The sequence below is a fragment of the Adhaeribacter terreus genome, from assembly GCF_042657365.1.
Lineage (GTDB): Bacteria > Bacteroidota > Bacteroidia > Cytophagales > Hymenobacteraceae > Adhaeribacter_A > Adhaeribacter_A terreus.
The window spans coordinates 230,686-288,356 of the sequence record NZ_JBHSKT010000003.1; the positions used below are offsets into that span (position 1 = coordinate 230,686).

Below are 57,671 nucleotides of genomic sequence, written 5' to 3' on the forward strand. Positions count from 1 at the left end.
CACTGTTATGGTAGATGCTTTCCCGATGGGAATTGACTACGATAAATATGCCGAAGTAGCCGAAAGCGAAGAAACGCTGAAACGCGAACAAACTTACCGCAAAGCCATTCACGATCAGAAGATCATTCTTTCAATCGACCGGCTCGATTATTCCAAAGGCATTCCGCAGCGTCTCGAGGCTTTTGAATTATTCCTGCAGCAGCACCCGGAATTCAACGAAAAAGTAAGTTTGCTGATGATCGTAGTGCCTTCACGCGACCAGGTTGGCAAATACAAGGAACTGAAGGAGGAAGTTGATGAACTGGTAGGCCGCATAAATGGCACTTACGGGAACATGAACTGGCGCCCGATCAATTATTTTTACCGGTCTTTCCCGCTCGAATCGCTTTCGGCATTTTACCGCATGGCCGATGTAGGTCTGGTAACCCCGATGCGCGACGGCATGAACCTGGTAGCCAAAGAATATATTGCCAGCAAAACCGACCAGAAAGGCGTATTGATCTTAAGTGAAATGGCCGGCGCCTCCCGCGAACTTTCTGATGCCATTCTGATCAATCCGAACGATCAGAACCAATTGGTAAATGCCTTATATAAAGCGCTAACCATGCCAGAAGAAGAGCAGCAGTTCCATATGGAGCAAATGCAGGAACTGGTAAAACGCTACAACATCAATCACTGGGTTAACCTGTTCATGGACCGGCTCAGTTACATCAAGATCAAACAACTTTCCATGTCTACAGCAGCACTCGATACCCATGAAGCAGAAGTTTTACAAAATGAATACGCCAGCGCCGAAAACCGCTTGATTTTCCTGGATTACGATGGTACGCTGGTAGGTTTTCAGGATGCTCCGCAGAAAGCCCGTCCGGATCAGGAACTGATTAGTTTGCTACAGAAAATTACGGCCGACCATAAAAACCGGGTGGTTATAATCAGTGGCCGCGACCGGAAAACGCTACAGGATTGGCTCGGAAAACTCGATGTAGATATTATTGCGGAGCACGGCGTCTGGCTGAAAGAAGGAGGCGAAGACTGGCAAATGATCCGGAACCTGAGCAGCGACTGGAAAAAAGACATCCGTCCGATCATGGAATTACACGTAAGCCGCACGCCGGGTTCTTTCATTGAAGAAAAAGATTATTCGCTGGTGTGGCATTACCGTAAAGTAGAAAAGGGTCTTGGCGAACTGCGCGCGCGCGAACTGAATTCCCATTTATCTTACCTGGCTTCGAACATAAACCTGCAGGTAATGGAAGGCAACATGGTATTGGAAATTAAAAATACCGAAGTGAATAAAGGCGCCGCCGCAACCCGCTGGCTCGAAAAATATCCTGCCGATTTTGTGATGGCTATTGGCGACGACCGTACCGATGAAGATACTTTCCGGGCCATGCCAGATAACGCTTTCACGATAAAAGTAGGCAACACCCGTTCTTCTGCCCGCTATTATTTAGATTCGGTAAAAGATGTACGCATGCTTATTCAGGAAATTCTTACTGAACGAAAAGCAAAATCCGGCCTGCGTATCAGCGCGTAACGTGTAAATAGTTTAAATAAATTCAGCACCTGTTTCCGGAGTTTTCTTTAGGAAGCAGGTGCTTTTTACTTGAAAAACGGTGGGGTTTAGCACTTGAAAAGTCTGAGAAGATCAAATAACCTGATGTGGCTTACGACGCAATATGCTTGCTCATTTATTGCTAATTTTGTGTGGAAGCAAATCTTTTCTTAACTTGTTTTGTTCACCAGAAAAAGGGAGCCTTTTATTATGAAAAATTTATTCGATTTCTCGGAAGTTGCTACGTACTTCTTCCGCAAACCAGATCCAAACCGTAAATCAACGTTCAACCTGCGGGTAATGCACGGCATTAATAAAGTTTCGATCCTGATCTTTCTGGTTTGCCTGATCGTTATGGGCGTGCGCCTGTTTACGCGTTAACATGAATATCGAGGAATACCGCGAATATTGCCTGGCCAAAAAAGGCGTAACCGAAGGCTTACCTTTCGATGCCGACACGCTGGTATTTAAAGTAGGAGGAAAGATGTTTGCGCTTACCAATCTCTCCGATTTTGACGGTGGAATTGCGCTCAAATGCGACCCTGAAAAAGCCCTCCAACTGCGCGAAGAATTTCCGGACGATATTACCGGCGCTTACCACATGAGTAAAAAGCACTGGAACAATGTAAAACCGAATGGCAGCGTTCCGTATATGCTTTTAAAAGAACTTATCGATCAAAGCTATCTGCTGGTTTACAACGGGTTAACGCGTTCGCAAAAACTGGAAGTAGATATTGAGAACGAAAAACCGCCCGGACTTTTAAGATAAAAAACGGTAGGGTTTTCGGCTGAAAAATTACTTGATGATCAGATATTTTCCGGCCCGTTCTTTTTGCTGAAATAAAATAAAGCTACCCCATTTTCATAAACCTGATGTTTCGTTAACGTCAGGTTTTCTTGTTTCTTAATACCCGGAAAAAGTTCGATGCCTTTGCCCAGAATTACTGGAATGTATGCCAGAATATATTCATCGATCAAACCGGCATCGTGAAGCATTGCAATAATTTCGCCGCCACCCAGAAGCCAGATAGTTTTGCCTTCGGTTTGCTTTAATTCCTGCACAAATTTTACCGGATCTTTGGTTATTAATTGCGCTTCCGGAATTAAAGTGCGATCAGGATTGCGGGAAAAAACGTAGCTGGTTTTGCCTTTGTAAGCCCATTCGCCCAAGCCCAGGCAAATTTCGTAGGTTTTGTAACCCATCACAATCGCATCGATGCCTTCCATGAATTCGGAGTAGCCGTAATCGTATTCTTCCAAAGGCGGCAGCCAGTCAATTTCATGATTCGGGCGGGCAATTTTACAATCTAAACTGGTGGCGATGTAAAGATTCAGTTTTCGCATAGGAGGGAGATTTGAAAGTAAAAATATACTTTTTGGTCCTAAAACGCTATCGTTTTGGGCTTAAAAACTGGCATTTCCATTTGGCTGCGAATTGCCGTACCTTTGTAAAAATATTCAGTACAGCCTCATGCGCCGCAAAATCATTATCAAATACATTCAGGTTTTCTTTTTCATCCTGTTCGGTTCACTCAATTTCATAAACGCCATTAAAACCGGCAATATCGTAGATTGGTTGGTGTACGCAGCTTGTATGGTGGGTTTGATAGTGGTAGCGTTTTCCATTAAAAAACTGCGCGATGAGCAGAAAGCAATTGTAGATGCACCTGCTTCGAAAAAAGCGAAAGCGAAGAAGTAATTTTCCATATTTAATTGGCGAACAGCCGGTTCCGGATTGCGTAAAAGAGGCCCTACGAAATTATCTTACGCATGAATTTAAAAGGAAATACCGTTTTGATTACCGGCGGGGCTTCGGGCATTGGACTTGCTTTGGCCGAGCGATTTTTGCAGGCTGGTAACACAGTAATTATCTGCGGCCGCCGCGAAGACAAATTAAACGAAGCCAAAACCAACTTTCCGAAACTGCACACCCGCGTGTGCGACGTAGCTTCTGAAACCGAAAGGATAGCATTGTTTGAATGGGCTACCAAAGAATTTCCGGACCTGAACGTGTTGGTAAATAACGCCGGCATTCAGATGCGCACTGATCTGCAGAATTTTCAACTTTCCTGGAAAGAACAGCAGAACGAAATTGCTATCAATTTTGAAGCGCCGGTTCATCTTTCCATCCTGTTTATTCCGTTCCTGAAAAAGCAGGCAAATCCGGTTATTATCAACGTAACTTCTGGTCTCGCTTTTAATCCCGGCGCTTTTGCTTCAGTTTACAGCGCCACCAAAGCAGCTTTGCATTCCTTCACGCAAACGCTCCGTTACCAACTTACTGATACCAACATTAACGTAATTGAAGTAGCCCCGCCTGCCGTAGATACCGACCTGAGTGCACCTGGTTTACATACCTTCGGCGTACCGTTAAACGAATTTGCCGATGCCGTTTTTGAAAAACTGAAGACCGATGAACTGGAATTTGGTTATAGCACTTCGGAAGCTGGCCGCAAAGCAAGTCCGGAAGAAAGAAAGCAGATTTTTAACCGGATTAATCCGCCGAAGAAGTAATTTATTTGCCCTGATATTCATAATAATTTCTGTCACTTAATAATTGCTGTCATCCTGAGCACTAGTGAGCACGGGAGTACGAAACTTGCGAGCGCAGCTCTGAAAGAACTTGGTGGTTTTCTGTAGAAAAGTTTACGACAAAGAAATGACTTTTTGGTACTAATATCATAGCGTTTTGACCCCAACTAAATCCCCCCTAAAAACAGGGGAGGACTTTTTTCTCCGTATTTAATTTTTCTACCAGAAGTCAGCTCTTTCGGATCTATTGATCCGGAAGCGAACTGTGGCGGGTCTATTGACCCGCGTTGTCCTTCATACACGCGGATTAATAAATCCGCTACAGGTTGTTTCCGGATAAAAATATCCAAAAAAGCAGTAAAGAGATTTTACTTTCTTCGTAGTTGGCTTTTCTGCTGAACGCTAACGATGCCCTTCTCTATCGCTTCCCGAAATGCTTCGGGACAGGCAGAAAGACAAAAAAAGGTAGCGTAGGGTTTAAACTCTACGCTACCTTTTTGCTTAAATGCTATGGTTTTTGCCTGAAAAACTACACCACCACGTTCACAATTTTATTCGGAACCACGATCACTTTTTTCACCGGTTTACCTTCCAGGTATTTCTGAATTACGTCGCTTTCCAGTACTTCTTTTTCGATCTCTTCTTTCGGTTTGTTTACCGGGAAAGTAATCTTGCCGCGTGTTTTACCATTCACCGAAACCGGGTATTCAAACTCATTTTCCGTCAGGAATTTTTCTTCCCAAACCGGGAACGGCGCGTAAGCTACGCTTTCGTTGTGCCCAAGCAGTTTCCAGAGTTCTTCCGAAATGTGCGGCGCATAAGGCGAAAGGGCAATTACCAGCGGTTCCAGAATGGCGCGTTTGTTTGTTTTGAAAGCCATCAGTTCGTTTACACAGATCATGAACGTACTTACCGAAGTGTTGAATGAAAAACGCTCGATGTCTTCCTCTACTTTTTTGATGGTTTTGTGTAGCGTTTTCAATTCGCCAGAAGTTGGGTCTTCGTTGCTTACGCTGAAGTTACCTTGTTCGTCGTGGAATAAGCGCCAGAAACGTTTCAGGAATTTGTGCACACCGTCCATGCCGCTCGTATTCCAGGGTTTGAACTGCTCCAGCGGACCGAGGAACATTTCGTACATCCGCAAAGTATCCGCCCCGAATTTTTCTACCAGATCATCCGGGTTCACCACGTTGTACTTCGACTTCGACATTTTTTCGACTTCCCAACCGCAGATGTAATCTCCGTTTTCTTCAGTAATGAAAATTGCGTTTTTATAATCTTCCCGCCAGTTTCTGAAAGCTTGTTGATTTAGAATTTCATTTTCAACTAAACTTACTTCAGCATGCAAAGGCATAACCTTCCATTCAGTTATTAATGTGTCTAAATTAATATCGCTTATTGAACCTTCTTCTAATTCACCTTTTGAAGATAAAATTTCATTAAATTCTTGAGTTGAAATTGTTCCAGCTTCAAATCTATCTGCAATAGATTTTGTAATAAAATAATTTGTTCCAACCATTCGATACACAAAATTCGACCGGCCCTGGATCATGCCCTGGTTAATCAGCTTTTTGAACGGCTCTTTTTCCGGAACCAAACCTAAATCATACAAAAACTGGTTCCAGAAACGGGAGTAAAGCAAGTGACCGGTTGCATGCTCCGAACCACCGATATACAAATCCACATTCTGCCAATAATCGATAGCAGTTTTGGAGGCAAATTCGGTATTGTTTTTTGGGTCCATGTAGCGGTACCAATACCAGCTCGAACCTGCCCAGCCTGGCATAGTGCTTAACTCATATTCGTACTGATCTTCGTATTTCCAGTCTTTGGCACGGCCCAGCGGCGGTTCACCGGTTTCGGTGGGTTTGTATTCGTCAATTTCCGGAAGCACGAGCGGCAATTCTTCTTCTTTCAGCAAATGCGGAATGCCGTCTTTGAAATAAACCGGCACCGGCTCACCCCAATATCGCTGCCGGCTGAAAACCGCGTCGCGCATCCGGTAATTTACTTTGCCTTTGCCCACGCCCAACTCTTCTGCTTTCTTTATGCCGGCTTCAATGGCTGCTTTCACACTCAAACCATTCAGGAAATCGGAATTGATGATGGTACCGTCTTTAGCTGCAAATGCTTCTTTCTCAATGTCGCCGCCGGCAACCACTTCTTTTATTGGTAAAACAAAGTGTTTGGCGAAAGCGTAATCGCGGGTATCGTGTGCGGGTACGGCCATTACAGCACCAGTTCCGTAGCCTGCCAGCACGTAATCGGCCACCCAGATCGGCACGCGTTCGCCTGAGATCGGGTTAATGGCGTAAGAGCCCGTAAACGCACCGGAAATGGTTTTTACGTCGGTCATGCGGTCGCGCTCGGAACGGTTTTTAGCCATTTCCACGTAGGCTTCCACTTCAGCTTTGCGGTCTTCGGTAATTAAGGCAGCCACATGGTCGTGCTCCGGAGCCAGCACCACGAACGTTGCACCAAAAACGGTATCAATTCTGGTGGTGAAAACCGTGATGTGGTGTAGCGAATTTTCGATCGGAAAGTGCAGTTCCGCGCCCGTCGATTTCCCGATCCAGTTACGCTGCATCTCTTTTACCGGTTCCGGCCAGTCAATGGTTTCCAGGCCTTGCAGCAAGCGCTCCGCGTAAGCCGTGATGCGCATGCTCCACTGCCGCATTTTTTTGCGCTCCACCGGATAACCACCGCGCTCCGACAAGCCGTCTTTCACTTCATCGTTGGCCAAAACGGTACCTAACGCCGGACACCAGTTCACCATCGCTTCGGATAAAAATGTAAGGCGGTATTTCAGCAATAATTCCTGCTTCTGCTGCTCGTCAATTCTGGCCCAGGCATCGGCAGTTACGTGCGGCGTATCTTCGTCGCAGGCCGCTTTCACGAAACTGTTGCCTTCTTTTTCGAAGATCGCGATCAGCGTTTCGATCGGTTCGGCTTTGTCGGTTTCGTAGTTGTACCAGTGGTTGAAAAGCTGCATGAAGATCCACTGCGTCCACTTGTAGTAATTCGGATCGGAGGTGCGTACTTCGCGATCCCAGTCAAACGAAAAACCGATCTGCTGCAACTGCTCGATGTAGCGCGCAATGTTCTGCTCGGTAGTAATAGCCGGGTGCTGACCAGTTTGGATGGCGTATTGCTCAGCCGGCAAACCAAAAGAATCGAAGCCCATCGGGTGCAGCACATTAAAACCTTTGTGGCGCTTGTAACGGCTCACAATATCGGAAGCAATGTAACCCAGCGGGTGACCAACGTGCAAACCAGCTCCGGACGGATAAGGAAACATATCCAGGGAATAGTATTTCGGTTTGCTGCTTTGGTTTTCGGCGCGGAAAGTTTTGTTTTCCTTCCAGTATTGCTGCCAGTTCTGCTCTATTTCTTTAAAATTATATTCGGCCATGGGCGTAAGTTTCCTTTGAAAAGGGTAGGGTTTGCGGTATAAAAGTGGTTTTAAGAACCAACCTGCAATTTAAAGGAATTTTGCGGAAAAGCAGGAGAATTGCCTTTGGGAGTTTCTGTCTGAATTGGGATTTGTGAGATTAATGGATTATTGGATTTTTTTTTAATCTGATTAATCCCCTAATCTTACAAATCCCAATTCTAATAAAAAAGATTAAATTGTCTGAATTTGGATTCGTCAGATTAATAAGATTAAAGAATTATATTTTTCTTAATCTGATCAATCCATGAATACAAATCCAGACAAGAACAAAAAACGCTATGCCTAAACCACAAAAAACTATAAATACCAAACCCAAAGGCGACATCGATTAATAAGACTGTTAATCCGCTTGCAGTTAAGTAGGATGCTAATTGAAAAGTGATATCTTTTACAATATTATTTTCAGTTGCACCTGTTTTTATGTTCATTGCTCCTGGATCATATTTTTCTTCCTGAAGTCCTCCATGCCCTACAGAAAGTATTATTCAGTTAACTGATTCTAGTCTTGGATGCATTTTTATCTTTAATTTTAAATTTTAAAACGCTCTTCAATATAATATCAAATAAGGTTTTTTTTTATCCGTTTCACAATACTGAAAAATCATTAATTCTCGAATCAACCCATTCCCCAAAGTAAACTGTTCAAACTCCCCTGTACTATTCGTTTTCGTCTTTCTTAAAATATTCTGCCGGTCCGTATTCACAGTACTAAAACGAATGCACAATTTATCAGCAATCAACTTACTGCTATAACCATCCGCAATCAGTTTTACAATTTCCAATTCACGTTTACTAAGCACATCCTGCGGGTTTATTCCATCCATTTCCGGGGAGAAAAAGATGCAGGAATTATCTTCCGAAGAAGTTAAAGAAGCAGTAAGCGTTTCGTTCTTTTTCAGGTGGGTAATGTCGGAGCAGACACCCATTACGTGGGTAATATTACCGTTACTATCTTGCTGCAGAATGGAGCATTGTTCCAGCACCCGAATGTAGCTGCCATTGGCTTTCGCCATCCGGTAATCGTGGTTGAACTTATATTGCTTTCTTTTACCAGCGGGTTGGGCGAGCAGGAAGTCCCAGATCTTTTTGATCAGGCCCCAGGTTTTAGGAAGGTCATCTGGGTGAGTGATTTCGTTTACAAACGGTATGCCTTGGGTGGTAAAAAGGGAAGCATCGTAACCTAAGGCCGCTTTTACGTTGCTGCTCATGAACAGGTATTGCATACGGCGCACATCGATGATCCAAGTTACGCAGGGGCTTTGGTTCAGCACTTGCACCAGGGCGGGGTTCGTTTGCTCAAATTGGTCGTAATCACTGGCAACTTCGGTGTAGTCCTGCATTTCCCAGAGGGCGCACATTTCGGCATAAGTTCTTTTAAAGGAATTTGCCGGGTAGTGTTCGGGTTGTCTTAATGGTTGCGTGAGAAAGTCCATAACTTAAGCGTTTACAGATTCCCTGACAGTATTTATCACGGAAATCATCGGACCATACTGCGGAAGTAAAGTCAAAGATCAGCCATGAAAGATCCTGCCGGGAACTTTGGGATGTACAGTAAGCTATGATTTGCAAAAGCGGGTTAGAGCGAGATATATTGTAAATATAGAGCGGTTTACTTTATCAGCAAACGATTGTTATTGCGTAAAAAATTTTTTATGGTTAACTGTGTTAAAGCAACGGTGAACAACGTTTTTAAAATGGTTAATATTAAAAATCGCAGATATTCTTTTGCTCAAAACCACCCTTAAAAAGGTCTGTTCCGGGGAACTTTCACCCGGATTTTTCAGGAAACAAAATCTGCCTGATTAAGAGAGGGGAGCAAACCAGCCAACACCAAGTGATAGAATATTGCAGCGGATTTAATTTTTAAGCATCCGTCCCTGCGACTTTTCCTATTACAAATCCTACCATTTTAAATAGAAATAATTGAACATCGGGGCAGGCTTCCGGTGGGTTTGTCGTATATTTGTAGCCCGAAATTCCGTTGTTACGTTTTTATGATCAAGCCTTTCCGGTCGTTGTTGTTGTTGCTTTATGTGGGTTTGCTCCTGGCCGGGGCTTTTTTTTTGCTGCCAGCGCAAATTCCGTTACCAAATGGTTATTCGCTGCGTTTTTTTACGTTGGAAAGCTTGCTCGATACTAAGGGGAAGCAGTATGCTGACATTTCAGATATTGAACAAAAATTTAAGCCGGCGGAAGAGAAAGTTGCTATTAGTAAAAACGCTATCGTTTCAGCTGCAAAAACTGCTATTGCTGATACCCTGGAAAGCCGGTTTAAAATTCAGTTCCCTGCAGGCAACGATACGGCGTTCTATACTTTTTTCCGGCATTTGCAGCGCCTCAAAACTTCGGAAGAACTGGTTCGGGCACTGCATTACGGCGATTCCCAGATCGAAGGTGACCGGATCACGGCTTTTCTGCGGAACAAATTTCAGAACCGGTTTGGTGGTTGCGGCGTGGGGTTGGTGCCTTTGCAGGATGCGCTCGGTAACCGTACTTCTTTGCAGATAAAAAGTGATGAGGCCTGGAAACGGGTGCGCGCTTATGGGCCCGATTATAGCAAGCGGGTGCCGCGCCATTACGGCATCATGGGCAGCTATTACAACTTTTCTTTCAGCTATACCAAAACCATTCCCGGCGATTCTACTGCCGCCGACAGCCTGAGCCGCCAACCCAAATTCATTACGAAGAAAAGATCTAATATCTGGGTGGAATACGCCAAAGCCCACAGTGCGTACGCCCGCGACAGCCGGTTCGAAAATTTCAAGCTGCTTTACAGCAATCCGGAAGCGCCGGTTATCTTAAAAATCCAGACGCAGAAAGATAGCATCAGGACCTTTGAATTGCCCGTTACTTCGGAACCAACCGTTTTTGAAATGCCTTTCTCAGGTAATTTCAAGAAGCTGCGGCTGAGTTTTGAAGGCACCAAAAGTCCGGAGTTTTACGGCGCGGCGCTCGATTGTAATTCCGGAGTGGTGATCGACAACATGCCTTTCCGGGGAAGTTCGGGTACGGAATTTGTGCGGATGAACAAGGAAACACTGCGCGCGCAGTTCAAACAGCTCAACGTGAAATTCATTATTCTGCAATACGGAGTGAACGTGGTGCCGCACGTGATCAAAGATTATGGCTACTACGAAAAGCAGTTTTATACCCAATTGAAATTGCTGCGGGAATTAGCGCCGGAAGCTAGCATTCTGGTAGTTGGGGTTTCGGATGTTTCCCGGAAGGAAGGCGAAGTTTATACCACGTACCCAAACGTAGAAAAGATCCGCGATGCGCAACGTAATGCCGCTTTTAAAGCCGGTTGCGCTTTCTGGGACCTTTACACAGCCATGGGCGGAAAAGATTCTATGCCTAGCTGGGTATTTGCCAAACCGGCCCTGGCCAATAAAGATTTCACGCACTTTACGCCGAAAGGTGCGCAACTGGTAGCCGAAATGTTATTCAAAAGCCTCATGTACGAATATGAAAAATTCAGCCGCCGGTAAGGTTTTTTGGTTTGTACTTGCCGTACGTTTGCTGCTGGCAGGCGTGGTTTCAGGGCTGCCAGCTGATTCGACGAACCAAAAAACGGTAGGGTTTCAGCCGCCAAAACTTGCGCAGCAATATGGCTTTGTAAAATACGGCCTGAATAAAATTGAAGCGAAAGATTCCCTGGCTATGACCACGTTTTATAACGCGCTACATGCTTTGCAAAACGGAACGCGCCGGAAAGTAAATATCGTGCATATCGGGGATTCACATATTCAGGCCGATATTTTTTCGGGGAGAATGCGTACACTTTTGCAAGAAACAGATGCTTTTGAAAACGGCGGGCGCGGATTTGTATTTCCGTATCCGCTGGCCAGGACTAATAATCCCTGGAATTATAAAGTAACTTCCACAGGAATCTGGAGTGGCTGTAAAAATGTGCAATACGCGCAAAATTGTAATTGGGGCTTAGCCGGCATCACCGCCGAAACTTCCGACAGCAGCGCGACTTTTTCCATTCAAAACAATAGCGTTCCGGTAAGTAAAGTGCGCATTTTTTACCCAGTAAAGGATCTAACCCAATTCTCAGTTTCGCTTAAAGCTTCTGATATAATTTACCAACCGGTTAGAACCGATACGCTGGGTTTTGCAGAATTCATTTTATCGGCGGAAGTTACGGAAGTTCAGGTGTTGCTTCAGAAAACATTTACGCGGCAAAAGCATTTTACTTTGCAGGGAATCAGCCTGGAAAATGAACGGCCGGGTTTGGTTTATTCCAGCCTGGGAGTGAATGGGGCAGAGGTAGTTTCTTTTTTGCGGAGTAACGTGGCTTTTGAAAACAACCTGGCAGCGCTAAATCCTGATTTGATCATTATTTCTTTAGGAACGAACGATGCTTACGGTAAGAATTTCAACCCGGAAACTTTCAAACAAAATTACGGAACACTTATTCAGCGGATAAAAAAAGCAGCGCCCCAGGCTTCGGTTCTATTTACCACACCCGGCGATAATTACCGCCACCGGAAATACCCGAATTACAGCAACGTGAAAGCTACCGCTAAACTTTACGAACTGGCTGAAGAAACCGGTTGCGCCGTCTGGAATTTTTATCACGTAATGGGCGGCTTGCGTTCGGTAGTGAAATGGCAACTGAATGGATTGGCCGCAAAAGATAAAGTGCATTTAACTGGTAAAGGTTACCGTTTGCAAGGCGATCTGCTTTTCGATGCAATGATGAATGATTACCTGAATTTCAGTAAGAAAGCTGGAATTTAACTAGATTTTACCCCGAAAACGATAGCATTTTATGCTTGAAAATATACTTGAAAATTTAAAGGAACTGCTGAAATTCCAGCCCGAGCACCCGATGATCTTTACCACGGCGTTGTTCTGGTTTTTCTTTGGTTTGGTGCTGTTGGTTTTTCAGTTTACGTACCGGAAGTTTACTGCCCGGAATTTATTCCTGTTCGCGTTCAGCTTGTTCTTTTATTATAAATCGAGTGGCTATTTCTTTGTGCTTTTGCTGCTGACCACGGTGATTGATTATGTAATGGGCTGGCAGATTTTTCGGGCAAATTCCAAAGCGGCGAAAAAGTTTTTCGTGTTCATCAGTTTGTGCATGAACCTGGGTTTGCTGTCGTATTTCAAATATTCCTACTTTCTTTCCGGGTTTTTCAATGCGCTTTTTGGTACCTCTTACCAGCCGGTAGATTACCTGGCCTACATGACCAATTATTTTACCGGTTCCAACCTCGATATTGCGCACATTATTCTGCCGGTCGGAATTTCGTTTTACACGTTCCAGAGCATCAGTTATTCGATTGATATTTATCGGGGCATTATCAAACCCGTAGACCGATTCCTGGATTTTGCTTTTTTTGTGAGTTTTTTCCCGCAACTGGTGGCCGGCCCCATTGTGCGTGCTTCTGAATTTGTGCCGCAGATCTACAAACCATACGATCTCACTAAAGATGAATTTAACCGCGCTATTTTTCTCATTCTGGCTGGCCTGATCAAGAAAATCCTGATCTCCGATTACATTTCCAGCAACTTCGTAGACCGGGTTTTTGAGTCACCGGTAAGCTATACGGGTTTCGAAAATCTGATGAGTGTTTACGGTTACACCATCCAGATCTACTGCGATTTCTCGGGTTATACCGATATTGCTATCGGCGTGGCATTACTGCTCGGTTTCCGGCTTTCCATCAATTTCGATGCGCCTTATATTTCTCAGAACATCACGGAATTCTGGCGCCGCTGGCACATTTCACTTTCTACCTGGCTCAAAGATTATCTCTATATTTCACTGGGCGGAAACCGGAAAGGGAAGGTGCGGCAGTATGTAAATTTATTCATAACCATGCTATTGGGCGGTTTGTGGCACGGCGCGCACATCAAATTCATTATCTGGGGCGCGCTTCACGGTTTGGCCCTGGCCTTTCATAAAGGATATATGCAGGTTACCGGTACTAACGGCAAAGGAAAAACGTTTTTCGGCAGGTTGTGGGCCAGAGTTTTAACCTTCCATTTCGTAGCGTTTTGCTGGATCTTTTTCCGGGCCGATAACCTCGACATTGTGAACCAGGTTTTGAGCCAGATCGCGTATCATTTTGAGCCGCATTTAATTCCGCAAATGCTGGTCGCTTACAAAGAAGTTTTCAGTTTAATGCTCGTTGCTTACCTGGTGCATTTTATACCGGTTCCGCAGAAAACCAGGCTTGGCGAATGGTTCGGTTATTTTCCGGATCTGCTGAAAGCGGCAGTAATTGTGCTTATTATTTTAGGCTTGTACCAAGTAAAAACAGCCGCAATTCAACCTTTTATTTACTTTCAATTTTAAAAACCGGATTGTTACTTCGGTTTGTATTTCTATCTGTATTCCCGACTTTTTTACCCGTAAATCATACGGTTTTAGCATAGATTTTTTTCTGAATATAAATTCTAAAGTGCATTATTGTTTCAGGAAGAAAGCCATGGAACCGGTAATTGTTTATGGAAAAACAAAAGTCCCTTTTTTTTAGTAAGTCCGTATAAGTAATTGCCTGATTTCCAATTGGAAAGGGCGAGTATTTTTCCGGATCCTGAATGCCGGCTGCACCTAAAAGAAATGCGTATGTTTGCCCGGTTTACGCATGTTTTCATAAACCTGAAAGATCTGTTATTCATGCTGATCGGCGTGGCTATTACAGTGCTGGCTATTGTTCAGATCTCCAGATACTTCAGCCAATTTTACAGCGCGCATTATAAGATCGGCATCATTCTTAATTCGGTGGAGCTGGAGCCGGAAGATTATAAGGTGGTACAAAATGTAGTAGCCGAAAAACTGAACAGTATAAATGCGCAAGGTGGTTTGAACGGCCGCACCATAGATGCCCTTTATTTAGACGATAAAGGTAACCCGGAGCTCTTAAAAAAGCTGGTTTCCGAAAGTGTTCAGGATGAGAATCTGTTAGCTTATATCGGGTGCAAAAGTTCTTCGCGCGCACTTGCCATTGCCTCGATTCTTGCCCGTAACAATGTTGCGCTTATCGGCAGTTATTCCCTTACAAATCTTACCGAACCTTTTCCGAATATGTACAGCGCCGAGATCGGGTTAAAGGATCTTGAAATGATCTTGCATAATCTGCTGCAAAGAAAAGCTAAGCGCGCGGCATTTATCGGAAAAAAAGAAGACCTGTATTCTGCCGAATTGCTGAAAATTATGGAAGGTTATGCCCTTAAGGAACCGGAGTTTAAAGTAACGTCTCGTTTCTGGTTTCCCTTGAATTATCAGTTCTCTGGAAAAGAATTGGATATGCTGGCAGACAGTTTAAATAAGCACAACGATTTTTTGCTGCTTTCGCTGGAACAGGGAAATACCAATATTTTACTGGAAGCGCTCTGGAAACGGGGGCTGCATATTCCGATCTTTTGCGGGCTAGCCGATATTGCGCAGATAAATGACCGAAGCAATTTTTACCGGAATGGCGAATTGTTTGATGTAAATCCGGTGGGAATTCCCGGTGTGCTGAATATGAAGTTGCAGCAGCAGGCTCCTGTTTTCCGGCAGGCGATCAATTCGGGGCAAAAACGGGAATTTCAGTTGGGTTTTGGCGGCCGCCACGCCGATGAGATCGGGTTGCTGATAGAAGCAGCCTCGCAGAAAAACCTTCCGGAAAAGGCCGATATGCGGAGTAAAATAAATGCAGGCCTGAAAAATTATATCCATGGAAACCAGATCTACCGAGGCTGGTTTGCAGACTGGTATTTTACGCAGGACCGGTCTTTTGGCGGTGAACCTTTGCTGGCCTGGAAAGCCCCGGATTTTGATTCGCCGATGCTGGCACCCGTACAATTTCTGCGCACCGATTCCGGTTACCGACAGGCGCCCGTGCTTTACGCCAACCTCGATATGCTCGACATCAGCCAGATTAGCGACGAAGCTGCTAGTTTTTACGCCACTTTTTACCTTGAGCTCAGTTCAGTCAGCAACCTGACCGTGCAGAATATAGATTTTACAAACGCCGAAAGAAATAAAGTAAACCAGGCACCTTTAATAGAGGCAAAACTGGTACGGAGTAAAAAAGAAACCGACGGCAATAATTTCTACCACTACCTTTATAAAATTTCGGGCAAATTCTCTTTCAATCCGGATCTGAAAAAATACCCTTTCGACCAGCAGAAATTCCCGATAACCATGCAAACCAGCGATGCGCTCAACACTTTTCTGGTGCAGCCGCCGGCTTTTGAATTCCGCGATACCGTTTTTGAATCTACCGGCTGGAATTACCTGAACAATTACATAGGCTGCGACCAGGACATTATTGCGATCGATAATAATTTCGGCATGCTGCAGAAGAATATACCTTACTACAAATTCAGTTACGTGTATGAAATGCAGCGCGCCCGCGTGGATTTTACCTTAAAAACATTGGTGCCTTTGCTGGCTATTCTCATAATTTCGTATCTCTCGGCCTTTATTCCGCCCCGCGAATTCGAAACGCTTTGCGCCATTCAGGTTACCGCTTTGCTAGCTTCTATTGCGCTGTATTTTTCTACTTACAAACCGGAATTGCAATACGCCACCACTTCCGATAAGATCTTCATTTTCACGTACGTAATGATTACTACCTTACTCGGAACCTCCATTCTGAAATATGTGATGTACCGGAAAAGCGTTCTGTTGAAACGCATTGCTATGATCTATCAGCGACTCATTTTTCCACTAATTGTTATCGGGTTTACCATTTTCATCAGGAAGGTTTAACTGGCTGAAAACGCTATGCTTTCGGGCTTAAAAAGTAAAAAGTTTTAATAGTGAAGTAAAAACTGTAGGGAAATGCAGGCAAAAACTCAGGATAAGGTTATAAAATTTGCAGCCCTGTTTTTAACAGGCGCGGCGGTTTTATTGCTGATTACCCTGCGTATTTACCGGCAATATCAGGAAAAACACCAGCAATATTATACCATCGGAGTGCTTTACAATTCTGTGAACCTGAGCCCTGAAGATCTGGAAGTGATAAAATTCATGATCGATAAAAGGGTGAGCAGTATAAACGAACAGGGTGGTTTTGCCGGCAGAAATTTAAAAGTGAAATACCTCGACGATAAAGGAAGCCGCGAAACTGTTTATAAAGTGGTGAAGGAAAGTATAAACGATGAATCGCTGGTTGCTTATATGGGTTGCTGGAGTTCTTCTCGGGTGCAGGCTGTGGCCGAACTGGTTGGCAAAGCGGGCGTTCCTTTTATTGGCGGTTATTCGGTAACGGGTATCACCAATAAATATCCTAACATGTTCAGCTACGAGATCAGCATTGGGCACGTAGCATTTGTGTTGCATAAATTGCTGAACCGCAGGGCTAAAAAAGTAACCTTAATTGCCAATTCAGAAGATCTTTATTCGGTTGCGTTACTGGATGATCTCAAAAAAAAGAAAGATACTGAGGCAGACTACAAATTGATTGAGGATGTCTGGTACCCGGATAAACATAAGTTCACAAAAGCGGAACTGAAACAAATTGCTTATTCTGTTAAAGCCACCGGCACCGATTTCCTGATCTTATCTACAAATCCACATCACACCAATCAAATAGTGCGGGCTCTATCAGAAAATAAGGTTCAGATTCCCGTTTTTACGGCTTTTACAGATATTCCGGAGATCGACCCTGAAATTCCCGGTTACAATAAAATGGAGCTTTTCGATATCAGCGTTTTCGGTATTCCAAGTGCGTTAAATCTGCGACAACAACGTTACCAGGCGCAGAATAATATGGATCTGGAATTGGATAAAAAAAGTGCATTCCGGCTGGGATTAGGAGGTTTGCATGCCGATGCTATTGGTATGCTCAAGGAAGCTGCTGAAATGGAACCGGAACCAAAAAGCTCGATCAGGGAAAGCATTATTCATGGGATGCAGCGTTATATAAACGGTTATCGGGTTTACCAAGGCTGGTTTTCGGACTGGTATTTTACGGAAGACCGGGCATTGGTAAGTGAAGCCTTGCTTGGCTGGAAACCTCCGGGGTCGGAAAATCTGCTCTTAGCGCCATTCCAGTATTTGCGCGGCGATTCGGCCATGCAGGAAGCCCAGGTAATGTTTACGAACATCGATATGGAAGAACTTGGCCAGGTAAACGATGAAGACGGTACGTTCGATGCCCGGTTTTTTCTTAATCTTAGCTCTAACAGGAAAATTACTATTTCACATATTGAATTTCCCAACGCTGTCCGCAACGATAACAACCACCTGCCGATTTTATCCATCAAATTGCTCCGGGCCGATTCTACTGCTGGTAAAGTGGGTATGTACAATTATCTTTACCGCATTTCCGGAAAATTTTACTTTGAGCCTGACTTAAGAGAATATCCTTTCGATGAGCAACAGTTTCCGATATCCATCCAAACCAACAGTACTTTTAAGCCGTTTCTTATGCAGCCGGCCGGCAGTCAGAATCGAGACACCATTTTCAATTCAGAAGGTTGGATCTACAGAAGCAATTTTGTTGGTTTCGATCATGAACTGATTGGTTCGTACAATAAATTCATAAAAGCGAAAAGGCATATTCCGTACTATAAATTCAATTTCACTTACGTATTAAAACGTGCCAAAGTAGACTTTTTCCTGAAAACGCTCACGCCGCTTTTAGCCATTCTGATCATCACGTATTTTTCGGTTTACATTCCCATCAGGCAATTTGAGGCTTTGTCGGCTATCCAGGTAACGGCACTTTTATCTTCCATTGCCTTGTATTTTTCAGCTTACAAATCGCAGGGCCAGTTCGCCACCACTTCCGATAAGATCTTTATTTTTACATACATCATGGTCACGACCCTTATCGGGGCATCCATTTTCCAATATTGGCTTTACAGCAAACGTACCGGAAAGCGTCAACTGGCTATTATTGTAAGCGTTTACGAACGTATTCTTTTCCCGATTATCGTTATTGGCTATACGTTTTTTTTCATTGTATAATTGCCGCATACTTTTTGCACTTAAAACCATAGCGTTTTCTGTAAAATTGCTTCTGTTTTCTGAATAAAGCCTGAAAAATATGGACTGCCGGTTATAAGAAACCGGGCAGAATTCGTTATAATTTAGTATTTTCGCGCATACCAAAATCTGTTGCATGTCGTTTTTGTTTCCTTTCCGCCCGGCAGTTTTCAGCCTCATTATCCTGGCGTTTTCCGGGCTTTTGTTCAGTTCCTGCAAACCTATGTGCCCAATTTCAAGCTGCGAAGTACGCATGGTGCATCGCCACGGCAAAGGCGAATTCCGGGGTTCTAAATGGTACAAAAAGCAGAACCCCAGAATCGGAGAGAAGCTGCCGAAACCAACCAAAGATGGCGTAGATCCGCATAACGACGAAAGCAAAATGCGCAAATAAAGTAGGCTAAACGCAGATTTTTAGCTAACTTGCCCTCTATTACAAAACAAAGATTTACCAAAACAAGCTATACCAAATTTTATGGCCGAAGGCGAACGAATAATACCCATCAATATTGAGGATGAAATGCGGGGCGCCTACATCGACTATTCGATGTCCGTAATCATTTCCCGTGCTCTTCCAGATGTCCGCGACGGACTGAAACCGGTTCACCGCCGCGTACTTTACGGAATGAGCGAATTGGGCGTTTCTTACAATAAAGCATATAAAAAATCAGCGCGTATCGTAGGAGAGGTGCTCGGTAAGTATCACCCGCACGGTGACTCTTCCGTTTACGAAACTATGGTGCGTATGGCCCAGGACTGGTCTTTACGCTACCCGTTAGTAGATGGTCAGGGTAACTTCGGTTCTATCGATGGTGACTCCGCGGCAGCGATGCGTTATACCGAAGCGCGCTTAAAAAGAATTGCTGACGAATTGCTGGCCGATCTTGAAAAAGATACAGTAGATTTTCAGCCGAACTTCGATGATTCCCTGGAAGAGCCAAGCGTGATGCCGGCTAAATTGCCAAACCTGCTTATAAACGGAACTTCCGGTATTGCAGTAGGTATGGCTACGAACATGGCGCCGCACAACTTAACCGAGGTAGTAAACGGCATTGTAGCTTACATCGATAACAACGATATTGAAATAAGCGAACTGATGCAGCATATTACTGCCCCGGATTTCCCGACCGGTGGTATCATTTACGGTTACGAAGGTGTTAGGTCAGCATTTGAAACGGGCCGCGGCCGCGTAATTCTGCGTGCGAAAGCTTCTTTCGAAACCACGCCAAGCGGCAAAGAGCAGATCATCGTTACGGAGATTCCTTACATGGTGAACAAAGCTGCCATGATCGAGAAAACTGCGGCGCTGATCAACGAGAAAAAAATAGAAGGTATTTCAGACTTACGCGATGAATCTGACCGCGACGGTTTGCGCATTGTGTACGACCTGAAACGCGATGCCATGCCAAACGTGGTGTTGAATAACCTCTTCAAATACACGCAGTTACAGTCTTCTTTCGGGGTAAACAACGTGGCGCTGGTAAAAGGCCGCCCAATGACCCTGAACCTGAAAGACCTGATCAAATATTTCGTAGAGCACCGCCACGAAGTGGTGATCCGCCGTACCGAATTTGAACTGGCGGAAGCCCGCAAACGCGCGCACATTTTAGAAGGTTTACTGATCGCGCTCGATAACCTGGACGAAGTAATTAACCTGATCCGTAGCTCACGCGACCCGGAAATTGCCCGTAATGGTTTAATTGAACGCTTCAATCTGTCTGATATTCAGGCCCGTGCTATTCTGGATATGCGTTTGCAGCGCCTTACCGGTCTGGAGCGCGACAAGATCCAGAAAGAGTATGAAGAGATAATGGCGCTGATTGACCGTTTAACCGAGATTCTGGGTAGTGAAGAAATCCGGATGCAGATCATTAAAGATGAGCTGAAAGAGATCCAGGATCGCTATGGCGATGGTCGTCGTACTTCCATAGAAATGTCTTCTGCTGATTTCAGCATGGAAGATATGATTCCGGATGAGCACATGGTTATTACCATTTCGCACGAAGGTTATATTAAACGTACGGCCCTGGTTGAATACCGGAGCCAGAGTAGAGGAGGAGTTGGTTCGCGTGGGGTTTCTACCTCCAAAGAAACCGACTTTACTGAGCACTTATTCATAGCCAGTACCCATAATTATCTATTGTTATTTACAGAGCTGGGGCGTTTATTCTGGATGAAAGTTTACGAAGTTCCGGAAGGAGCGAAGACCTCAAAAGGCCGCGCCATTCAGAACCTGATCAATATTCCAAAGGACGATAAGATAAGGGCGGTACTAAACGTACACAACCTGAAGAACCCGGATTATATTTTAAATAACTATCTGATTTTCTGTACGGAACAAGGCGTTATTAAAAAGACTCCTTTAGAATCGTATTCCCGCCCAAGAACCAACGGTATCAACGCGATTACTATCAACGAAGGCGACCGCTTATTGGACGTACAAATGACCAGCGGTTCGGATGATATTGTGTTAGCATTGCGTTCTGGCCGTGCCGTTAGATTCAACGAAAGCAAAGTACGCTCCATGGGCCGTAATGCTGCCGGTGTACGTGGTGTAACGCTGGCTGACGAAACGGATAAAGTTGTGGGCATGGTTTGCATTCACAACGAACAGATGAACCTGCTGGTGGTTTCAGAAAAAGGTTACGGTAAACGTTCCCCGATCGATGAATACCGCATTACGAACCGCGGTGGTAAAGGCGTGAAAACCCTGAACATTACCGAAAAGACCGGTGCACTGGTGGCAATTCACGGCGTAGTAGATACTGACGATCTGATGATCATCAACAAATCTGGAATTACCATTCGTCTGCGTGTTGCTGATCTGCGGATTATTGGCCGTGCTACGCAGGGCGTACGTTTGCTGAAACTGAATGAAGGCGACGAAATTACTTCGGTTGCTAAAATTGATGTGGAAGATAAAGCCGAAGACGTGGAAGAAGCAGTTTTGGACCAGTCTGAACTGCCGGCTGAACAATCATTGAACCCTGAAGCAAATGATCCGGAACTTATAAATCCGGATGCGATTAGTGAAAATTAAAAAACGGTACGATTTTTAAGTATAAAACTCAACTAACCAACATAAATTAAAAATGAAAAAAGTTGTTTTGACTCTTGTTGCCGGTTTAAGCTTGCAGGTAGCTTTCGCTCAAAAGGCTATGCTTACCAGTGCTATTCTCGATTACCGCAACGGTCGTCTGGATAAAGCTAAAACGGAGATCGATCAGGCCAGCACCAACGAAAAGTCTGCGGCTATGGCTAAGACCTGGTTCTACAAAGGTGAAATTTACACCGGCCTGATGGAAAACCCGGTTTATAAGAAGAACGCACCAGCCGATGCTTCCAAAATTGCTTACGATGCTTACGATAAATACCTGAAAATGGAGCCGAACGGTGAATTTGCTAAAACAGCAACCACCAAACGCGATGGCCTTTACGGTGTTATCGTAAATGAAGGCGTAGCTTTTTACAACGATAAAATGTACGACAAAGCGCTGGAAACTTACATGACAGCTGCTCAGATGCGTCCGAACGATACCACTGCTTATGTTTATGCCGTTTATGCTGCCGAAGCAAAAGAAGATTACCCGAAAGCGAAAGAAACCTACCGTAAACTGATCAGTCTGAATCACAATCCGCTGGCTCATTACAAACGCATGATCGATATTACGCAGCAGGTTGAGAAAAATAACGCTGAAACGCTGAAGATCTTAGAAGAAGCCCGCGCTAAATTCCCGAATGACAAAGATTTAATGGTTTCTGAAGCCAGCCTTTTAATTTCATCGGGCCGTGGTAAAGAAGCTATTTCTAAACTGGATGCTGCAATTGCCGCAGAAACTGATCCGAAGAAAAAGTCGAACCTGTATGCTGTTTTAGGTACACTGCACGATCAGAACAAGAGCTCGGAAAATGCACTTGCAAACTACAAAAAAGCAGTTGAAGCAGATCCAACCAACTTCGATGCACAGTATAACTTAGGTGTTTACCAGTTCAACAAAGGTGCAGAGATCTATAACAAAACCACGAAAATGGATTATGCTACATACCAGAAGCAAGGTGCTAAATTAGAAGCCCAGGCCAAAGGCATGTTCCAGCAGGCACTTCCATATTTCGAGGCTGCGCACAAACTGGAACCAACTGACCGCGCAACCATGAGCTCACTTTCTCAGATCTATATGAAACTTGGCCGAATGGCTGACGTTGAGAAAATGAACAAAAAAATGGATGAAGCAAAAAAGAAGTAATTTCTGAAACTGCATAAAAAAAGGAAGCTCAAAAAGCTTCCTTTTTTTATTTCTGCAATTACAAAACGGTATCGTTTTTTACCTTATAAGTGCATCCGGTTAACTCTCCGGAAAACGCTATGGAAATGAGCCTGAAAACTGAAGCGTTTTATTTTACCGTTGCCGCGAGCGTTATGATATTTGCCTGTAAACCATTGCTGCGGTTATAGTGCCCGTAGCGCAATTCCAGCGTGTTTAAATGATTAATACCAAAAATGCCATTGGCGGAATTGAAACGTGCATTCAAACCACCGAAATTACTGTTGAATTCTGAAAGATCGTAATCTGAGGTGTAAAATGCTTCACTGGCCTGGTGCTGCCCAAAAGCCGCAAAATAATCGGCTGCCGTCTGGGTGAAATACCGATAAAAAGGACTGATGGAAAAAAACGGAGAAAACTTATACGGTACTTCCAGCTCCAGGGAATGCGCCCTGATGCCCCAATCGTCGGTATAGAAACGGTAAAAACTGCGAATAACGATTTTATCGCCCAGGAAATAATTGGCTCGTAAACCGACCGGTATTTTAAAGCGGCTTTCCGGCAAACGCTCTACGTTGTGCGTGCCATCGGTAAAATAAACCCGCTGGTATAAAGTGCCCAGTTGCCCCGATTGATATGCTACATCAGCTACCAAAGCCATTTGCAGTCTTTTATTAATTACCTGCAGTAGCGAGAAGGAACCGTTATACGTATTTCGGGGTTTGGTGCCACGGGCAGCGGGGTTTTCAATTCTGCCTTCCGGCGTTTCAAATCCGCGTAATTCCACCGGATAGATCACTTTCCATGAATCTATAAAGACGTTGAATTTCACACCTAATTCTCTGTTATTATCTTCGGAAAATTTGGAATAACTTACAAAAGCGCCGGAAGAAAAATAATCGTATTCGGTAGAAAATAAAAGCCCGGCACCTACGGTATAATGGTTAGGTTCATCGTGCATACTCCACGAAAGCGAAGGATAATACCGGGTATCGGCGCTTGATGCTGATGAAATGGTGGTTGAGTCAATTTTGTCGGAAGAGGCAGAAGTATAATGATCGATCCCCATTTCAAGCCCAAAAGTATGTAAACGCTGCTTTGAATCGGTGCGCAGGAAATTGAGTTGCAACGTATTTGCCAGGTCCGTTAAATGTTCATCGCCTTTTCCGCCGGTAACGGCAGAATTGTTCCCGTCCTGCACATAATAGCTCGACACAAAATCTACTTCATCCAGTTTTAGCTTTCGGGATTGATAAACAGCAGAATCAGGAGTCGGGCTTTGGGCAAAGCTGCAAACTATAGTGAGGTAAAAAGCAGTTGCACCCAGGAATAGTTTTTGCATGGTTTCTTATACCGTTTTAGTGCTTAGTTACATCCACATCCACCGCCCGTTTTACCGCCGTTCGCACCGGAAGCACCTTCGCGGTAAAGCATAAAATTCATTTCCGATTTCTGCGTTTTACGCGCCGAAAGGCTCATTTCCGAATCGTTTAGGTACATTTTGTTGTATTCCTTAACGGATTGGCAGGAGGGAAGGCAAACTAAAATGACTCCTGCAATCAGAAGGCTTATCTGACTTTTCATTTTGTTTCTGGTAGGTTTACGGTAATGTTGGCTGAAGTGAATACCCGGTCCTTATCATCGATATATACGCAGGCGATCTGTCTCATTTGGTTTATCAGTTCAAGGCCATTTTTCCGGCCCAGAACCAGCAGGGGTGTAGCCATAGCATCGGCAAGTTCCGCATTCGGGCAAATTACCGTTACACTTTTCAGCCCGGTAACCGGAAGCCCGGTTCTTGGGTTTATGGTGTGCGAATACCGTTTGCCGCCGATCATCACAAATTTTTCGTAATCGCCGGAAGTGGCAACGGCAGCGTTCGTAAGTTGAAACGAAGAAAAGGGCAGATGTATGGCATTCGGATCTGCAATACCGATTGTCCAGGGTTGGCCGTTTGGCTGATTTCCCCAAACGCAAAGGTCGCCAGCAGCATTTACCACGCCGCTTTTTATTCCCATTTTTACCAAAACGGCTTTCGCTTTTTCAGCGGCAAAACCTTTTCCAATTCCCCCAAAACCAATGCGCATGCCTTTTTCTTTCAAAAAAACGGTATGGTTTTCAGCGTCTAAAGTAATATTGCGGAAATTAACAAGTTTCACAGCCTGGCGGGCAATTTGCAGATCGGGGAGGGCCGTAAGCGAAGTATCGAAATTCCAGAGGCGTTTATCTACTGAACCGTACGTAATATCGAAAGCGCCCTGGGTTAATTCTGAGATGCGGATGGAGCGAGCAATCAGATCAAAAACTTCCTGATATACTTTTACCGGTTCAATTCCGGCCATGGCATTGATCTGTGCGGTCTGACTGGTTTCGGAAAAAGTGGTGAGTAGTTTTTCCAGCCGCTGCACTTCTGCAATGGCGGCATCGAGGCAGGTTTCGGCAAAAGCCGGATCATCATGCGCAATGCTGAATTCGAACCGGTTGCCCATGAGTTTTAGAACCCGTTTGTACAACGTAGTATCGGCAACAGGCAAAAGCAGATGAACACCCGACATTTTCCTGTTTACTTTTTAATCTGGTTGATCGCATCAACAAATTCTTCCGGTTTTAAACCCGGATTTCCTTCCCATTTTTTCAGCACTTTGCCATTTTCATCGAGCAATAAAGTAAGCGGAAATGTGCCGGCTTTGTTGTATTGATCGGCGAGGCCTTCGTTATGTTTGGTTTGTTCTTTACTGAGCTGGTTCTTTTTTAGCCGCGGAAAATCAGCATTTAATCGTACCAGGTTTGCATCGGCATATTTATCGAAAGATTCGCTTTCAAAAACTTCGCGGGTTAGTTTTATACATGGGCCACACCAGTCAGAACCGGAAAAATTAAGCAGAATAAGTTTATGAGAAGCTTTGGCTTCGGTTTTAGCTTTGTCAAAATTGGTAAGCCAATCCGGATTGGTAAAAATCAGCATTCCGGAAAGCAATATCATCAATAAGTTCATAAGGCAGTTTTTTGACTAAAATGTATAGCGTTTCATGTTCTCGATTAATAGATTCACAAGAAACAATATCTAAGAGTTCTATATTTAAACTGATTCGGTTGAGGAAAGATTCAGGATTAGGAGTAATTCTTTCAGGAGGGAATTATTTAATTTCTATTTATCATAATATAAATTATAAGACTTTTATTAAATTAAATTTACAGCCTTGGTAGCTGTTCCAGATTCCAATAAATTTCCATGCCAGCTTACATATGCTCATAAATCAGCAGTTTCTTTGGCCAAAATTTTTCCTGGCAGATTCGCTATCTATTGACCGTGAAATGGTGCGTTAAGGTAGAAAAAACGTCTTAGTTTGACCAACATTTCGGTGCGCGGAATTTTACCGGAAGATTTTCATTTGAGCTTTACCAATTCCCAACGAAAATGCCAGCCAGAATAAACCACCGGTAAAACCACTTAGTACATCGGAAAGAAAATGCTGTTTCAGGTAAATCCTGCTGAAACCGATACTCAGAACGAACGCCAGTAAAAAGATGGTAATCAGCGTATTGAGCCAATGTTTTTTGCTGAAAACCCAGCAAAAATATACGATCATTCCGTAAATGGCTAAACTCACCAGGGCGTGCCCGCTTGGGTAACTGCTTCGGATCGCAGCTTCGTGCAAAACTTCGGGCCTGGGCCGGTTAAAGTAAATTTTAAGTAAATAGGTTGCGGCAATACTTCCAATGGTAATCAGTGTTATCAGGAAAGCATAAGGCCTTAAAGCGGCATTGAACCGGGTAAAGATGAGTATGATCGCCGAAAGAAAAGCCATCCATTTCCAGGAGCCAAAAAAGGAAATAAATTCCATTGATCTTTGCAATTCGGGATGTTTATCAGGCTGCCATACGGTTACCAATTGCTTATCGAGGACCAGTAAAAAGGACGTGTCGTAGAAAATACTGTGGGTGATCTTCAGGAAAAAATAAAGCGAGGTCATTCCGGTGAAAATAATGATGCAGACCCCGGCATAAAAATACAGCCGTTTTAAAAGTAAAGACCAATTAAATTCAGGAAGTTTAACTTTCATGCTTCAAACCGATTCGGAAATTACTTTCGTACCCTCCTCTTTCTTACAAAACCTATTTTACGGGTTTTAGAAGCCTAAAGCATAGCGTTTTTAACAGAATTTTCCTGGGTTGAAAAGCAACGTTAAAGAAAATAACAGTCCGGTGATCTGTAATTTACACAGCTTTTAATTCAACGAAAAACGCTTAAATAAACCGGTTTGCCCGGGTCAATTCTTCGCGATATTGGAGCAGCATGCGGTTGCGGGAAATAAAACCTTTTAACCGGCCTTTTTTAAAAACCGGCAAATAACGCACGTTCAATTGGTCGAATTTCGCCATGATCTGAGCCGGTGGCTCATCGGTTTGAACGCTGGCCGGGGGCACTTCCATAATATCTTTTACCAGAATAGCATCGTAATTTGCCGCTACCGGCATTATTTTGCGGATCTCACTTACATTTATCAGCCCCACCAGCAGTTTATTTTCCCCAATTACCTGGATCATGTTCCGGTTAGAATTGCCATAAACTTCCAGCAATTCGCGGAACGACGCCCCTACCGGAATAACCGGAAAATCTTTTTCGATGAGCTGTTTTACGTTTATCTGGTTCAGGATTATCCGGTCGATCCGGAAAGATTTACGCATGTCGCTGGCCTGGTCAATTTTAAAGCTCAGGTTCTCTGAATAGTATTTGAGCAAGTAAGAAACCGCGCAAACCACCATAAGCGGTATAAATAACTGGTAACTCTGGGTAATTTCAGCAATCAGGAATATAGCCGTTACGGGGGCATTCATCACACAGGCAAACATCCCGGCCATACCCAGGAAAATATACGTTACGGCGCTCAGATCTGCTCCCGGTACCAGCTGGCTCATTATTTTATAAAATAAAAACCCCAGAAAACCGCCGGTAATTATGGATGGGGCAAAATAACCGCCTTCGCCGCCCGAGTTTACGCAAATACCAGTGCTGAGCGGTTTTACCAGCGTGAGCAGAAAAAAGAAAAATAAACTAAACCAGGTGCTGAACGGGATCTGGGCCAGCGGAGAACGGAACAAAAGCGATTTTTCACTTCCTTCTAAAAGAGCATCTATACTGGAATAGCCTTCGCCATACATAGCCGGCAAAAAGAAAATAACGCAGCCAAGTGCCAACCCTCCTGCCAAGGCCCGCAGATAAACGTTTTTGATCCGGGTAAAAAATTGCCGGCAAACATCATACGTTCTGGCCAGGTAGCGGGCGCCGATCATGGTTAAAATTCCCAGCATAATAACCAGCGGCAATTGATCGTAGGTAAAATCAGTAATGGGCGCGTCGAAACGGAGGTGATTACCCATAATAAATTCGAAAAGGATCTTACCGGTAGCCGCCGAAATCAATAATGGAATGAGTAAGGTAGGCGTAAATTCGGGCAAAACGGTTTCGAGGGCAAAAATAAAACCACCCATGGGCGCATTATAAACCGCCGAAATTCCTGCCGCAATGCCGCACCCGATCAATAACGTGCGTAGCCGGTAACCCAAGCCCAAAAGCTGCCCCACGTTAGAACCAATGGCTGAGCCGGAGGTAATAATCGCGGCCTCAACTCCGGAACTACCGCCAAAACCAATGGTAAGCCCGGTGGTTACAAATTTGGAGTACATGAGCCGGAAATTAATGATAGAGGCTTTGTTCTCGATGGCATCTACCACATTACGTGTACCCTGGAAACTGGAGATCTTTTTAAAAACGTGTTGATTCAGAAAAGTTACCACTAGAAAGCCAACCAGTGGAAAAAGGAAGAAAAAAGCTTTGGGTGAAAAATAAACTACGTAAAGCTCAATGTATGAAATAAGGGTTTTGATCAGGATAGCCGACAGTCCAACAATGGAACCTACCACCACGCTTAGAATAAATGGCAGCATGCGGTTATTACTCTGTTTTTTCCGCCATTTCAAAAATTTGCGCTGATATTTTTTGTAATAGCCCATGCTCTTATTCCTGCAGCTTGTTTATACTTAAAAAGCTTCCCTGGTTGTGAAGGCCTGCAGTTTAAATAAATTTCCGGAAAATATAACGGAATAAGAACTTTTAGTAAGGTTTAATTTAAATTAAGTGATAAATTAGGCTAGCACTTATCCCAAAACCACTTCTTCTTAATTATAGATAAATGCCTGATCTGTAAAACTGCAAATTTCAGGAACAAGAAAAATACTATTGAATTGTACTTGAGTTTTATGTCATTAAATGATACCGTTTTTAATCGTTTACTGGTAACAAATTGTTTGAGGCTAGTGAGCTATTATTGTCAGTTTTTTTTGTAGGGCTTGTTTAAAACCTTATCTGTTTCCAGGAATAATTCCGGAATTAAAAACCTTTTATTAAAAAATAGCTATTAAAGAGAAATTCCGTTTTGCTTCAAAAGCTGGCATTTCTTTTATGGACCAAACAGAATACTCCTCTCCTACTCCCAAAACCTACCGGCGACTCCGGTTAGTTTCCTTATTTTTCAGTGTATTGATTTTTTTAATTGCTTGTCTATCATTGATTGGGTGGCTTGCCGATCTCGAATTCCTGAAGCGTTTACGGCCTGATAGTGTTGCTATTAACCCCGTAGCTGCATTGGGGCTAGTTGCAGCTGGGCTGGCTTTATATCTGAAGCAGGAAAGGCATTTGAACCGCTATAACAAGCAGGCAGATATTCTGGCCTATTTCATGATCGGGTTGGGATTGCTGAGATTAATTGTACTGGTAATAAATATTAACTTTCCTTTCGACCAGTTACTTTTCAGCGATAAACTCTGGGAACCACGCTATAAATTATACAACAATATGCCGCCTAATACCGCTGTTAATTTTACTTTGCTGGGTTTGGCCCTGGTTTTAATCAATTACGAAACTCCTGGTGGAAGGCGGCCTTCGCAATACCTTGCTATTGTTTCCAGTACGCTGGCGCTGATTGCACTTTATGGTTACGTGTATGAAATTTCTTCCCTGTACACTGTTACAACCTTTATGCCCATGGCGCCACAGTTAGCAATCAGTTTCCTGCTATTAAGCGCCGGTATTTTATTTGCCCATCCCAATAAAGGATCTATGGCCATTGTGATCGGTGAAAGTTCCAGCCAGATCATTTTTATGCGGTTTCTGGCTATGGTTTTGCCGCTAATTTTTGGCTGGCTGAAATTACACGGCGAAAGAGCTGGATATTACACAAAGGAAACCGGAACAGCCATGTTTGCGGTATTGGCTTACGTTTTTGCGATGTACTTATTGGCCCGGCGTTCGGTTTTGCAGCATAAGATCCGGGAAACGAAACGAATTGCAATCGATAAAATTAAAGAGAACGAACGCAGACTGCAGGAAATCCTCGACCATTCGGGCGCCAATATCTCGCTTAAAACCCTGCTCGGGAAGTACACGCTCATTAATAAGCAATTTGAAAAAGATTTTGGCAGGGAATCCGGAAATGTGTTAGGCAAAACCGATTACGATCTGTTCCCCAAAGAAATTGCCCGCGAACTGAATCTCTACGATCACCAGATCATCAGAACCGGAAAACCGAAAAGCTTTGAAGAAAAATATCCCCAGGAAGATGGCATCCACACGTACATAACAGTAAAATTTCCGCTGGTTAATCAGGAGGGTAAAATATACGCGCTCGGTGCGGTTTCTACCGATATTACCCAACGCAAACTACTGGAAGAAGAACTCCAGAAAAGTGAAGAACGATATTCACTAGCCCTTAAAGGAACCAACGACGGGCTTTGGGACTGGGATATTGAAAACAACTACCTTTTTTTGTCTGCCCGCTGGAAAAACATGCTTGGCTACGAAGAAGATGAAATTCCCAATACTATTGAAGCCTGGGAAAACGAGATTCACCCTGACGAACGCGAAAAAATCATGGGAATTATTCAGAATTATTTTGACAAAAAGATACCGACTTACGAAGTTGAGATCCGGATGCGGCATAAAGATGGGTCTTACCGCTGGATGCTGGACCGCGGCATGGCACTCTGGGATAAGGATGGCAAACCTTATCGCATGGTTGGCTATCAAACCGACCTCACGGAACGGAAACGTCTGGAAGAAGAATTACGCAAAAGCCATCAGCGGTTATTTTCAGTTTTAGAAAACGTTGGCGAAGGCGTAATTGTGGTAGATAAAGACGGCAACCTGCTAATATTTAACCGGCGGGCCGAAGAAATTCTGGGAACCGGCGCCGTAAATGTACCGCTGGAAGAATGGCACCATACTTACGGTTTCTATAAATCTGAAGGACTTACATATTTTTCGCTGGAAGAAAATCCGCTTTTCAAAGCCTTAAAAGGTGAAACCGCCGACAACGTGGAAATGCTGGTGAAGAATTCTTATTTTAAGGAAGGAAAATGGATCGCGGTAACCGGACGGCCGGTAATTGATATTCATAATGATGTGATAGCTGGCGTGATCGTTTTTCGGGAAATTACGCTGCGTAAAAAGCTGGAAAAACGCTTCAACGAAAATGAAAAACGCCTGAAACTGATCCTGACCAGTATTGGCGAAGGCGTAATTATTATGAATGCGGAAGAACAAATATTGCTGTTCAACAAAAAAGCCGAAGAACTTTTGGGAACCGGACCATGGGATCTGCCGCTTAACCAGTGGCCGGAATTTTATGGCATTCACGAAGCCAATGGCTCCGCGCTTTTTCGACCTGAAAACCTACCGTTAGTTAAGGCGCTTCAGGGACATACGGAAGAAGGAATTGAAGTGCTGATCCGGAATAAACAATATCCTGAAGGCAGGAATATTTTTCTGAGTGGTAAACCCATGCGGGATAACAGCGGTAAGATTACGGGCGCAATTCTGGATCTGAAAGATATTACGGAGCAACGCAAACTTGAAGAATACCTGAAAGAAATTCAGGAACAGTTTTATGAGTTGTTAAATCAGCATAAGCCAATGAGATAGGTGAATTTAGGTCTTGAAACCTGAAACATGCAGAAATTTAACATGGAAGCATTTAAAAATGGCTGGTTTAACTTTTTGTTCGTAAAATTATACATAACTATTAAAATTCGAGAAAAATTTAATAAATCGGATACTAACTGGTACTTTTTTTGCTTCATATTATGTTCAAGTATTTATGCACCAGAAATTACTGCCTATGATACTGCATGCTGACCGATATTTCGAACACTATTATGAAGTTAAAAGCGATCTGGTATGCATAAACTGGCCTACCATTGAAACAATCTATTTGCCCGAAATTTTACATTCTGTAAGTATTCTGGTAGAAAATGTGGTGAATTATAACATCCGCAATTTACTGATAGATGCCAGCAAAGCTGAACTGCACGCCAGCCAGGAAGAAGCCAATGAAGTAGTGTTTCTGCTTACCAATGGGTTGGCCAAAAGTCGTCTCGAAAAGCTGGCCCGCGTAGAATCTAAAAATGTAAACCGCGAAATGATGTTGCGCCAGATGGCCTTGGAAATGAATCAGCGATACAACTATCAAACGCGCTTTTTTCAGGATGTAGATTCAGCCCGAAAGTGGATGGAAACAGACAATGCATTTGATAGGGAATTCTGAAGGAGAAACTTATAAATAAAAAAAGTCTGACTGCAATAGTCAGACTTTTTTGTTGCAAAAGCATAGCGTTTTACGGCACTACAATGCTGGCGCTCGTTTCGGCGTGTGCACTGAAATAACCAAGCGCATTGTTACTGATATTGCTTGTCGGGTTGGCTGGTGAACTGATCTGGCTGTTACCTAACTGGTCCTGTTCGCGGATATAGTTGAACATTTGTTCATTAATAGTTTGTAATACAATTTTAACGGAATCGCCGGATTTCAGCAACATGTCATTATCAAAAAAATCGCCATCCAGCAAGTTGCCATCCTGAAATTCATCGCTCAGGTATAGTAATTGATCCGAAGCTTTACCATTCACAATATAGAAGGCGCGATAATAGTTCTTTATGCCTGCAGGATCCTGAAAATTAATGACCACCGCTTTTTCCTTTTCGTTGAATCGGAATTTCTCTACTCGGATATCCAGAATGGTCACCGGCGCCGGCATACCGGAAACCGCATCAAATTGCTGATTGTCGATTATAACCCGTAGAAAATAATTCCGGCCGGGCACACCTTGTAACGTTTTAGTCAGGTAAGTTCCTGGCTCGGCTTCGGCTAAAGTATCAATATTTCCGGTATTGTCGCTGATAATTACCGTAGCATTAGTGATCGCAGGAAAAACATTCGGATCGTTAAAGCCGACGCTGCGCGAAAGTTTTACGGTGTACGGACCGGGCTGATCGCTAAGGTTTCCTTCTATCACAATGCGCGATTCCGAATCTTTCAATTTAATATCCAGTACCTTTTCGCAGGACGTTAAAAACGGTATGAAAAATGGCAGTAAAACTCTTAAAACGGTATGGTTTTGCTTAAAAAAAGTCAGATTCGGGAACATTAGAATTTAAAGTTATAGCTGAAAGATGGCACCATTTTGAACAAAGCAACTTGTTTAGCTTCGGTCCGGCTCGGGTCGGTTTCTGAAGGTTCGAACTGAATTACGTAGGCATTTTCGCGGGCGTAAGCGTTATAAATGGAGAAGCTCCAGCTCGATTCAAATTTCTCGGTTTTCTTCCGGATCCAGGTTGCGCCAATATCCAGGCGGTGGTAAGCCGGCATGCGATACGCGTTACGTTCGGTATAGAGATTTTCTACGCGCCCGTTGATCATGTATTTTCCGGCCGGGAATGTAATGGCATTGCCGGTGTAATAAACGAAGGTGGAAGATAAAGTCCATTTTTCGCTCAGGTTATAAATACCAACCACCGAAATATCGTGGGTACGATCTTGCTTGGCAGGGTAATAATTCCCGCTGTTGATATCGTCGAATTTGCGTTCTGAACGGGATAAGGTATACCCTACCCAACCGTTAAATTTACCGTATTTCTTCTTCAGGAAAAACTCTACGCCGTACGCCCGTCCCGCTCCGATCAGCAATTCGGCTTCTACATTTTCGTTGAAAGTCAGATGGGCGCCATCGCGGTAATCGATCTGATTTTTCAGGCTTTTGTAGTAAACTTCGGTAGAGAATTCGTAATGGTTTTCTTTAAAATTCCGGAAATAACCCAACGAAACCTGATCGGCAATGCCCTGTTTTACAAACGTACCGGAAGGAAGCCAAAGATCGGTTGGGCTGCCGGCGGTGGTGTTGGAAAGTAAGTGCAGGTATTGGGCGTTGCGGCCGTAAGAAGCTTTTATAGAATGTACTTCGCTTAGAATATAACTAAGCGCCACGCGCGGTTCCGGCACTACATACGTTTTTACAAATTTCCCGGAGCCATGAACGGTTGTGTCAACCGGTTCGCCTTCGGCATTGTTGGTGTAAAATGTTCCCGGTCCTAAAACACTGAAACTGGAAACCCGGAGGCCATAAGCCAGGTTCAGGTTTTCGGTAAATTTATAGTCGTGTGAAGCATAAACGGCATTTTCCAGGGAATAGCGGTTTGGCAATTTCTTGCTGTTAATACTGCTCGATTCACCGGCTGTAATCGCGCCTGGCACAATTTCGTGGTGAATGGCATTCAAGCCGAATTTAACAGTGCTGCGAGAATTTGGATAATATTCAAAATCCTGTTTCAGGTTCAGGTCGTTTATGCGGGAAATAATGTTGAATTTGGAAGTCCCGGCATTTACGTTCACGTTGTAATAGTAATTGCTGTAAATAAGTGAAGTATTCGAAAACATTTTCTCGCTGAATAAGTGGTTCCAGCGCAATGTACCGGTTGCATTTCCCCAATCGAAGCCAAACAGCTTTTTGAAACCGAGCATATCTTTTCCGAAATAACCCGAGAAATACAAACGGTTGTTTTCGTTTAACCGGTAATTGGCTTTGGCGTTAATGTCGTAGAAATAAAGCTTTGAATCGCGGATCGAACTATCAGGCGAAAGCTTCAGAAAAATATCGGCATAAGAGCGGCGAGCCGAGATCATGAACGAACCTTTATCTTTCACGATCGGGGCTTCCACGCTTAACCGCGAAGAAATTAAACCAATGCCCCCGCTAACTGCTAATTTCTGATTATTGCCGTCGTTCATTTTTATGTCAAGCACCGACGATAAACGTCCGCCGTATTCAGCCGGCATGCCGCCTTTGTAAACCGTTACGTTCTTGATCGCGTCGGAATTGAAAACTGAGAAAAAGCCTAATAAATGCGAGGCGTTATAAACCGGTGCTTCATCCAGCAAAATTAAATTCTGGTCGGAGCTACCGCCGCGTACGTAAAAACCACCGTTGCCCTCTCCTGCCGATTTTATGCCCGGTATCAGTTGCAAGGTTTTTATTACATCACGTTCTCCCATTAAAACCGGAATGGTATTGATCTCGCGCATATCGAGTTTTTCTACGCCCATCTGGGTTTGCACCACATTCTCGTTTTTGCGCGTGCTGGTAATTTCTACTTCCTGCAAGGTTCTTTCTTGCGCCAAAATACCGAAATCTAGCTTCTGATTCTGGTTCAGCGTAATCGTTTTCTGGTTTGGTTCATAACCGATGTATTGGGCAACCAGTGTGTATTTACCTTCGGGAATGGAAAGTGAATAAAAACCGTAGGAATTAGTAACGGCACCTGTTGCAGGCATTTCTTTTACTGCAACAGAAGCGCCGATCAGTTCTTCACCCGTGCGGGAATCGCGTACATAGCCGCTTATTGTGTATTTATTCTGAGCTAATGAAGGGAAAGAACTGACCAGGAAAAACAGAATGAAAAGCCATTTCCCGGTATTAAAATAAAATATTTTAGACATGTAACTGATTGATGAATTTACCTGCAAAATTGACGATTAAAATGAAGAGATTTTAGTTTTAAGGTAATTTTATATACCGTTTTTAATTCCTGAAGAAAACACAGTAACTAGAATGGCTTCATATCCTTTAACAGAAAACTTGTTATTTTGTTTAATACAATGGTATTGTTATTCAACAAAAATAATAGCAATATTTAGAAAATTAAGGTGAAGGATAAAATATTAACTGACTTTTGGAGTTGGTTTACAGCGTTTCAACGAAGTTTCATATAATTTCTGATTCATAGTATCTCATTTAAATTAAGTGAAGCAGCTTTAGTAACAGATTACCGGAGCTATATTGCTAATACAAGTTTCCGGCCCGAAACCCTACCTTATGGCACAAAAAAAACCTGAACCGATTAACAGTCAGGTTTTTATTATGATGAACAATTTTGAATTACAGCATCTTGAAAATTAATATTCCTGCTCGATCCTTTCCGGTTCATCGTCGCTCATGGCGCGGTCTACCAATGTTCCGGCGGCTGCCAGGGCAACGGCAATTACCAGCGCCGGCCAGAAACCATGCACTTTGAAATTGCTTACCATTTTATCTACAAGCTTAATTACGATAGCCGTTACAATTAACCGCACTAAAAATTCAAGAAAAAACAAGGTAACCAGGTTTAGCGGAAAACGCATAAGCAGCCCAATGGTGGCATTTAAAATACCTATTAAAAAGGCTACCCAAAGTGCAGTTTTGAAGCTTTTTACCTCGATCTGCGGCATCATGTACGCTAAAAGTACCAAAACGCCGGCACTAACCAGCAGGTTTACAATAAATTCGATCATAGTTTTATCAGGTTTGTTGAGTTTAAAGTGCAACATACGGAAGCCGGAAATTTTGGGTAATGATCAGCTTTATTTTTTACCGGTTTTCTTTAACCAGTCGGCAAACTCTTTCTCAAATTTCTGCACTTTGGGTTTCGCCACCGAAACTACGTATGGGTCTTTCGGATTTTTGGCGTAATAATCCTGGTGGTAGTTTTCGGCGGGCCAGAATTGCGTATAGGGTACCAGTTGCGTTACGATCTTGTTTTTGAATTTCCCGCTCTTGCTTAATTGCGCCAGGTAGTTTTCGGCTTGTTGCTTTTGCTGCGGCGAATGATAAAATATGACCGAACGGTATTGTTTGCCAATGTCAGGCCCTTGCCGGTTTAGCGTAGTTGGATCGTGGGTGGCAAAATGCACTTTCAGCAGATCTGCGTAAGAAATTTGTTGCGGATCGAAGGTAATCTGCACCGATTCTGCGTGGCTGGTTTTGCCGGCACTTACCTCTTTGTAATTTGGGTTCTTTTCTTTGCCACCACAATAACCCGAAACAACCCGTTGCACCCCTTTTAAACGCTCAAAATAAGCTTCTGTACACCAGAAACAACCGCCGGCAAAGGTAGCAATTTCAACTTTACCGGCTACGTCGGCATCCAGATTTTCAGGCTCTTTTGGTTTATCAGGCGGCGGAATAACCTGCGCAAAACTGAAAAACGGTAGCAAAATTGCCAGCAAAAGTATAAGCAGAATTCCGGGTTTTAGCTTCATAAACCATAGCGTTTTTCTCTATACTATTTAACCTTTTTCATTGAAAATTGTTTAGCCTGTTAATATTTATATTTATCATAATAATTGAACTATAAGAAATAAAAAAAGCCTGCTGCAATTGCAACAAGCTTTGGAAGATCATATCTTTCAAAATTAAAGCGGATAGTAAATTTCCGTCAGCCATTTGGCAGGATCTTTTTCTTTGCCCGGGTCGGTTACGTAAACTTCCCACGGCGCACCTTTTACTTGTTTATTATTTTCCTGCAGCCATTTATCCATGGCCATATGTGCGTTGTAAGTACCTTCGTAAGGACCGTAATGTGAGATCATAGCAACCGGGCCGCCTTTTACTTTTTTGGCCACAATTTCGCCATTGGTTTTTCCAGCTTTATTTACCGGAATAATCGCTTCAAATTCAATGGCTTTCGGGTCGTATTTGTGGTAAATGGCAGATGGATGACCGGCAAATTCAAGCTTGTTTTTCTGCATTTCAGCTACCATTCTGCCATACAGTTCGCCTAATTTATCAGAAAGTTCTTCCTGGCTGCAAACCGTTTTTATTGAAAGTACCTGTACCGTTGGAACCGCTTTTTCTACTACCGCAAACGCAGGCGCAGCTGGCATTTTTTCCACTACCTCTTTCAGATTGTTCAGACCTTTTTCGAAATCTTTGCCCAGCATATCGTCCATGAACAGGTTCATGTATTTAGATGGAACATAAAATTGCCACGGCATATCTTTCGAATCAGAATCCATGATCCAGGTTACTTTGGTACCTTCTGAAACCGGCTCGAATTTATATTCTGCGAATGAAGTACCCATATCGCCAAAATCCATAGCCGTTTTAATGTTCTGGCTCGATTTACTTTCGGCAATGGTTAGCGAACCGTTACCAAGCTCTTCACTGATCCAGCTATATTTGGCGCCCTGCCCTGCCTGCGGACCTTCGTAAGTCAGCTGCATGTTTGAGTCCATCTGGTGCCAAGGCGACCATTTCTCCCAGTTTTTCAGGTTGTTTACCTGTTCGAAAGTTGTTTCGGCATTGGCTTTCATGATCAGCGAGCGCTCAACACGTACTTTGCCTGGCAGCAGGAAACTAACCGCGATTAAAAGCGCGATCAGCCCCAGAAAACCCAAACCGAGTTTTTTCAAAAGTTTCATAAAAAGAATTAGTGGTTAGAGAAGTTTATATTGCAACGTCGAAACTAATACTATTCCGGAAACGGTGCAAACAATTTTCCGCCAATGGAATTTTCTTTCCGCGAATTGGAAAATGTACTAACTTTTTTTTCCGAAAAACGGTACTGTTTTAGAACTCAAAACTAAATGAAGCCATGAAAAATATCCTGACCCGATTTATTGTTCCGCTTTTATTTGTAGCAACCGGGATCATGGCAATTGTGCAGGAACGGGATTACTGGGAAGCTGCCAGTTGGTTTTGCTTTGCGGTAACGGTGCTTATTTTTGCCTTCGGATCTGCTAATAAACCAATATCAAAAAATACCCGGCTGCTAGCTTATTTTTTCGGATTGGCAGGTATAATCTTGCTCATTCTCCGGCTTACCAATGTACTGCCGGAACCGGTTCGGCCATTGCCTTAATCAGGTAAGCGGTTTATTTATAATTTTTCCGAAACAGCAAACAGCCACTTTTTAAAATATTATCATTTAACTTAAAAAGGTCTTCTTGGTTCGGCATAGAGTTTTTCGGGCTTTACCCCTACCGTTTCCATTTCCGGATATCGCAAGGCCGTTAATTTGCCCCCAAAAACGCAGCCGGTATCAATATTCATGGTGTTGTTTACCAACAGTGGTTCGCGCACCGGTGTATGCCCGAAAACAATAAACGGTTTGCCGGCATAATCTTTTGCCCAGTTTAAGCGCTGCGGCAAGCCGTATTCATCCAATTTTCCGGTAGTGGGGCCGAACAAAGCCATTTCCCGGGCGCGCTTGCTGTTTGGGTCGTGGAATTTTTCAGGTAAGCCTGCGTGCGCAATCAGGAGTTTATTATCGTCGAACCAAAGCAAATGCGGCAACATTTCCAGGAAACGACGTACGCGAATGGAAAACTGCGGCGGTTCATGCTCGAGTTGCGCCAGCGTGGTATCGAGCCCGTGGTTTATCTGCACATTCCGGCCCATGAGTTTGCGCATCAATTTATCGTCGTGGTTGCCAATTACAGCAAAAGCTTTGTGCTGCCCCACTGAGTGCATAACCAGTTTCAGAACGCCCGGCGAATCGGGCCCGCGGTCCACAAAATCGCCTACAAAAGCCAGTTTCCGGTCTTCCGGGTGAGTAATTTCGGGAGTATTGCCGTGCGGGTGTTGAACTTCGTAACCAAGTTTTGCCAGCAGCGCCAGCAATTCCGGGTAACAGCCGTGCACATCGCCGATAATATCTAAAAATTTGCTTTGTGGCATGCTGGAAATTAAGGTTTAAAATTGAATGTGTTCTTAAACTTACTGTAAAGGTTTTGGGTTACCGATATCTGAAATTCTGCTTTGCGAAAACGCTATCAATTCCGGAAAAAAAAGTCTGAATTCCTGGTCGTAAAGTTCATAATGCTTTTTCAGTTCCTGCGCGGCGTTTTCCATGCCGGAAACAAAAGTGGTGCGCCTGCTTAAGCCAGTAAGCGCCTGGTTTATGCCGTGCAATTCCGCGTAACTTAAAAGCCAGTTGTGTTGCATCATGTGGGGTAAAAACTGTTTTACGCGCTCCGGTAAAATTTGCCAGTTTTGCTGCAAAACGCTATACTTTTCTTCGGTAAAAGTGCGGAGCGGCTGTTTAGAAAAAGCTTTAAAATTGGCGGCTAAAAAATGATCGTAATAAATATCGGCAATTACCGGCGCGTATTTTCCGAACTCCGGGCGCAAACGGTTTTTGGTTTCGGCCACTACATTATTCATATCAGTATAAGCATCAATTTCGCGGTGCAGCACAATGCCACGTTGAATACCTTCCGAAAATTGTAAGATCTGTTTTCCGCGCACCGCATCGGCAATAAAATTCCCGATCATTAATTCGGTATCGGGGCCGGAAAGAAAAATATGCGCGAGGTAGTTCAAGGTAATTATTCGTTTTTAAGTCCATTAATTTCTTCCAATACGAGCTGTTTCCAGATCTTATTACTGCAAACTTTTCAGGCTGCATACAGTTTTTCACGAAAAGTGCTTCTTTATTAAAACTACAAACTTTTATCGACCGTATGCACAAATCTATTTAATAAATTCACTACTATGGAAAACACGCAAAACAAAGCCGAAGGGCTGAAAATGCTGAAAGAAAAAATAAAAGATATAAAAGTGGCCATGCTGACTTCCGTTAATGCGGATGGTTCGCTGCATACGCGCCCTATGCAAACGCAGGAAATGAAAGACGACAGAATACTGTGGTTTTTTACAGGCAAAAATTCCGAGAAAATAGCAGAAATTAAAAACGATTCGCACGTGAGTTTAGGCTATGCAGATCCGGGCAGCAATACGTATGTAGCCGTTTGTGGCCGCGCTTCTTTGGTTACCGACCAAGCCAAGATCGACGAACTCTGGAGCGAAATACTGAAAGCCTGGTTTCCGGAAGGCAAAACTGACCCCAATATTGCTTTGCTAAAAGTATCTATAGACAGCGCTGAATACTGGGATTCCCCAAGCAGCAATATGGTGCAACTTTTTGGCATGGCCAAAGCCATGGTTACCGGCGAACCTTACAAACCCGGTCCCGGCGAACATGGGAAGATCAATGCATAATTACATTATCACTTATAAGTAAAGGGAGTTTAAAGCTCCCTTTTTTATTAAAAAACGCTACCTTTTTGCTTCCGAAAACTGCTCATAAATTGGATCCGAATTCCTTGCCGGCTGCTTTTACAACCATTACCATTTTTGGCCTGAAACCCGGAAATATGCGTTGGGGTTTAGCGCAAATGGGCAAAATGCCTTTAAAATTAAAAAATGTTCCGGGCCTTAAATTCTTTAAAATGATGGGCAGCGGCAATGGTTTGGGCTTCAGTTTAACTCCAAACCTGAACCGATACGGCTTACTCTGCGTCTGGCAAAATGAGGATGCAGCTTCGAGTTTTTTCGCTGAAAACATAGCGTTTTTAAACTACCTCCAGCATACTTCCGAGCACTGGACCATCTGGCTAAAACCTTTACAGGCGCACGGACTTTGGGATGGCGTAAATCCATTTTCCGAAGCTGATGCAACGTTAAAAACGGATGGCCCAATTGCAGCTTTAACCCGCGCGACTATTCGCTTGCAAGCACTTCCCTCCTTCTGGAAAAACGTTCCGCAAACCAGCCATGCCTTAAAGGAAGCAGCAGGTTTATTATGCTCCGTTGGTTTAGGTGAATTACCGTTTATCCGGCAGGCAACGTTCAGCGTTTGGGAAAGTGCCGAAGCGCTGAAGCAATACGCTTACAAAAATGCGCTGCATAAAGAAGTGATCAAACGCACGCGCGAAGAAAACTGGTATAAGGAAGAATTGTTTGCGCGGTTTGTTCCGGTAAAATCAGAAGGTTTGTGGCATGGCCGGAATCCGGTAACACTGTAGTGATCAAGGAAATTTTTTACATTCCTGTAAGCCTATAAAGTTTTTAAGAGTCTGAGATTTCTCAATCGTCAACCAGTGGTTTAATATTCTGGTTAACCTGAAATAAATTTCCAGGATCGTATTTGGTTTTGATCCGCTCTAAACGCGCGTAGTTTCCCCCGTAAGTAGCCCTGATGCGGTCTTCACCTTCTTCCATCATAAAGTTAATATAGGCACCGCCGGCGCCGTATGGATGGAGAGCATTGTAATAATCCCTGGCCCAGGAAACAACTTTTTCTTTATTTGCCGGTTCGGGATCTACGCCAACAATTACCTGCGCCCAGATAGCATCACGGAAATTCCAGGCCATATCGGTTTTTGCAGGTTTGTGCGCTGCGCCGTTTATCGGGTAAAGGTGCATGGTAGAGAACAAAGACGGAAATTTATTCGCAAATTCTAAATGCCGGTCAATTGCTTCATCCGGTAATTCATTCACGAAATCGGCTTTCCAATACCATTGGTAGCCAGGCGGGTAAAGTGCATCGAACATGGTCTGGAGCGCCGGGTGCGGAATTGGGCCCACAAAATCGATAGCCGGCGTTTTAAAATCCCTGATAGGCTTGAATATTTTTTCGGCCTCAGCCAGATCGCCGGTATAGCACCATACAATGCCGCACATTGTTTTCGTATGATATTCCTGCGGAAAAGGCTCTACGGGGGGAACTTTCAGAAAGGCGAAAAATCCGTTCAGATCCTCGGGAGCATCTTTTATAAAATCACGGTACCATTGCATTATTTCTTTAGCCTGATCGAGTTCCCAAAGCATAGGCCCGCTGTATGTGGTATCTACCGGGTGCAGCTTAAAATGAAAAGCGGTAACCACTCCGAAATTTCCGCCACCCCCCCGGATAGCCCAGAACAGATCTTCATGGGAATTTTTATTGGCGTGTACAAAACTGCCGTCGGCCAGCACGATATCTGCACCAATTAAATTATCGATCGTAAGACCATATTTACGCGTTAAATGCCCGATACCACCGCCAAGGGTAAGTCCGCCAACCCCTGTAGTAGAAATTATACCACCGGGCGTTGCCAAACCAAAAGCATGTGCCGCATGATCGAAATCGCCGAAAGTGCAACCACCCTCCACCCAGGCAGTTTTTTCTTCCGGATCGATACGGATTCCTTTCATGTGCGATAGATCAATCACCAAACCATCGTCGCAGGTTCCCAGTCCGGGGCCGTTATGACCGCCACCTCTTATGGCCAGTAAAAGTTTTTGTTCCCGGGCGAAATTCACACAATAAATAACGTCTGCTACGTTGGCGCACCTTGCAATATACAGGGGCCGCTTATCAATCATACCATTATAAACTTTGCGGGCATCGTCATAGCCGGCATCGCTTTTCTGAATCAGTTCACCCCGTAACCGGGATTTCAGCGCTGTAATTACTGGTTCATCCTGCATAAGTCTATCACATTAAAAAGTATTACTTCCCTTTAAAAGCAATTTCACCAAGTATTTGTTTAGAAATTCACAACCACCTATCCTGCTTTCACCAGCAATGAATGGCTACCGGCAAAAAATAAAACTTACGAACTGATCTGGATTAGCTCTAAGTGGGAATAATCCGTTTGAATATGCTCTCAACACTAGAATAAACCGGTTACTTTTTGAAGTAAAAATTCGTTTTTCCCATTTAAAAATTTTTAGCCAGCGTTTTTTTAGATTACCTTATGTAAATTCTTGGAAAAATAAAACATTGTAAATAGCTTCTTGTTAATGCATTATTAAATTATTATCAATATAAATAAAAAAAATGCAACCTTTTATTCTTTTTAGCATTATATAATTTATTGCGAAGCTTTATAAACATGAAACTGAATTATTAAGCCATAAAGCCTAAGATCTATTTTTTCTTTCAAATAACTAAATTGTTTCCTCATAACATACAAAAACACGAATTAATAAACAGACCAAATAGTAAATATGATTTAAAATCTTCTTTACATGAGAAAACTTATATTTATATATGCCCTGACTATTTTCTTTTGCCAAAAAGCATGGGCACAGTTTTCTTCTGTAACGGATTTAGAATCGGTAATAATCAATACCGATACCAAAGAAAAACCTCAGTCTAAAGTATGGATGCACGACGGCAAATACTGGATGGTATTGCCAAATATAGCAGGAACACACGTGTGGCGGCTGGATGGCACCACCTGGACCAATGTACTTACTATATCATCTTCTGAAAATGGACGGGCCGATTGTAAAGTTGCAGGCGATCTGGTTCATGTTTTCCTTTACCGCAAATCGACTTCATATTTAGTTTCTATTGAGTATGTGCCGGAAATAAAAACTTATAAACCTTGGTCTCTCAGGCCTTTTCGGGTTCCGGTATTAATAGATACTACCGCCGAAACCGCTACCATAGATATTGACACTGCAGGTAGAATGTGGCTGGCCTCCGATATTGACACCACCATTATAGCCATGTGGAGCGATCCGCCTTATAGCAACTGGAGCAAGCCCATTGTAATAGCTTCTAATGTACTTCCAGACGATATAGGTGCCGTTACTGCGTTCCCTATGTTCAATAAGATCGGGATTTTCTGGTCGAATCAACGCACCAAACGTTTTGGCTTTAAATTACATCCGGATGGTGCTCCGCCCGAGCGATGGTCAACAGATGAAGTTCCGGCTGGAAAATCGGCGCTTAATATTGGTGCAGGTATGGCCGATGATCATATGAACATGACGTTGGGCAGGGATGGCACGTTGTATTGCGCCGTAAAAACCAGTTACGACAAGAGCGGATATCCCAGGCTTGGACTTTTAATTCGACGGCCGAACGGTGTCTGGGACAATCTCTATGAGATTTCCGATATTGGGACCCGGCCTATTGTTTTACTATCTGAAAGCATTGGCAAAGTAAGGGTGGTTTTTTCTGCGTCTGAGAACGGCGGTGATATTTTGTATAAAGAATCGGTTATTTCACGCATTAATTTCGGGCCGACTTTCACGCTGATTCCAGGGAAATACAATAGCAGTACCAGCATTAAAAACAACAACAACTTAGAAGCTGTAATTTTAGCATCAGAACCATTAAGAGCCGTTGGGGTGCACGTTGCAGATGATCTGAGTGGTTTACCGGAACTCGAAGCAGTTCCCAACCCGCTTCATTCAGGTTATTCTACGATAAGCTTTACGGTTCCGGCTAACAGCGAATATTCCATAACCTTGCAAAATATGGCCGGAAAACTGATACGAATACTGAAAGGTTATGCCATTACCGAAGAAAAACATTCCATAAATATAGAAGCCACCCAAATTCCTTTAGGAATTTATGTTCTCAGGCTGCAAACAGATAAAAGTAGTAAGAGCCTGAAAATTATGCGAAATTGAACGATTCCTTTAATGATTAAAAATTTCAGATTAACAATTTGATCAGTTTTTTGCTTTAAAACCATAGCGTTTTTTAATGATCATTACCTGCATGCTGCCCGGCTCTAAGTAATTAGAAAACGGTATGGATTTCAGGTTAAAAAGTACCACAAACCCGCACTCGCTCTCTAACGCCCTTCCGATTCAGCAATATTAATTTGTAGTTCCCCACCTACCCCACAAACCTGCCGGCAATTATTGCTAACGGGTTTTACCAAAAGCTGAAGTAACTGGAATATTTGCAAACTTTATTATTTACTGCCTTGAGAAAGTATGTGATTTTCGCAATCCTGGGCTTATTGTTTGTGGGGAATTGTATGGCTCAGTTTCCTTCTAAAACTAATTTAGCGTCGCTTTCAATATCTGCCAATACCCGGGAAAAGCCCCAGTCTAAAGTATGGATGCACGATGGCAGACACTGGACGGTTTTATCGAATTCTTCCGGCGCACACGTGTGGCGGTTAGACGGTAATGCCTGGACCAGGGTACTTACTATTTCCAGCAGCTCAAACCTGCGGGCAGATTGTAAAGTAGTAGGCAATATTGTGCACGTCTTTTTGTTCAGAGGAAATAGTTCTGACCTGGTATCTATTGAATATGTTCCATCTAACAGCACCTATAAACTATGGTCCGGAAGAACCTCTACCGTAAGAGTTACCACCGATTCAGATGCCGAAACCGCTACCATAGACATTGACAGCAACGGCCGCATGTGGGTTGCCTACGATAACAACAGCAGCATATTGGTTCGGTGGAGCGATGCGCCATATTCATCCTGGAGCTCACCCATTACAGTAGCTTCCAATATTAACGACGATGATATTGGGGCAGTAATTGCGTTTCCTATGTTCAATAAGATCGGGGTTTTATGGTCGAACCAGGATACGGAACGCTGGGGTTTTAAAATGCATACCGATGGTGCAAGTCCGTCTTCCTGGTCTTCCGACGAGAATCCGGCTTCGCAATCTGCCCTGAACAAAGGTGCTGGTTTTGCTGATGACCATCTGAATATGAAAGTTGCCAGCGATGGCACCCTTTACTGCGCCGTTAAAACCGGATACGACTCACCCGGCTATACTAAGATCACACTTTTAGTGCGGCGACCTAATGGTACCTGGGACGATGCTTATAAAGTTTCGGAATTAGGTACTAGAGGCATTGTTATACTGAATGAAGCTGCCAATAAAATACGGGTAGTTTATACCGAAACCGAAGACGGCGGCGATATTTATTACCGAGAATCTGCCTTTTCGCCTATTTCCTTCGGCTCGCAACACACTCTCATCTCCGGCAACTACAACAACGCTACCAGCATAAAAACCAATTATACTTCAGATGTTGTAATTTTAGCGTCAACTTCCAGCACGGCCGTAGGCGTACTGGCCAGCGACGGAGGAACTACTCCGCCTTTGCCCGGGACTCCAACATTGGCCGCGCCTGCAAACAACGCAACGGGTATAGCCACGAATCCTACTTTAAGCTGGAATGCAGCTTCCAATGCAACTTCGTATCAATTACAGGTAGCAACTTCTAACAGTTTTTCTGCGCCACTGGTTGCAGATGTAAATACTGCCGCGCTTTCAAACCAGGTTACCGGTTTAAGCAACAATACGCAGCATTTCTGGCGGGTAAGAGCTATAAATCAGACCGGAACAAGTGCTTGGTCATCTATCCGGAATTTTACAACTGTAGCTTCACCGGCATCACGACCAGACACCGTTTTACTAGCTTCGCCGGCAAATAATGCCATTAATGTAGCACTTCCGGCAGTTTTAAGCTGGAATGCAGCTACTAATGCAACTTCATACCAATTACAGGTAGCAACCGCTTCTAATTTTCAGTCACCGGAGGCTAATATCAGTAATATTACTACGCTTTCCAGAAGTGTTACCGGTTTAGCTAACAATACACAATATTTTTGGCGCGTGAAAGCATTTAATGCTTCGGGAGAAAGTAATTGGTCTGCCGTTCGTAGTTTTAAATCGGAGCCGATGCCTTTACCAGGAACGCCAACACTGGCTTCGCCTGCCGATAACGCTACCGGAATTTCTATTAATCCAACTTTAAGCTGGAATGCTGCTTCCAATGCTACTTCCTATCAGTTGCAGGTAGCAATTTCCAACAGCTTTTCAGCACCATTAGTTGAAGACATCAGTAATATTTCCACCCTTTCCAGAACCATTTCCGGCTTAGCCAATAACACGCAATATTCCTGGCGGGTAAAGGCTTTCAATGCCTCCGGCGAAAGTAATTGGTCTGCTAGCAGAAGTTTCACAACCTTATCACAATCATCTCCGCCGGTTACAGGTTTAGTGGCACATTGGGAAATGGAAGATGTAGGCGGAATGACTTTAACGGATGCTACTGCCAACGGCAACCATGCAACCACGGTAGGAAATCCTACCAAAGTTACTGGAATATATGGGCAGGCATTACAGTTGAACGGCTCCAGTCAATACGCAACGGCTCCTTCCAGTGCTTCCCTGAATGTAGGAAATGCTTTAACCTTAGCAGCCTGGATAAGACCAAGCAGATCGGGTTCGCGGCAGGTTGTTCTGAAAAAAGGTACTACTGCAGATGGGTATGAACTTGGGCTCACCGGTTCCCGGAGAATCATTTTTACTTTGAACGAAGTTTCAGCTGACGGCGATTTCAAGATTACATCCAGCGATCTTCACCCAATAGATGGTACCACCTGGATGCACATTGCCGCTACTTACGATGGCGCTACTATGAAACTTTACCTGAACGGTACGCTGGAAAAATCTGAAACGGTAGATTCACCATCGCCGATAAACAGCAATAACCAGCCATTTAGCATCGGGGCAAAAAGCGATGGCGGCAGCAGGTTGCAAGGCACCATAGACGATGCCAGAGTTTACAACGTAGCCTTAAATGCCACCGAAATAAGTGCTCTTGCAGCTTTACCAAATGCAAGAACGGCTGCAGCAAGTCCACCAGAACCTACCGGGCAAACAGATACCAAAATTTCCAGGAATCATACGTCTTCATCTAAAGTAAAATTCATTGTTCCGGCTAAAGGCGATTATACCATTACCTTGTACGATCTGTCTGGCAGACCAATACGAGTCCTGCAACAAGGCTACGCAGAGTCCCGGGAAAGGCTTTCTGTAGACCTGAAAGATTACAATTTACCAGATGGTATTTATATGGTGAAATTGTTTGCCAGCAAAAGTAACCAGACCTATTTAAGGGTTAAAGTTGGTGATTGAACCCTCACAAATTTATTACCACAATCACCTCACCAATTCATTTTACGCAATTCTCCGCCCTTCCAATCCTCTTCCGATCATTTAAATGTACCTGAGTAGTTTTTTGGTTTAAAACCATAGCGTTTTCATAAAGCAAAGCTTCCGGATCTGTCTTCTGCAGGTTAGCGTGAGCTCCTGTTCCTATGAAAAAACGCTATGCTTTTGGGCTGAAAAAGTCAGGGAAAGTTCTTATGCACATTACATGTCCAACTATAAAATAATACAGCTTAATAATGAAAAAAAAAACACCTACAACAATATAGAAACGCATAATAAACACCGCTTATACCACACCTTATTTCCGTACTTTAAACTTGTCCTCCATGAAAAAACTCTTAGCGCTACTTGCATTTTCACTACTCTTTACCCAGAATGTGTTTGCACAATTCTCTTCCGTAAAGCAATTAAAAGCATTGTCTGTAGACAAAAATACGAAGGAAAAGCCCCAGGCGAAGGCCTGGATGCACGATGGAAAGCACTTTTCAGTGTTATCGACCAGCAGCGGCATGCACGTTTTTCGTTTGGACAACGATTCCACCTGGACGAATGTATTAACGCTTACGAGTAGTTCGCACTATTTTGCAGATTGTAAAGTGGCGGGAAATGTCGTTCACATATTACTATTCGACAACAACAAAACGGAGCTGGTATCAATAGAATATGTTGCTTCTAATAGTACATATAAACGATGGACAACACGAACTTCAAGCGTAGGAGTTTCAACTGATTCTGACGCCGAAACGGCCACATTGGATATTGACGCTACCGGCCGGATGTGGATGGCTTATGATACGGATACTACCGTTTCGGTACGCTGGAGCGATTCGCCTTATTCCAACTGGAGCAACCCTGTAATTGTAGCATCTGGCATTAATCCTGATGATATTGGGGCAGTAATTGCTTTTCCAATGTTCAATAAGATCGGGGTTTTCTGGTCGAACCAAAATACGCAACGCTGGGGTTTTAAAATGCATGCTGATAGTGACCCGGATTCCGTTTGGTCTGCCGATGAAAACCCGGCTTCGCAATCTGCCCTGAATGTAGGACATGGTTTTTCAGACGACCACATGAATTTCAAAGTCGGGTCTAATGGAACGCTTTACTGCGCCGTAAAAACCAGTTACGATACACCGGGATACACCAAAATATCGCTGCTGGTCCGCCGCCCGAACGGCACCTGGGATAATATTTACAAAGTTTCCGAATTAGGTACCCGCGGAATAGTTTTGGTAAATGAATTAAAAGGTAAGATCAGGGTTATTTATACCGAAGACGAAAACGGCGGCAAAATCTTTTACAGAGAATCCTCGCTTTCTTCTATCTCATTTGGCCCGCAGCAAACCTTGATCTCCGGGACTTATAATAATCCTACCAGTATAAAAGACAATCACACCTTCGAAGTGGTAATTATCGCTTCCAATTCATCCCAGGCAGCATCGGTTCTCGCCGTCGATGATCCTCCCATTCCGGAAGCACCAGCTTTAAATCTTCCTGCCAACGGTGCTACCAGTTTACCGGTGGCTTCAAATTTTAGCTGGACGGCGCCGTTATATGCAAAAACGTATCAATTACAGGTAGCAACCAGTTCAACTTTCCAGAATTTAATTTATGATGGAAGCAATATTACTAATACTTCGTCAACAGTTCCGGGTTTAAACTGGAGTACGCAATATTACTGGCGCGTAAGAGCCGTAAATAAATCGGGGGCAAGTGCCTGGTCTGCAGTAAGAAATTTCACTACGGAAGCTATTCCATTGCCAGGTGTACCAGTACAAACCGCACCATTAAATAGCGCAACGCTTGTAAGTAACCCGCCGGTTTTCACCTGGAATGCTGCAAATTATGCCGCCACTTACCAATTACAGATAGCCACTTCCTCTGGCTTTCAGACCATCGTTTCTGATGTAAACAATATTACCGGTCTTACACTAACTGCAACCAATCTGAACTGGAATACCCAATATTTCTGGCGGGTAAGATCCGTAAATGCTTCTGGCAGCAGTAGCTGGTCTTCGGTAAGAAATTTTACAACCCAGCCTATACCCATGCCAAGTCCGCCGGTACTGGCTTCTCCGGCAAATAGTTCTACCAACGTCCCACTTCCCGCAGTGTTAACCTGGAATGCCGGCGCCTACGCTGCAACGTACCAGGTGCAGGTAGCTATTTCACACGATTTCTTCACGATTGTTTCAGATATTAATAACATAAGTACGCTCACAAGAACTATTAATAACCTCGACTGGAGCAGTGAATATTTCTGGCGCGTAAGATCCATAAATGCTTCTGGCGTTAGTGCCTGGTCAGATACGAGCAGTTTTATATCCGAAGCAATTCCGGTACCAGCAACGCCAACCTTGGTTTCTCCGGCAAATAGTGCCATCAATATTCCTTTAAGCACCACTTTAAGCTGGAATGCCGTTACGTATGCGCAATCTTACCAAATGCAACTAGCAACTACTCCAGATTTCCTGACGCTAGTTAAAGACACCAGTAATATAAGCATTCCAAACACTTCTGTTTCCGGGTTAAATACTAGTACACAATATTACTGGCGGATCAGAGCTATTAATACATCTGGCTCAAGTAGCTGGTCAGTGGTCAGAAGTTTTACGACTGTACCGCCATTACCAATTGCACCGGTATTAAATTCCCCGGCCGATATTGCTACCGGAATTGCCGTTGCACCAACTTTAAGCTGGAATGCTTCTGCACATGCTGCCTCTTACCAAATGCAACTATCCACCACTTCGGATTTTTTAACCACCATATCGAACGTAAGCAACCTAACCACTTTAAATACCTCCGTTTCAGGTTTAGCATTCAGTACCCAATACTTCTGGCGCGTGAGAGCTACTAATATTACAGGTACCAGTCCTTGGTCGGATGTGCGCAGTTTCACTACCATGGCTATACCAGTACCAGCTGCTCCAACCCTGGCTTCGCCATCAAACGGAGCTAGCGGTGTTGCCTATACTCCCACTTTAAGCTGGAATGCAGTAACATATGCGGAAACGTACCAGATGCAACTGGCTACTACGGCAGATTTTACAAACCTGATAGCTGATATCAGCAATTTAACAGCCCTGAATACAGTTGTTCCGGCATTGGCTTACAGCACGCAATATTTCTGGCGGGTAAGAGCAACTAATAGTTCAGGTACGGGAAACTGGTCTGCAGTCAGAAGTTTTACCACCGTGGCACCGCCGCCGGTTCCGAGTATTCCGGCCTTGAGCTCACCTTCTAACGGTGCAACATCTATTGCTATCGATAGAACTTTAACCTGGAATACATCATCCAACGCTTATTACTACCAGATACAGCTGGCGACAACTTCAGATTTCCAGGCTATTTTTAAAGATTCTACGAATATATCTACCACCTCGGTACTCATTTCCGGTATGGCCTACAGCACCAAATATTATTGGCGCGTAAGAGCGATCAATACTACCGGGGCAAGTAACTGGTCGTCGGTAAGGAGTTTTACAACCGTTGCAGTTCCAGTTCCGGATGTGCCTGTGTTAGATCTGCCGGCGAATGCCACAGCAGGCGTTGCTTTACCGGCAGTGCTAAGCTGGAATGCGGTTTTAAATGCAGCCACGTATCGCGTACAGGTAGCAACCAGCTCCGGTTTTGGAACCATAATTTCTGATGTAAGCAATATCACAACCCTGAACAGTTCTCCTTCAGGTTTGAATTACAGTACGCAATATTACTGGCGGGTAAGAGCCGTCAATAGCTCCGGCACCAGTAGTTGGTCAGCTTCCAGAAGCTTTACCACCATGTCTATACCAATGCCGGTTGCACCTGTTTTGGTTGCCCCGGTTAATCTGGCAACAGGCGTTTCTAACCCACCGGCTTTAAGCTGGAATGCTGGTGATTATGCTGAGTCATACCAGTTTCAGGTAGCTACAACGGCAGATTTTATTGCTACGGTTGCTGATATCAATAACATTACTACTTTATCAAGGTCAGTTTCCGGACTTAACTGGTCAACTCAATATTTCTGGCGGGTTAGGACTGTAAATTCGTCCGGAGTAAGTAATTGGTCGGAAGTGCGCAGTTTCACTACCATGCCAATACCTATTCCAGCTGCTCCAACCCTGGCTTCGCCATCTAACGGAGCAAGCGGAGTTGCCTATTCTCCAACCTTAAGCTGGAATTCGGTAACTAACGCCGAAACGTATCAGATGCAACTGGCTACCACGGCAGATTTTACAAACCTCATCACTGATACCAGCAATTTAACTACCCTTAGTACAGTTGTTCCCGCTTTGGCCTACAGCACTCAATATTTCTGGCGGGTAAGAGCAACTAATAGTTCTGGATCGGGAAACTGGTCTATAGTCAGAAGTTTTACCACCGTGGCGCCGCCACCGGTTCCTGGTACAGTATCCCTGTCTTCTCCTTCGAGTGGGTCAACTGGTGTAGCAGTATCAAGGAATTTTAGCTGGAAAGCTGCTTCCAATGCTTATTACTATCAACTGCAGTTTTCTACTGTTTCTAATTTTGCAACCATCTTTAAAGATACCAGCAGCATAACTACGCTTTCAGTGCCAATTTCAGGCTTAACTTATAGTACGAAATTTTACTGGCGTGTTAGAGCAATTAATACTACCGGGGCGGGTAGCTGGTCTTCGGTTCGGAACTTTACCACGGTAGCAGTTCCGGCTCCGGCTGCGCCTATTCTGAACTTACCGGTTAATGCTGCTACCGCAGTCGTACTTCCGGCGGCATTAAGTTGGAATGCGGTTTTAAACGCTGAATCCTATCAGGTGCAGGTTGCAACAAGCTCCGGATTCAGTAACCTGGTTTATAATGTGAGTAATATTACAACGACCAATACTTCCGTTACCGGGCTGGACTTTAGCACCCAATATTTCTGGCGGGTAAGGGCTACCAATGCTTCGGGAACGAGTAGCTGGTCGGCGGTAAGGAGTTTTTCTACCGAAGCAATTTCTTTACCTGGCCCGCCAACGCTGGCTTCCCCGGCTAATAATGCCACTGCAGTGTTAACCCCGGTTGGCCTTAGCTGGAATGCAGGACCTTATGGCGAATCTTACCAGGTGCAGGTAGCAACTTCAACGAATTTTCTAACGCCATCTTTTGATGTGAACGATATTACTACTTTAAACACATCGGTAGCTGGCTTGGCTTACTATACGCTTTATTACTGGCGCGTGAGAACCAATAATGCTTCCGGAGTGAGCACCTGGTCTGCTACCTGGAGCTTTACTACCGGCTCGCAACCGGCCACTCTGGTTGGGCATTGGGAAATGGAAGAAACCAGCGGAACGACTCTGAACGATGCATCTTCTTTTAATAACCATGCCAGTACGGTGGGTAATCCAACCAAAGTTGCGGGAGTTTATGGGCAGGCTTTACAACTTAATGGAAGCAATCAGTATGCTACCGTTCCATCCAGTGCCTCGCTCAATGCAAGCAATGCTGTTACCTTAGCTGCCTGGATAAAACCGGAACAAACCGGTTCTGCGCAGGTAATTCTGAAAAAAGGCGTAACGGGTTCTGCAGACGGTTATGAGCTTTCCTTAACCAGTACCAGTAAGATCATGTTCCGCTATAATCAGGTTTCGTCGGGAGATACCTACCGTTTACTTGCTACTACCCTGCACCCAACCAATGGCAATACCTGGATGCATATAGCAGCGACTTTTGATGGTACTACCATGAAGATCTATGTGGATGGAAGTTTAGATAAAACAATGACATTAAGCTCTCCGCCAGCAATAAATAGCAACAACCTGCCGCTGGCCATTGGCGCACAGAGTACCGGAAACAACCGTTTTAAAGGAGCAATCGATGATCCAAGGGTTTATAATGTTGCTTTAAGTGCCGCCGATATAAACGCTTTGGCTACCATGCCAACTTTCAGGCCAGTACCAAATGCAACCACTCTGGTTGCGCCAGCCGACAATGTAACTAATATGAGTATTCCGGTAACGCTTAGCTGGAGTGCCGTAACCAATGCCGTTTCTTATCAGGTACAGGTGGCACCAACTTCAGACTTTGCTTCGCCTGCCGCAGATATCAGCAATATTACAGAACTTAATATTGCTGTTTCTACGCTAAATTATGGTACTCAGTATTTCTGGCGGGTAAGAGCGGTAAATTCTTCGGGAGAAAGTGAATGGTCGGCTCTGAGGAAGTTTACTACTGAACCGGTAGCGTTGCCTGGACCACCAACCTTAGATGCGCCGGCTAATAATGCTACTGCCATTGCAATTCCGGCCATGCTAAGCTGGACTGCCGGGAGTTACGCTACAAGTTACCAGGTGCAGGTAGCCACCACTTCAGATTTTGTCAACCTCGTTTCAGATGAAAGTAATATAACCGCACTTTCTACTGCTGTTGCCGGACTGGATTATAATACAAAGTATTTCTGGCGGGTAAGAACCGTTAATTCGGCCGGAATAAGTAGCTGGACAGCACCGCGAAGCTTTACTACCAAAACGCAATCAACTGCACTGGTGGGTTACTGGGAAATGGAGGAAACGAACGGTAATACGTTATTCGATGCTTCTGCGAATGCAAATAACGCAACTACGGTAGGAAACCCAATTAAAGTGGCTGGTGTTGCAGGGCAGGCCTTGCAACTTAATGGCTCGAACCAATACGCAACCGTGCCTTCCAGCGCATCTCTGAACATCAATAATGCCATTACTTTAGCCGCCTGGATCAAGCCGGAACAATCTGGCTCGGCGCAGGTAATTCTGAAAAAAGGACTAACCGGCGATGCCGATGGTTATGAGCTTTCGCTTACCAGTACCCGCAAAATTTTATTCCGATACAACCAGGTTTCCGGCGGAAGTGATTACAAAGCGCAATCTTCAATCCTTCACCCGACCGATGGTGATACCTGGATGCATATTGCGGCTACTTTCGATGGTACTACCATAAAAGTTTACATAAATGGTGTGCTCAATAAAACTGAAACATTAAGTTCGCCACCGGCAATAGCCAGCAATAATTTACCGCTCGCCATTGGCGGCCAAAGCACCGGAAACAACCTGTTTAAAGGGGCAATTGATGAACCGAAGATCTACAATGTGGCTTTAACCAGTGCTGAGATCAGTAGTTTAGCCAATATATCTTCAGCCCGAGTGGCAGTAACCAGTCCGCCAATTCCAGTAGAAAAACTTGATGCCAGCCCGAACCCATTTATGAATACTACCAGAATTAATTTTGCGGTTCCGGAAAGCGGTGAGTATTCAATAACGCTATACAATATGGCAGGGCATCCGGTAAAGGTTCTGAAAAAAGGCTATGCTACAGCCGGTGAAAACCTCTCTATGGAACTGGATGGTTCAAAATTACCACGCGGCCTGTATCTGGTTCGTTTACAAAATAACCGATACAGCGAAACCATAAAACTAGTGCATGATCTATGCAATTAATTTAATGGTGCCGCTTAAGAAAACGGTATGCTCAGATGTCTAAAAACTGTGGTTTGAAGAAAGATTTATCGTTTGGGCATCCGTTAAAAAGGCCTCTGGTTAGCAGAGGCCTTTTTTTATTTTGCTGCTTTTCCGAAGCTTGAGTTTTAGCTGTTAAAAAGATACCGTTTTGTAAATTTCAGCTTAGAATTCTTAACTTAATCCCGAAACTTTTTTTCGTTCTTTTTCCTCTTTTCTGATTTCATGCGTTAAAAACTTTAGCTAAATAAAACTTCGATGCTAGATATTGTAATAGAAGCCCGGCAAGCGTCCATAGGCCCCGGCATGGATGTGAAGCGAATTCTTCCCTTTCGCCTGAAAAGAATGGTTGGCCCATTTATCTTTATGGATCATGCCGGCCCGGTAACCATTCAACCTCAGAAAGTGCACGCCATGGATGTTTTGCCGCATCCGCACATAGGTCTTTCTACGGTTAGTTATTTATTCGACGGTCAGGTTACGCACCGCGATAGTCTGGGTGTAGAGCAGATCATCAGGCCAGGCGAAGTGAATTGGATGACTGCCGGCCGGGGCATTGCACATTCTGAACGCTTCGAGGAACCGGATGCTTTGGCCGGTGGGAAACTCGAAATGCTCCAGACGTGGGTGGCCTTACCGGAAAAAGATGAAGAAGCTGATCCTGCATTTCAGAATTATAAACCCCATGAGTTACCCATTTTTACAGAAACCGGTATCTGGATGCGACTTATAGCCGGCAATGCTTTTGGGTTGCGGAACGACGTAAAAACCCTTTCGCCGCTTTTCTACCTGCATGTAGTGCTGGATGCCGGAAAAAGGTTTGGATTACCTAAGGAACATTCTGAACGCGGTATTTACATTGCCAAAGGCAGTATAGAGGTTGCAGGCAAAACTTATGTAGCAGGCCAGATGCTGGTTTTCAGCAAAGGCGTTGATCCCTTTTTGCTTGCCAAAGAAAATACCACTTTAATGATGCTAGGCGGCGAACCTTTAGGAGAAAGATTTATCTGGTGGAATTTTGTTTCTTCCAGTAAAGAAAGAATTGAACAGGCAAAGGCCGACTGGAAAGAAGGTAGAATTTTATTGCCCCCCAACGATAATCAGGAATTTATTCCGCTGCCACCAGACAGATCCAGGCCGGCCGGCAATCCTGCACCGGAAGCTCTTTCCTGATGAAAAAATAAATGGGCCAAAAAATAAAAAAAAGCACTTACAAGTTTTATCTCGTAAGTGCTTGATTATTAAGAGCCCCCAGTCGGAATCGAACCAACGACCTACTGATTACAAGTCAGTTGCTCTACCAGCTGAGCTATGGAGGCTTCTTCTTTCAGGCTTAATGCCCGATTGATGATGCAAAAGTAGTAAGCTGAATTTAATTTCCAAACTTTAGCCATTACTTTTTTCGTTAAAAACGATACCATTTTTTTTATCAATTTCTATATTGTTGGTTTTCACGGTTTTTACGCTTGTATCAGGAGCTGTTATTTTACAAAAAAAAATATGCAGCCAGGTTTAGATTCCATTATTAACTGCTTCAAATTTGCTTTCAGATAGTAAAAATATTGCCTGAAATATTGCCTGTAAAATAACGTAAACTGCTGCATGCCGTAGTGCCTGTTTGAGCGGTATTTAACTTAGCATTTGCTCATGTCATATTACGTTTTTCCGCAACCTTCACGAAACACAGCATGAAAAGATCATTTTTGTTTGTATCGGTTACAATCTTATTCGCTTTAAACGGAGCATCCTGCCAGAGTCAGAGTGCCAGAAATAACGAAACTGCCCAAGCTCAGACAAATATCGGCAACGGACAGCCAAACCCAAAAGACTGCAGTCCGCTGGAAACC

At 43.9% G+C, this 57,671-nt stretch carries 40 protein-coding genes and 1 tRNA gene (2 of these 41 only partly in view); 23 read left to right on the forward strand and 18 right to left on the reverse strand.

The genetic code is table 11. The features are described from left to right. The 3 genes from ACFPIB_RS06270 to ACFPIB_RS06280 form a co-directional block, all read left to right on the forward strand. Nucleotides 1-1,537, forward strand: partial view of a bifunctional alpha,alpha-trehalose-phosphate synthase (UDP-forming)/trehalose-phosphatase gene (locus tag ACFPIB_RS06270; protein WP_378016579.1) — the 3' portion only. It extends 674 nt beyond the left edge of the window; only the last 1,537 of its 2,211 coding nucleotides appear in the window; the start codon falls outside the window, past its left edge; the stop codon is at nucleotides 1,535-1,537. A 228-nt stretch (nucleotides 1,538-1,765) separates the two neighbouring features. After that, on the forward strand, nucleotides 1,766-1,936 hold the full coding sequence (locus ACFPIB_RS06275; RefSeq protein ID WP_378016580.1) for a DUF6728 family protein: 171 nt from the start codon (nucleotides 1,766-1,768) through the stop codon (nucleotides 1,934-1,936). 1 nt (nucleotide 1,937) lies between these two features. Beyond that, nucleotides 1,938-2,324: an MmcQ/YjbR family DNA-binding protein gene (locus ACFPIB_RS06280; protein WP_378016581.1), complete on the forward strand. Its 387-nt coding sequence runs from the start codon at nucleotides 1,938-1,940 to the stop codon at nucleotides 2,322-2,324. A gap of 38 nt (nucleotides 2,325-2,362) precedes the next feature. Here ACFPIB_RS06280 and ACFPIB_RS06285 read toward each other — a convergent pair whose 3' ends face one another. Continuing rightward, a complete protein-coding gene (locus ACFPIB_RS06285) occupies nucleotides 2,363-2,899 on the reverse strand; it encodes a dihydrofolate reductase family protein (RefSeq protein WP_378016582.1) in 537 nt (178 codons plus the stop codon). A gap of 127 nt (nucleotides 2,900-3,026) precedes the next feature. On the opposite strand from ACFPIB_RS06285, the gene ACFPIB_RS06290 reads away from it, so the two are divergent. Further along, nucleotides 3,027-3,254 (forward strand): hypothetical protein, encoded by a 228-nt coding sequence (locus ACFPIB_RS06290; protein WP_378016583.1) that lies wholly within the window; start codon nucleotides 3,027-3,029, stop codon nucleotides 3,252-3,254. Nucleotides 3,255-3,325: 71 nt separating this feature from the next. Beyond that, nucleotides 3,326-4,069: an SDR family oxidoreductase gene (locus ACFPIB_RS06295; RefSeq protein WP_378016584.1), complete on the forward strand. Its 744-nt coding sequence runs from the start codon at nucleotides 3,326-3,328 to the stop codon at nucleotides 4,067-4,069. Nucleotides 4,070-4,616: 547 nt separating this feature from the next. Here ACFPIB_RS06295 and ACFPIB_RS06300 read toward each other — a convergent pair. Further along, entirely contained in the window at nucleotides 4,617-7,499 is a 2,883-nt protein-coding gene (locus ACFPIB_RS06300; RefSeq protein ID WP_378016585.1) for a leucine--tRNA ligase, read from the reverse strand. A 590-nt stretch (nucleotides 7,500-8,089) separates the two neighbouring features. Then, a complete protein-coding gene (locus ACFPIB_RS06305; RefSeq protein WP_378016586.1) occupies nucleotides 8,090-8,974 on the reverse strand; it encodes a PAS domain-containing protein in 885 nt (294 codons plus the stop codon). Between the two features lie 561 nt (nucleotides 8,975-9,535). Here ACFPIB_RS06305 and ACFPIB_RS06310 point away from each other — a divergent pair. From ACFPIB_RS06310 to ACFPIB_RS06350, 8 genes are all read left to right on the forward strand, one after another. Then, the gene (locus ACFPIB_RS06310) at nucleotides 9,536-11,029 is read left to right on the forward strand and encodes a GDSL-type esterase/lipase family protein (protein WP_378016587.1); all 1,494 of its coding nucleotides are present in this window, start codon (nucleotides 9,536-9,538) and stop codon (nucleotides 11,027-11,029) included. After that, nucleotides 11,007-12,287: a GDSL-type esterase/lipase family protein gene (locus tag ACFPIB_RS06315; RefSeq protein WP_378016588.1), complete on the forward strand. Its 1,281-nt coding sequence runs from the start codon at nucleotides 11,007-11,009 to the stop codon at nucleotides 12,285-12,287. Before ACFPIB_RS06310 ends, ACFPIB_RS06315 begins: the two co-directional genes overlap by 23 nt. Nucleotides 12,288-12,318: 31 nt before the next feature. Next, nucleotides 12,319-13,851, forward strand: a complete 1,533-nt coding sequence (locus tag ACFPIB_RS06320; RefSeq protein WP_378016589.1) for an MBOAT family O-acyltransferase — start codon at nucleotides 12,319-12,321, stop codon at nucleotides 13,849-13,851. 273 nt (nucleotides 13,852-14,124) lie between these two features. Further along, the gene (locus ACFPIB_RS06325) at nucleotides 14,125-16,257 is read left to right on the forward strand and encodes an ABC transporter substrate-binding protein (protein ID WP_378016590.1); all 2,133 of its coding nucleotides are present in this window, start codon (nucleotides 14,125-14,127) and stop codon (nucleotides 16,255-16,257) included. A gap of 72 nt (nucleotides 16,258-16,329) precedes the next feature. Continuing rightward, nucleotides 16,330-18,462 carry an ABC transporter substrate-binding protein gene (locus ACFPIB_RS17475; RefSeq protein ID WP_417281656.1) on the forward strand — a complete coding sequence of 711 codons (2,133 nt, stop codon included), beginning with the start codon at nucleotides 16,330-16,332 and terminating at the stop codon, nucleotides 18,460-18,462. 154 nt (nucleotides 18,463-18,616) lie between these two features. Next, nucleotides 18,617-18,874 (forward strand): hypothetical protein, encoded by a 258-nt coding sequence (locus tag ACFPIB_RS06340; protein ID WP_378016591.1) that lies wholly within the window; start codon nucleotides 18,617-18,619, stop codon nucleotides 18,872-18,874. An 81-nt stretch (nucleotides 18,875-18,955) separates the two neighbouring features. After that, a complete protein-coding gene (gene gyrA, locus ACFPIB_RS06345) occupies nucleotides 18,956-21,520 on the forward strand; it encodes a DNA gyrase subunit A (protein WP_378016592.1) in 2,565 nt (854 codons plus the stop codon). Between the two features lie 52 nt (nucleotides 21,521-21,572). Then, a complete protein-coding gene (locus ACFPIB_RS06350) occupies nucleotides 21,573-22,724 on the forward strand; it encodes a tetratricopeptide repeat protein (protein WP_378016593.1) in 1,152 nt (383 codons plus the stop codon). A 148-nt stretch (nucleotides 22,725-22,872) separates the two neighbouring features. Here ACFPIB_RS06350 and ACFPIB_RS06355 read toward each other — a convergent pair whose 3' ends face one another. The 6 genes from ACFPIB_RS06355 to ACFPIB_RS06380 all read right to left on the reverse strand — a co-directional run bounded on the left by ACFPIB_RS06355 (nucleotide 22,873) and on the right by ACFPIB_RS06380 (nucleotide 28,691). Beyond that, nucleotides 22,873-24,084 carry a DUF3570 domain-containing protein gene (locus ACFPIB_RS06355; RefSeq protein WP_378016594.1) on the reverse strand — a complete coding sequence of 404 codons (1,212 nt, stop codon included), beginning with the start codon at nucleotides 24,082-24,084 and terminating at the stop codon, nucleotides 22,873-22,875. A gap of 23 nt (nucleotides 24,085-24,107) precedes the next feature. Next, nucleotides 24,108-24,326 (reverse strand): DUF4266 domain-containing protein, encoded by a 219-nt coding sequence (locus ACFPIB_RS06360; protein WP_378016595.1) that lies wholly within the window; start codon nucleotides 24,324-24,326, stop codon nucleotides 24,108-24,110. Then, nucleotides 24,323-25,297, reverse strand: coding sequence for an FAD:protein FMN transferase (locus tag ACFPIB_RS06365; protein WP_378016596.1), 975 nt, complete (start codon nucleotides 25,295-25,297; stop codon nucleotides 24,323-24,325). Before ACFPIB_RS06365 ends, ACFPIB_RS06360 begins: the two co-directional genes overlap by 4 nt. 8 nt (nucleotides 25,298-25,305) lie before the next feature. Continuing rightward, nucleotides 25,306-25,737: a thioredoxin family protein gene (locus ACFPIB_RS06370; protein WP_378016597.1), complete on the reverse strand. Its 432-nt coding sequence runs from the start codon at nucleotides 25,735-25,737 to the stop codon at nucleotides 25,306-25,308. A 379-nt stretch (nucleotides 25,738-26,116) separates the two neighbouring features. Beyond that, nucleotides 26,117-26,716 (reverse strand): phosphatase PAP2 family protein, encoded by a 600-nt coding sequence (locus tag ACFPIB_RS06375; protein WP_378016598.1) that lies wholly within the window; start codon nucleotides 26,714-26,716, stop codon nucleotides 26,117-26,119. Between the two features lie 274 nt (nucleotides 26,717-26,990). After that, nucleotides 26,991-28,691 carry a chloride channel protein gene (locus ACFPIB_RS06380; protein ID WP_378016599.1) on the reverse strand — a complete coding sequence of 567 codons (1,701 nt, stop codon included), beginning with the start codon at nucleotides 28,689-28,691 and terminating at the stop codon, nucleotides 26,991-26,993. A gap of 514 nt (nucleotides 28,692-29,205) precedes the next feature. Between ACFPIB_RS06380 and ACFPIB_RS06385 the strand changes: the two genes are divergently transcribed. Together ACFPIB_RS06385 and ACFPIB_RS06390 are read left to right on the forward strand one after the other, a co-directional pair. Then, nucleotides 29,206-31,722 (forward strand): PAS domain-containing protein, encoded by a 2,517-nt coding sequence (locus ACFPIB_RS06385; protein WP_378016600.1) that lies wholly within the window; start codon nucleotides 29,206-29,208, stop codon nucleotides 31,720-31,722. Nucleotides 31,723-31,918: 196 nt separating this feature from the next. Next, the gene (locus ACFPIB_RS06390; protein WP_378016601.1) at nucleotides 31,919-32,344 is read left to right on the forward strand and encodes a hypothetical protein; all 426 of its coding nucleotides are present in this window, start codon (nucleotides 31,919-31,921) and stop codon (nucleotides 32,342-32,344) included. Nucleotides 32,345-32,414: 70 nt separating this feature from the next. Here the strand turns inward: ACFPIB_RS06390 and ACFPIB_RS06395 are convergent, their stop codons facing one another. The 5 genes from ACFPIB_RS06395 to ACFPIB_RS06415 all read right to left on the reverse strand — a co-directional run bounded on the left by ACFPIB_RS06395 (nucleotide 32,415) and on the right by ACFPIB_RS06415 (nucleotide 38,308). After that, the gene (locus ACFPIB_RS06395) at nucleotides 32,415-33,224 is read right to left on the reverse strand and encodes a DUF4249 domain-containing protein (RefSeq protein ID WP_378016602.1); all 810 of its coding nucleotides are present in this window, start codon (nucleotides 33,222-33,224) and stop codon (nucleotides 32,415-32,417) included. Further along, nucleotides 33,224-35,569 carry a TonB-dependent receptor gene (locus ACFPIB_RS06400; RefSeq protein ID WP_378016603.1) on the reverse strand — a complete coding sequence of 782 codons (2,346 nt, stop codon included), beginning with the start codon at nucleotides 35,567-35,569 and terminating at the stop codon, nucleotides 33,224-33,226. The genes ACFPIB_RS06395 and ACFPIB_RS06400 overlap by 1 nt, the downstream gene beginning before the upstream one ends. 456 nt (nucleotides 35,570-36,025) lie before the next feature. Next, nucleotides 36,026-36,400, reverse strand: coding sequence for a phage holin family protein (locus ACFPIB_RS06405; protein ID WP_378016604.1), 375 nt, complete (start codon nucleotides 36,398-36,400; stop codon nucleotides 36,026-36,028). Between the two features lie 69 nt (nucleotides 36,401-36,469). Next, nucleotides 36,470-37,147 (reverse strand): peptide-methionine (S)-S-oxide reductase MsrA, encoded by a 678-nt coding sequence (msrA, locus tag ACFPIB_RS06410; RefSeq protein WP_378016605.1) that lies wholly within the window; start codon nucleotides 37,145-37,147, stop codon nucleotides 36,470-36,472. Between the two features lie 153 nt (nucleotides 37,148-37,300). Next, nucleotides 37,301-38,308 carry an SRPBCC family protein gene (locus tag ACFPIB_RS06415; protein WP_378016606.1) on the reverse strand — a complete coding sequence of 336 codons (1,008 nt, stop codon included), beginning with the start codon at nucleotides 38,306-38,308 and terminating at the stop codon, nucleotides 37,301-37,303. Nucleotides 38,309-38,481: 173 nt separating this feature from the next. Between ACFPIB_RS06415 and ACFPIB_RS06420 the strand changes: the two genes are divergently transcribed. Then, on the forward strand, nucleotides 38,482-38,748 hold the full coding sequence (locus tag ACFPIB_RS06420) for a hypothetical protein (RefSeq protein ID WP_378016607.1): 267 nt from the start codon (nucleotides 38,482-38,484) through the stop codon (nucleotides 38,746-38,748). Nucleotides 38,749-38,819: 71 nt separating this feature from the next. Here the strand turns inward: ACFPIB_RS06420 and prpE are convergent, their stop codons facing one another. Further along, nucleotides 38,820-39,566, reverse strand: coding sequence for a bis(5'-nucleosyl)-tetraphosphatase PrpE (gene prpE, locus ACFPIB_RS06425; protein ID WP_378016608.1), 747 nt, complete (start codon nucleotides 39,564-39,566; stop codon nucleotides 38,820-38,822). Nucleotides 39,567-39,605: 39 nt separating this feature from the next. Beyond that, nucleotides 39,606-40,211 (reverse strand): acyl carrier protein phosphodiesterase, encoded by a 606-nt coding sequence (locus ACFPIB_RS06430; protein ID WP_378016609.1) that lies wholly within the window; start codon nucleotides 40,209-40,211, stop codon nucleotides 39,606-39,608. Nucleotides 40,212-40,382: 171 nt separating this feature from the next. Between ACFPIB_RS06430 and ACFPIB_RS06435 the strand changes: the two genes are divergently transcribed. Both ACFPIB_RS06435 and ACFPIB_RS06440 read left to right on the forward strand, forming a co-directional pair. Further along, on the forward strand, nucleotides 40,383-40,889 hold the full coding sequence (locus tag ACFPIB_RS06435; protein ID WP_378016610.1) for a pyridoxamine 5'-phosphate oxidase family protein: 507 nt from the start codon (nucleotides 40,383-40,385) through the stop codon (nucleotides 40,887-40,889). 89 nt (nucleotides 40,890-40,978) lie between these two features. Further along, nucleotides 40,979-41,695: a spheroidene monooxygenase gene (locus tag ACFPIB_RS06440; RefSeq protein WP_378016611.1), complete on the forward strand. Its 717-nt coding sequence runs from the start codon at nucleotides 40,979-40,981 to the stop codon at nucleotides 41,693-41,695. A gap of 61 nt (nucleotides 41,696-41,756) precedes the next feature. On the opposite strand, the gene ACFPIB_RS06445 is transcribed toward ACFPIB_RS06440, so the two are convergent. Beyond that, nucleotides 41,757-43,142: an FAD-binding oxidoreductase gene (locus ACFPIB_RS06445; protein ID WP_378016612.1), complete on the reverse strand. Its 1,386-nt coding sequence runs from the start codon at nucleotides 43,140-43,142 to the stop codon at nucleotides 41,757-41,759. Between the two features lie 543 nt (nucleotides 43,143-43,685). Between ACFPIB_RS06445 and ACFPIB_RS06450 the strand changes: the two genes are divergently transcribed. The 4 genes from ACFPIB_RS06450 (at nucleotide 43,686) to ACFPIB_RS06465 (ending at nucleotide 56,997) form a co-directional block, all read left to right on the forward strand. Continuing rightward, nucleotides 43,686-45,083 carry a T9SS type A sorting domain-containing protein gene (locus tag ACFPIB_RS06450; protein ID WP_378016613.1) on the forward strand — a complete coding sequence of 466 codons (1,398 nt, stop codon included), beginning with the start codon at nucleotides 43,686-43,688 and terminating at the stop codon, nucleotides 45,081-45,083. Nucleotides 45,084-45,385: 302 nt separating this feature from the next. Then, nucleotides 45,386-48,355: a LamG-like jellyroll fold domain-containing protein gene (locus ACFPIB_RS06455; RefSeq protein WP_378016614.1), complete on the forward strand. Its 2,970-nt coding sequence runs from the start codon at nucleotides 45,386-45,388 to the stop codon at nucleotides 48,353-48,355. A gap of 362 nt (nucleotides 48,356-48,717) precedes the next feature. Next, a complete protein-coding gene (locus ACFPIB_RS06460; RefSeq protein ID WP_378016615.1) occupies nucleotides 48,718-55,806 on the forward strand; it encodes a LamG-like jellyroll fold domain-containing protein in 7,089 nt (2,362 codons plus the stop codon). A gap of 276 nt (nucleotides 55,807-56,082) precedes the next feature. Beyond that, nucleotides 56,083-56,997: a pirin family protein gene (locus ACFPIB_RS06465; protein WP_378016616.1), complete on the forward strand. Its 915-nt coding sequence runs from the start codon at nucleotides 56,083-56,085 to the stop codon at nucleotides 56,995-56,997. Between the two features lie 73 nt (nucleotides 56,998-57,070). Here ACFPIB_RS06465 and ACFPIB_RS06470 read toward each other — a convergent pair. Then, nucleotides 57,071-57,143, reverse strand: a tRNA-Thr gene (locus ACFPIB_RS06470). A gap of 369 nt (nucleotides 57,144-57,512) precedes the next feature. Here ACFPIB_RS06470 and ACFPIB_RS06475 point away from each other — a divergent pair. Beyond that, a protein-coding gene (locus tag ACFPIB_RS06475) for a PQQ-dependent sugar dehydrogenase (RefSeq protein ID WP_378016617.1) crosses the window boundary here: on the forward strand, nucleotides 57,513-57,671 show its start. The gene runs 1,119 nt beyond the window's last position; the window shows 159 of its 1,278 coding nt (coding positions 1-159); its start codon is at nucleotides 57,513-57,515; its stop codon lies beyond the right edge, outside the window.

Coding starts and splice junctions, on each gene's coding strand:
- ACFPIB_RS06275 (WP_378016580.1), top strand. CDS start 1,766: ATGAAAAATTTATTCGATTTCTCGGAAGTTGCTACGTACTTCTTCCGC.
- ACFPIB_RS06360 (WP_378016595.1), bottom strand. CDS start 24,326: ATGAAAAGTCAGATAAGCCTTCTGATTGCAGGAGTCATTTTAGTTTGC.
- ACFPIB_RS06310 (WP_378016587.1), top strand. CDS start 9,536: ATGATCAAGCCTTTCCGGTCGTTGTTGTTGTTGCTTTATGTGGGTTTG.
- ACFPIB_RS06460 (WP_378016615.1), top strand. CDS start 48,718: ATGAAAAAACTCTTAGCGCTACTTGCATTTTCACTACTCTTTACCCAG.
- ACFPIB_RS06350 (WP_378016593.1), top strand. CDS start 21,573: ATGAAAAAAGTTGTTTTGACTCTTGTTGCCGGTTTAAGCTTGCAGGTA.
- ACFPIB_RS06400 (WP_378016603.1), bottom strand. CDS start 35,569: ATGTCTAAAATATTTTATTTTAATACCGGGAAATGGCTTTTCATTCTG.
- ACFPIB_RS06370 (WP_378016597.1), bottom strand. CDS start 25,737: ATGAACTTATTGATGATATTGCTTTCCGGAATGCTGATTTTTACCAAT.
- ACFPIB_RS06355 (WP_378016594.1), bottom strand. CDS start 24,084: ATGCAAAAACTATTCCTGGGTGCAACTGCTTTTTACCTCACTATAGTT.
- ACFPIB_RS06340 (WP_378016591.1), top strand. CDS start 18,617: ATGTCGTTTTTGTTTCCTTTCCGCCCGGCAGTTTTCAGCCTCATTATC.
- ACFPIB_RS06315 (WP_378016588.1), top strand. CDS start 11,007: ATGAAAAATTCAGCCGCCGGTAAGGTTTTTTGGTTTGTACTTGCCGTA.
- ACFPIB_RS06320 (WP_378016589.1), top strand. CDS start 12,319: ATGCTTGAAAATATACTTGAAAATTTAAAGGAACTGCTGAAATTCCAG.
- ACFPIB_RS06305 (WP_378016586.1), bottom strand. CDS start 8,974: ATGGACTTTCTCACGCAACCATTAAGACAACCCGAACACTACCCGGCA.
- ACFPIB_RS06395 (WP_378016602.1), bottom strand. CDS start 33,224: ATGTTCCCGAATCTGACTTTTTTTAAGCAAAACCATACCGTTTTAAGA.
- ACFPIB_RS06290 (WP_378016583.1), top strand. CDS start 3,027: ATGCGCCGCAAAATCATTATCAAATACATTCAGGTTTTCTTTTTCATC.
- msrA (WP_378016605.1), bottom strand. CDS start 37,147: ATGAAGCTAAAACCCGGAATTCTGCTTATACTTTTGCTGGCAATTTTG.
- ACFPIB_RS06405 (WP_378016604.1), bottom strand. CDS start 36,400: ATGATCGAATTTATTGTAAACCTGCTGGTTAGTGCCGGCGTTTTGGTA.
- ACFPIB_RS06365 (WP_378016596.1), bottom strand. CDS start 25,297: ATGTCGGGTGTTCATCTGCTTTTGCCTGTTGCCGATACTACGTTGTAC.
- ACFPIB_RS06280 (WP_378016581.1), top strand. CDS start 1,938: ATGAATATCGAGGAATACCGCGAATATTGCCTGGCCAAAAAAGGCGTA.
- ACFPIB_RS06445 (WP_378016612.1), bottom strand. CDS start 43,142: ATGCAGGATGAACCAGTAATTACAGCGCTGAAATCCCGGTTACGGGGT.
- ACFPIB_RS06325 (WP_378016590.1), top strand. CDS start 14,125: ATGTTTGCCCGGTTTACGCATGTTTTCATAAACCTGAAAGATCTGTTA.
- ACFPIB_RS06450 (WP_378016613.1), top strand. CDS start 43,686: ATGAGAAAACTTATATTTATATATGCCCTGACTATTTTCTTTTGCCAA.
- prpE (WP_378016608.1), bottom strand. CDS start 39,566: ATGCCACAAAGCAAATTTTTAGATATTATCGGCGATGTGCACGGCTGT.
- ACFPIB_RS06465 (WP_378016616.1), top strand. CDS start 56,083: ATGCTAGATATTGTAATAGAAGCCCGGCAAGCGTCCATAGGCCCCGGC.
- ACFPIB_RS06390 (WP_378016601.1), top strand. CDS start 31,919: ATGATACTGCATGCTGACCGATATTTCGAACACTATTATGAAGTTAAA.
- ACFPIB_RS06300 (WP_378016585.1), bottom strand. CDS start 7,499: ATGGCCGAATATAATTTTAAAGAAATAGAGCAGAACTGGCAGCAATAC.
- ACFPIB_RS06435 (WP_378016610.1), top strand. CDS start 40,383: ATGGAAAACACGCAAAACAAAGCCGAAGGGCTGAAAATGCTGAAAGAA.
- ACFPIB_RS06285 (WP_378016582.1), bottom strand. CDS start 2,899: ATGCGAAAACTGAATCTTTACATCGCCACCAGTTTAGATTGTAAAATT.
- ACFPIB_RS06420 (WP_378016607.1), top strand. CDS start 38,482: ATGAAAAATATCCTGACCCGATTTATTGTTCCGCTTTTATTTGTAGCA.
- ACFPIB_RS06375 (WP_378016598.1), bottom strand. CDS start 26,716: ATGACCTCGCTTTATTTTTTCCTGAAGATCACCCACAGTATTTTCTAC.
- ACFPIB_RS06385 (WP_378016600.1), top strand. CDS start 29,206: ATGGACCAAACAGAATACTCCTCTCCTACTCCCAAAACCTACCGGCGA.
- ACFPIB_RS17475 (WP_417281656.1), top strand. CDS start 16,330: ATGCAGGCAAAAACTCAGGATAAGGTTATAAAATTTGCAGCCCTGTTT.
- gyrA (WP_378016592.1), top strand. CDS start 18,956: ATGGCCGAAGGCGAACGAATAATACCCATCAATATTGAGGATGAAATG.
- ACFPIB_RS06380 (WP_378016599.1), bottom strand. CDS start 28,691: ATGCTGCCATTTATTCTAAGCGTGGTGGTAGGTTCCATTGTTGGACTG.
- ACFPIB_RS06295 (WP_378016584.1), top strand. CDS start 3,326: ATGAATTTAAAAGGAAATACCGTTTTGATTACCGGCGGGGCTTCGGGC.
- ACFPIB_RS06415 (WP_378016606.1), bottom strand. CDS start 38,308: ATGAAACTTTTGAAAAAACTCGGTTTGGGTTTTCTGGGGCTGATCGCG.